The sequence below is a fragment of the Streptomyces sp. NPDC002835 genome, from assembly GCF_053591995.1.
Genome location: NZ_JBSFUW010000029.1, coordinates 54,772 through 100,762 on the forward strand (window position 1 = coordinate 54,772; position 45,991 = coordinate 100,762).

The following is a 45,991-nucleotide window of genomic DNA, read 5'->3' on the forward strand; positions in this document are numbered from 1 at the left end:
GGCGCTCGCGGCAGGCCCGGAGAGCTCCGCCTTCTGGTACCTCGTGGTGCTGCGGTGCGCGGACTGGGCCGAGCCGGTGCGTCTGCGGGCCCGCCGGCTGCTCGCGGGACACGTGCGCGAGCAGCCGGAGCGGGCCCTGCGGGCGCTCACCCCGCTGGTGCTGCGGGTGGGCCGGCGCGACGAGGGCACCTGGGCACGCGATCTCTTCGAGGAGGCGTTGCGTGCCACCCCGGTCCTCGCGCTCTGCGGCGTCCGCGGCACCGGGGACGCCACCTGGGACACGGCGACACGCCGTCTCGCCGCACGTGTCGTCCTCGACGCCGGGCTGCTGGACGCCCGCGGACTGGCCCGCCACGCCGCAGAGGCGCTGGACCCCGTCCTGTTCCGCTTGTGGTCGGACGCGGCCCTCGCCGCGATGGCGGCCGGCGGGCCCGACGACGAGGCCGTCGACACCCTGCTCGGTGCGCGGGCACCGCTCGTACGGTCGGCCGGGGTGACCGCGCTGCGGCGGGCCGGCCGCGCCCACGAGGCGACCCGGTATCTCACCGACCGCTCGGGCCTGGTGCGCGCCTGCGCCCGCTGGGCGGTGAGCCAGGACGACGGCGACCCGCACGGCCGCTACCTCCAACTCTGCGCGGACGCCGCCACGGTGACCCCGTACGCGGTCGCGGGGCTGGCGGAGTGCGGAGAGCCTGCGGACGCCGGACTGCTCGGCCCGCTGATGGGCCACCCCGTCGCCGGGGTACGGGCGCAGGCGGTCGCGGGGTTGCGGCGGCTCGAAGCGGTCCCCGTGGAGGAGGTACTGCGGCTGGTGGACGACCCGTCGGCGTCGGTGGCGCGCGAGGCGGCCCGGGCGCTGCTGCCGTACGCCGGCCGGCTGCCCGCCGACCGGCTCACGGAACGGCTGTCCCCGCGGTGGCCCGCGCCCACCCGTCGTGCGGCGTTCCGTCTGCTGCGGGCGCGCGGCGGGCTCCTCCAACTCCGGGCGGCCGTCGCCCTGCTGGGCGACGCCGAACCCGCGCTGCGGCGGGAGGCCGAGTCCGCCGTGCAGTTGCGGGCATGGGTGCTCGACGTGCCGCCGGGCGACGCGGAGGTGGACCGGCTGCTCGGGCGGTGCACGCACCTGTTCAGCGACTTCGTCATGAACGGGCTGCGTACGCGGGTCGGTCTCGCCGCCGCGCGCTGACGTGGCGTCAGGCGGCCCGGACGGCGCCGGCTCCGCGTGGCGGATAATCCTCGTATGGGGAAAACGTATGAGCACATCGACGGCCGCCTCCGTGAATTCATCGAGGCGCAGCCGGTCTTCTTCACGGCGACCGCGCCGCTGACCGGCGACGGCCACGTCAATCTGTCCCCCAAGGGACGCAGCGGCACCCTGGCCGTCCTCGACCAGGAGACCCTCGCCTACCTCGACTTCGGCGGCAGCGGCGCCGAGACCATCGCGCACGTCCGGGAGGAGGGCAACGGGCGGATCACCCTGATGTGGTGCGCCTTCTCCGGACCGCCGAAGGTGGTCCGGGTACACGGCCGGGGCGAGGCGGTCTTCCGGGACGACCCGCGCTGGGGCGAACTCATCGTCCACTTCAAGGACGCCGACGGCCCGGGCGCCCGAGCGATCATCGTCGTCCACGCCCGGCGCATCAGCGAAGTCTGCGGCTTCGCGGTGCCGTACATGGAGTACCGGGAGGAGCGGACGCAGCACGCGGAGTACTTCGGGCGGAAGTCGGAGGAGGAGTTCGCGGCGTACTGCGAGAGGAAGGAGCACGTGGGGGTGAGCCTGGACGGCTTGCCGAGCCTGCCGCTGCCACTGCCGGCGCGCTCGGACTGACGCGCCGCTGCGCCTGCGGCGGGCGTGTTCCCCACCCGGCCCATTCCGTAACCGGGGGCTCCGCCCCCGGACCCCCGCGCCTCAAACGCCGGCGAGGCTGACACAGTCAGCCCGGCCGGCGTTTGAGGCCACCGCGCGAAGCGCGGTACCGGGGCCCGGGCGGAGCCCGGTTCGGGAAGGGGCGAGGGGAAACGGCCCCGCGCAGCGGACCCTAGCGGTCGTTCTGGGCCAGCCGCAGCAGGTGGTCCGCCAGGGCCTGCCCGCCCCCCGCGTCCCGGCTGATCAGCATCAGCGTGTCGTCGCCCGCGATCGTCCCCAGGATGTCGTGCAGCTCCGCCTGGTCGATCGCCGACGCCAGGAACTGCGCCGCCCCCGGCGGCGTGCGCAGGACGACGAGGTTGGCGGACGCCTCCGCGGAGATGAGGAGTTCGCCGGCGAGGCGCCGCATCCGCTCCTCCTTCGCCGACTCGCCGAGCGGCGCCTGCGGCGTGCGGAAGCCGCCCTCGCTGGGCACCGCGTAGATCAGCTCGCCGCCGGTGTTGCGGATCTTGACCGCGCCCAGTTCGTCGAGGTCGCGGGAGAGCGTGGCCTGCGTGACGTGCAGTCCGTTGTCCGCGAGGAGCTTCGCCAACTGGCTCTGGGAGCGCACCGGCTGCCGGTTGAGGATGTCCACGATCCTGCGGTGGCGGGCCGTCCGGGTCTGCGGCACGGCCGGCCCGGCGTGCTCGTTGCCCTGCGCGTCGGTCATCGTCGTCTCATTCCCCGGTTCGTCCTTCCCCGTTGCTCGCGTCGAGGACCCCGGGCAGCGCCTGGAGGAGCGCGTCCACCTCGGCGTCGCCGATGGTCAGGGCCGGCATGAGCCGTACGACATCGGGCGCGGGGGCGTTCACCAGGAAACCGGCGTCCTGAGCCGCCTGCTGCACCTTCGGTGCGAGGGGCTCGGTGAGCACGATACCCAGCAGCAGTCCGCTGCCGCGGACGTGGGAGACGAGCGGATGGCCGAGGCCCTCGATTCCGTCGCGCAGCTTCTCGCCGAGCCGCTTGACCGTGTCGAGCGCGCCGTCGGCGGCCAGGGTGTCGAGGACGGCGAGTCCGGCGGCGCAGGCGACGGGGTTGCCGCCGAACGTCGTGCCGTGGTGGCCGGGCCTGAGCAGGCCGGCCGCCTCGCCGAAGACGACGGTGGCGCCGATGGGAAGCCCGCCGCCGAGCCCCTTGGCGAGGGTGACGACGTCGGGCTCGACGCCCTGGTGGGCCTGGTGCTCGAACCAGTGCCCGGTACGCCCGACCCCGGTCTGCACCTCGTCGAGCACCAGCAGCGTGCCCGTGGCACGGGTGATCGCGCGGGCGGCCTCCAGGTAGCCCTTGGGCGGCACGACGACGCCGTTCTCGCCCTGGATCGGCTCGATGATGACGAACGCGGTGTCCTCGGTGACCGCCGCCCGGAGCGCCTCGACGTCGCCGTAGGCGACATGCGTGACGTCCGAGGGCAGCGGCAGGAACGGCTCCTGCTTGGCCGGCTGGCCGGTGAGCGCGAGGGCGCCCATCGTGCGGCCGTGGAAGCCGCCGGTGGTGGCGACCATGTGCCGGCGTCCCGTCAGCCGGCCGATCTTGAAGGCGGCTTCGTTGGCCTCGGCGCCGGAGTTGGCGAAGTAGACCCTGCCGGGACGGCCGAACAGCTGGAGCAGCCGCTCGGCGAGCGCGACGGGCGGCTCGGCGACGAACAGGTTGGAGACGTGTCCGAGGGCGGAGATCTGGCGGGTGACGGCCTCGACGACGGCGGGATGGGCATGGCCGAGCGCGTTGACCGCGATGCCGCCGACGAAGTCGGTGTACTCGGCGCCGTCCGCGTCCCAGACCTTGGTCCCCTCGCCGCGCACGAGGGACAGCTTCGGCGTGCCGTAGTTGTCGGCCATGACGCTCTGCCAGCGCTGCGTCAGTTCCTCGTTGCTCATGATTCCCCCTGTCCGTCGGGCACGACCATGGTGCCGATGCCTTCGTCGGTGAAGATCTCCAGCAGGATCGAGTGCTGGACCCGGCCGTCGATCACACGGGCGGTGTTGACCCCGTTGCGTACGGCGTGCAGACAGCCCTCCATCTTGGGGACCATGCCGCTGGACAGGTCGGGCAGCAGCTTCTCGAGCTGGGTGGCGGTGAGCCGGCTGATCACCTCGTCGCTGTTCGGCCAGTCCTCGTAGAGGCCCTCGACGTCGGTGAGGACCATCAGCGTCTCTGCGCCCAGCGCCGCAGCGAGTGCCGCGGCAGCCGTATCAGCATTGACGTTGTAGACATGTCCGTCGTCCTGGGAGCGGGCGATCGAGGAGATGACCGGGATACGGCCGTCGGCGAGGAGCGCCGCGATGGCGCCGGTGTCGATCTCGGTGATCTCGCCGACCCGGCCGATGTCGACCAGCTCGCCGTCGATCTGCGGCTGGTGCTTGGTGGCGGTGATGGTGTGGGCGTCCTCGCCGGTCATACCGACGGCGAGCGGCCCGTGCTGGTTGAGCAGGCCGACCAGTTCGCGCTGCACCCGGCCGGCGAGGACCATCCGTACGACGTCCATCGCTTCGGGGCTGGTGACCCGCAGCCCGGCCTTGAACTCGCTGACCAGGCCGTGCAGGTCGAGCGCGGCGGAGATCTGCGGTCCGCCGCCGTGGACGACGACCGGCTTGAGGCCGGCCTGGCGCAGGAAGACGACGTCCTGGGCGAAGGCGGCCTTCAGGTCCTCGTCGACCATGGCGTTGCCGCCGAACTTGATGACGACCGTCTTGCCGTAGTGGCGGGTCAGCCAGGGCAGCGCCTCGATGAGGATCTGCGCCTTGGGCAGCGCGGTGTGCTTCCGCGTGGGGCTCTGTGGCGTGCTCATGAGCTGTACGCGCTGTTCTCGTGGACGTAGTCGGCGGTGAGGTCGTTGGCCCAGATCACGGCGGACTCGGACCCGGCGGCCAGGTCCGCGGTGATCTTGACCTCCCGGAAGCGCATGTCGACCAGGTCGCGGTCCTCGCCGACCGAGCCGTATCTGCAGACCCAGACGCCGTTGATCGCGACGTTGAGCTGGTCGGGCTCGAAGGCGGCCGCGGTCGTGCCGATGGCGGAGAGCACCCGGCCCCAGTTGGCGTCCTCGCCGTGGATGGCGCACTTGAGGAGGTTGTTACGGGCGATGGACCGGCCCACCTCGACGGCGTCGTCCTCGGTGGCCGCGTTGATCACCTCGATGCGGATGTCCTTCGACGCGCCCTCGGCGTCGCCGATCAGCTGCCGGGCCAGGTCGTCGCAGACGGCCCGTACGGCCTCGGCGAACTCGGCCGCTCCCGGGGTGATCCCGCTCGCGCCGGAGGCCAGCAGCAGCACGGTGTCGTTGGTGGACATGCAGCCGTCGGAGTCGATCCGGTCGAAGGTCTGCCGGGTGGCGTCGCGCAGCGCCGTGTCGAGGGCGGCGGAGTCGAGATCGGCGTCGGTGGTGAGGACGACGAGCATGGTCGCGAGGCCGGGGGCGAGCATCCCCGCGCCCTTGGCCATGCCGCCGACGGTCCAGCCTCCCCCGGAGCCTTCGGCCCGGGGGGATCCCCCGCCGTGCGCGACGGCCGTCTTGTGGACGGTGTCGGTGGTCTTGATGGCGATGGCGGCCTTCTCACCCCCGTACTCGGAGAGCTGGGCGGCGGCCTGCTCGATGCCCGGGAGCAACTTGTCCATGGGGAGCAGTACGCCGATCAGACCGGTGGAGGCGACGGCGACCTCGCCGGCGCTGTGACCGAGTACGTCGGCCACCTTCTCGGCGGTGGCGTGGGTGTCCTGGAAGCCCTTGGGGCCCGTGCAGGCGTTGGCGCCGCCGGAGTTGAGGACCACGGCGGCGACCTCGCCGCCCTTGAGGACCTGCTCGGACCACAGGACGGGGGCGGCCTTGACGCGGTTGGAGGTGAACACGCCCGCGGCGGCGCGGCGCGGCCCGGTGTTGACCACGAGGGCCAGGTCGGGGTTGCCGTTCTCCTTGATCCCGGCGGCGACACCGGCCGCCGTGAATCCCTTGGCTGCGGTCACGCTCACGGCGCAACTCCAATCGTGGAAAGACCAGTGCTCTCGGGGAGTCCGAGCGCGATGTTCATACTCTGCACCGCGCCGCCGGCGGTGCCCTTGGTGAGGTTGTCGATGGCGCTGATCGCGATGACGCGGCCGGCGTTCTCGTCGTACGCCACCTGGATCTGGACGGCGTTCGAGCCGTACACGGAGGCGGTGGCCGGCCACTGGCCCTCGGGCAGCAGGTGGACGAACTCCTCGTCGGCCAGCGCCTTCTCGTACGCGGCCCGCACGTCCTGCGCGGTGGTGCCGGGCTTCGCCTTCACCGAGCAGGTGGCGAGGATGCCGCGGGGCATGGGCGCCAGGGTGGGCGTGAAGGAGACGGTGACCCGCTCCCCCGCGACCGCGCTCAGGTTCTGGGTGATCTCGGGCGTGTGGCGGTGACCGCCGCCGACGCCGTACGGGCTCATGGAGCCCATGACCTCCGAGCCGAGCAGGTGCGGCTTGAGCGCCTTGCCGGCGCCGGACGTCCCGCTGGCGGCGGTGATCACGGCCTCGGGCTCGGCGATCCCCGCCTGGTACGCCGGGAACAGCGCGAGCGAGACGGCGGTCGGGTAGCAGCCGGGCACCGCGACGCGCCTGGACCCCTCCAGCGCGGCGCGGGCGCCCGGCAGTTCGGGCAGGCCGTAGGGCCAGGTGCCGGCGTGCTCGGAGCCGTAGAACGCCTGCCAGTCGCCGGCGTCCTTCAGCCGGAAGTCGGCGCCCATGTCGATGACCAGCACGTCGTCACCGAGCTGCTCGGCGACGGCGGCGGACTGCCCGTGCGGGAGCGCCAGGAAGACGACGTCGTGCCCGGCGAGCACCTCGGCGGTGGTGGGCTGGAGCACCCGGTCGGCCAGGGGCAGCAGGTGCGGCTGGAGACCACCGAGGGGGCGGCCCGCGTTGGAGCTGCCGGTCAGGGCGCCGATCTCGACCTCGGGGTGGGCCAGGAGCAGGCGGAGCAGTTCCCCGCCCGCGTATCCGCTCGCCCCTGCGACTGCCACGCGTACCGTCATCGAAAATCCTCCTCAGCGATGGCATGACTATACGCAGCAATGCAGGTTTATGCAATGAAGAACCAGCGCGGCCCCGCACCGGAGCGGTGGCGGCGGGGCACGCCGTCCACCCCCGGGCGGGGCCGGTGAGGGACGTCAGCGCGCCTCGGCGGACCGGTCGTCCCGGGCCGCGCTCTTCTCCGCGTTCTTCTCCGCGTTCTTCTCCTTGATGCGCTCGGCCTCCTTGCGCACCTCGGCCTGCGTGGCACGCTCCTGTCGCAGCCAGCCGGGCAGCTCCTGCTTCAGCTCGTCGATCTGCTCCGTGGTGAGCGGCTCCGTGACACCGCCGCGGGCGAGGCCCGCGATGGAGACGCCGAGCTTCGCCGCGACCACGGGCCGGGGGTGCGGGCCGTTGCGGCGCAGGTCCTGCAGCCACTGGGGAGGATCGGTCTGCAGCGCGTTCAGCTCGCTGCGGGTGACGACGCCCTCCTGGAACTCGGTGGGTGTGGCCGGGAGGTACACACCCAGCTTCTTCGCCGCGGTCGCGGGCTTCATCGTCTGGGTGGTCTGGTGCGAGGTCATGGAGCCAAGGGTAACGAGCGTGCGCGGTGCCTCCGGCCACGGCGGCCGCGGCCACGACCGGTAACCTGGCCGGGTGACAGGCTCGGAAGTACCCCCTTCGTTCCGGCTCGCCTATGTCCCGGGTGTGACGCCGGCCAAGTGGGTCCGCATCTGGCACGAGCGACTGCCCGACGTCCCCCTCGCCCTCGTCGCGGTGCCCGCCGCCGACGCGCCGGACGCGCTGCGGCGCGGCGACGCCGACGCCGGTCTCGTACGGTCGCCCCTCGACCGGACCGGGCTCAGCGCGATCCCCCTCTACACCGAGACGACGGTCGTGGTGGTCCCGAAGGACCATGTCGTGGCGGCGGTCGAGGAGGTGACCGCCGGCGATCTCGCCGACGACGTCGTGCTGCATCCGCTCGACGACACCCTGGAGTGGGAGAGCCTGCCGGGCCGGCCCGCGATCGAGCGCCCCGCCACGACGGCCGACGCGATCGAGCTCGTAGCGGCGGGGGTCGGCGTCCTCGTCGTCCCGCAGTCGCTGGCCCGTCTGCACCACCGCAGGGATCTCACCTACCGGCCGGTCTCCGACGCCCCCGAGTCGCGCGTCGCGCTGTCGTGGCCGGAGGACGAGACGACGGACCTGGTGGAGGAGTTCATCGGGATCGTCCGCGGCCGGACGGTCAACAGCACCCGGGGCCGCACCCCCGCCGCGGCGCAGCCGAAGGCCAAGCGCCCCGAGCCGGGCGCGGCCCGTCGCGGGTCGGCGGCGGGCAGCCCGGCAGCGAAGCGCGCCCGCGGCGGATCGCCCGCCCCCAAGGGCGGCGGCAAGGGCGCCGGAAAGGGCGGCAAGCGCGGCAAGCCCCGCCGCCGCTCCTAGGGCCTCTCGTTCGGATCTTGCCGGGCTCGCGTGCCCTGGCACCGCACCTCGCTGCGTTGTCGTCAGTCGCCGACTCCCCCGTAGCCCTTCGGGCACGGGAGGTGCCCCCACCGCGTGGACTCTCCCCCTGCCTTCGGCGGGGGGACCCCCCATCCTCCGCCTTGCAAGGCGTCCCCTCGGCCCTGGCGGGCCTGGGGAGACCCCATGCACCAGACCCCGCTCACTGATCCGGCCTGATCCAAACGAAAGACCCTAGCCTCCGGGCCCGCGCCGTGCCGATCCGGCGCCGCGGAAACGCCGCGGAAAAATAATCCGCCTGATTTCCGCCGCCGCTGTCGATCCGGCACAAACCCCTTCGTGTAGAGAGTGAGACCACGGCAGAACGCCGCGGCACCACGAAGGAGGAGCGCCATGACGCAGTATCTGCTCAGCATCTACCAGCCCGACGGTGACGTGCCGCCGCCGGAGGTCCTGGACCCGATCATGCGGGACGTGGAAGCCGTCAACGCCGAGCTCAGGGCGGCCGGCGCCTGGGTCTTCGCCGGCGGCCTGCACGCACCGAGCACCGCCACCGTCGTCCGATGCAAGGACGACGAGGTGCTCATGACGGACGGCCCGTACCTCGAGGGCAAGGAGCACATCGGCGGCTTCACGGTCATCGAGGCCCCCGATCTCGACGCCGCCCTCGGGTGGGGCCGCAAGCTGGCACGCGCGATCACGCTGCCGATCGAGGTGAGGCCCCTGCAGTACGGAAGCTGCGGATGAGCTCGCGTACCCCCGCCGTGGACGCGGCCGTCGTGGAGCGGGTGTTCCGCGAGGAGTACGGGCGCGCGGTCGCCGTCCTGGTGCGGCGGTTCGGCGACATCGACATCGCGGAGGAAGCCGTCCAGGACGCCTTCACCGCGGCGGTGCGGCGCTGGCCGGACGACGGGCTCCCGCCCCGTCCGGCCGGCTGGATCATCACCACCGCGCGCAACGCGGCGGTCGACCGGCTGCGCCGTGAGGCCGCCCGCGCGGACCGGCACGCCGAGGCGGCGCTGCTGCGGGCGCCCGCCGATCCGGTGCAACCCGCCGAAGCCGCAGAGGAGGGCCCCGTGGAGGACGACCGGCTCCGCCTGATCTTCACCTGCTGCCATCCGGCGCTGGCCCCCGCCGCCCGGGTCGCGCTGACGCTGCGGCTCCTCGGCGGCCTCACCACCGCGGAGATCGCCCGGGCCTTCCTGGTCGCGGAGCCGACGATGGCGCAGCGGCTGGTACGGGCGAAGGGCAAGATCCGCGACGCCCGCATCCCCTACCGGGTCCCGGACGGTCACGAACTGCCCGACCGGCTCCCGGCCGTGCTGTCGGTCGTCTACCTGATCTTCAACGAGGGCTACGACGCCGGGTCCGGCACCCGGCTGGTCCGCGAGGACCTGTGCGCGGAAGCGGTCCGGCTGGGCAGGCTGCTGGCCGGTTTCATGCCCGACGAGCCCGAGGTGCTCGGTCTGCTGGCGCTGATGCTGCTCACCGAGTCCCGGCGCCCGGCGCGGACCGGCCCCGGCGGCGACCTGGTGCCGCTGCCCGAGCAGGACCGGCGGCTGTGGGACGCGGACCTCGTCGCGGAGGGGCAGGCGCTGGTCCGCCGCTGCCTGCGGCGGGGCCGGCCGGGGCCGTACCAGATCCAGGCGGCGATCAGCGCCGTGCACAGCGACGCGCCGGACGCGGCGTCCACCGACTGGGGCCAGGTGCTGCGGCTGTACGACCAGCTCACGGCGATCGCCCCGGGCCCCGTCGTGGCGCTCAACCGGGCGGTCGCGGTGGCCGAGGTCGAGGGGCCGCGGGCGGCGCTGCGGCTGGTCGACGGGCTCCGTACGGAACTGGGCTCGTTCCATGTCCTGCACGCGGTCCGGGCCGATCTGCTGCGCCGCCTCGGGCGTCACGCGGAGGCGGTGGCCGCCTGCGAGGCGGCGCTCGCCGGCGCCGGTAACGCGGCCGAGGCGGCGTTCCTGCGGCGCCGGCTCGCCGAGCTCCGCGAGGATTGAGGCGGCGTGCTCAGGCGACGGCTTCGAGGCACAGGTGCCAGCGGCCCGGTTCGCCGGTCAGCGTCACCGTCGACAGCGGCCGGACGTCGACGTTCCAGTACATCGAGGGGTGCGCCCGCAGCGCGTACACGAACGCCGCCCGTACGACGGCGGGCTCCGCCACGGCGACGATGGAGCCGCAGTCCTGCGCGGGGCGGGTGTCCAGCCAGCCTCCTATGCGCGAGATGAACGCCAGCAGCGGCTCCCCGCCGTGCGGGGCGCTGCGCGGATCGGACAGCCACGCGTCGACGGCGGCGGGTTCCCTGGCGGTGACCTCGGCCAGCGTGTACCCGCGCCAGCGGCCCATGTCGCAGTCCCGCAGCGCGGGCTGCGCCAGCGGCGCGTAGCCCAGGGCCTCGCCGGTCGCACGGCTGCGCGGGGTGGGCGAGCAGTAGCGCAGCTCGGCGGAGCTGAGCGGTACGAGGGCGTGGGCGGCGAGCTGCACTTCGTGCCAGCCCGCCTGGTCGAGCGGCCGCTCGTCGTCGAAGCGCTCGGTGAGCAGCGTGGAGGTGCGCGCGGCTGCGACCAATGTGACCCGGACACTCATGGCGTGATGGTGCTGGCCGACGCCGCACAGGTCAAGGGGTCGCAAACAGCGGAGACCGGGGATTCCGGGCGGCCCGGCGGGGCCCGCGCCTGCCGGTGTCAGTGCGGGGCATCGCCGTAGGCGGTGCGCAGTCTGCGGACGCCTTCCGTGATCTCCGCCGGGCCCGCCACGCCCGCGAAGCTCAACCGGACGTGCCCGGCGGGGGGTTCGGCGCAGAAGTAGGGGCGGCCGGGCGCCACGGCGACGCCCGCCCGCAGGGCGGCGGCGGCAAGAGCGGTCTCGTCGGCGCCGTCCGGCAGCCGCAGCCACAGGTGGTAGCCGCCGGCGGGAATGTGGGACAGGGCGAGTGCGGGCAGCTCCAGCCGCAGAGCGGCCGTCATGGTGTCGCGGCGGCTCTTGAGCTCGGCGGACACGGTCCGCAGATGGCGGCTCCACGCAGGCGAGCCGACCAGCTCCAGGGCGGCCTCCTGCAAGGGCCGGGGGACGAAGAAGTTGTCGACGACGTGGATGGCGCGGAGCCGTTCGAGCACCGGGCCGCGCGCGGCGAGGAGACCCACCCGCAGGCTGGGCGAGGTCGCCTTGGTGAGCGAGCTGACGTGCACGACGACGCCGTCGTGCTCGTCCGCCACCAGAGGCGGGAGCAGGGGGCCCGCGTCGGCGTGGACGAGGCGGCGGGCGAAGTCGTCCTCCACGACGAAGGCCCCGGCCGCGCGGGCGATCCGCAGCACAGCGGCGCGGCGCTCGGGCCCGAGGACGGCGCCCGTCGGGTTCTGGAAGAGCGGCTGGCAGACGAAGACCCGCGCACCGGTGGCCCGGAACGCCGCCTCCAGCAGCTGTGGCCGTACGCCGTCCGGGTCCACGGGGACCGGTACGGGCCGCAGTCCGGCAGCGCGGGCGATGGCGAGCATCCCCGGGTACGTGGGCGACTCCACCAGGACCGGCGCGCCGGGCGGCGCCAGCGCGCGCAGCGCGGTGGTCAGCGCCGACTGGCCGCCCGCGGTGACCAGCACGTCGGCGGCGGTGACGGTGCCGCCGAGCCCGCGGGCGAACCATTCGCGCAGTTCGGGGAGTCCTTCGACGGGCGGGCGGCCCCAGGCCCCCGGCCGGCGTCCGGCGCGGGCGAGCGCGGCGGCCATGGCGCGTTCCGGCTGGAGGGACGGATGCAGATAACCCCCGTTGAACTCGACCACACCCGGCGGCGGCGCGGCGAGGGTGACGAGCACGCCGGCCGCGTCGACCGCCCTCGGCACGATGTCCGCCGCGGCGTCGGCGCTGAGAGCGACCTCCTGCCAGGAGGTGTCGCCGGCGGGCGGCGTGCCGGGGCGCGGCCGGGCCCGGTAGGCGCCCGCGCCGGGCCGGGTGACGACCAGCCCCTCGGCGGCGAGTTGCGCGAGTGCCCGGGAGACGGTCACCGGGGACACCCGGAAGCGCTCGACCAGCGCCCGACTGGACGGCAGCTTTCCACCTTCCGGATAGCGGTTCAGCTCGCCTTTCAGAGAAGACGCGAGGTCAGACACGCTGCTACGCTCATGCATGACAGCACAGGATAGCGCTACCACCGAGAAGACGATAGCGGTCAGCAGGGGCACGCTGCTCGCCGCGCTGGGCGTCGTCTCGTTCTCCCTGACGTTTCCGTCCACGGTCTGGGGCCTCGAGAGCTTCGGCCCGTGGTCCCTGACCGCGCTGCGCGGCGTGCTCGCCGCGGCGGTCGCGGGCGCGTTCCTGCTGGCGCTGCGCGTCCCGCTGCCGGAGCGCCGCCACTGGGCCGGCCTCGCGACGGTCGCCGCCGGCGTGGTCGTGGGCTTCCCGCTGCTGACGACGCTCGCGCTGCGGACGTCGACCTCCTCGCACGCCGCCGTGGTCGTGGGGCTGCTGCCGCTGACGACCGCGGCGTTCGCCGCGCTGCGCACCGGCGGCCGGCCGTCCCGTACGTTCTGGGCCGCGGCGCTCGCGGGCGCGGCCGTCGTGATCGCGTTCACGGTGCACGAGAGTGGCGGTTCGCTGCACACGAGCGACCTGTATCTGTTCTGCGCGCTGCTGGTGTGCGCCGCCGGCTACACCGAGGGCGGCCGGCTCGCCCGGGAGATGCCGGGCTGGCACGTGATCGGCTGGGCCCTGGTGGCGTGCCTGCCGCTCGCCCTCGCCGGCTCCGCCGCGGCCCTGTCGTACGAGCCGGTCGACCTCGGCGCGCGCGGCGTGACCGGGCTGGTCTGGGTCGCGGCCGGGTCCACGTTCTTCGGTCTGTACGTCTGGTACCGGGGCATGGCCGAGATCGGCGTCGCCAGGGCCAGCCAGCTCCAGCTCGCCCAGCCGCTGCTCACGCTGGTGTGGGCGGTGCTGCTGCTCGGCGAGGACCTCTCGCCCACGGCCCTGCCGGCGGCGGTCGCCGTCCTGGTGTGCATCGCCGTCACCCAGCGGTCCCGCGGCTGAGGTGCGGCGGGCCTCCCCCGCCGTAGACTCGAAAACGGACCATTCGACACATCCAGCCGCTTCGAGGAGGTCCCTCCCGATGCAAGCGAACGTGGGCGACACACTGCTGGTGCACGGCAGGACCGTGGGACAGCACGACAAGGTCGCCGAAGTCGTCGAGGTGCTGGGCCCTCAGGGCAATCCGCCGTTCCGCGTCCGCTTCGAGGACGGGCACGAAGCGCTCATGTCCCCTGGGCCCGACACCGTCGTCAGGCACCACGAGAAGACCTGAATCCGCCGCCGCTCCGTCGCCGGCGTCAGGCCGGCGGCCGGACCCTGGACGGGTAGTGGTCGGCCACGACCTCGGACATCGCGCCGATCGGGTCGGCCACGACCTCCGTCGCGGAGAAGTAGCAGTGACCGCCGACCTCCGGGTAACTCTTGGCGTACGTGAGGTGCCGGGAGAGTTCCGCGGGGTCCTGCCATTCCTCCGGCTGCCCCGGCGCACCGGCCTTGTAGAGGGCCTCCCCGATGAAGAGGTCCACGCCGGTGCCGCTCGCCACCTCGGCCCACCAGGGCACGAGCGTCTCGTAGTCGGCGGGCGCGAAGCCCATGTGCCAGTAGACCTGCGGCACCACGTAGTCGATCCAGCCCTCCTTGACCCAGCGGCGGGTGTCCGCGTGCAGGTCGTCGTAGGTCTGCACACCGGCCTGGGTGCGCGAGCCGAGCGGGTCCGTCGCGGCGTTGCGCCACACCCCGAAGGGGCTGATCCCGAAGCGGACGTGCTTCTTCGCGGCCTTGATCCGCGCGGCCGTCTCCCGGACCAGCCGGTCGATGTTGTCCCGGCGCCACGCGGCCTTGTCGGTGAACCCGCCGCCGTACCGAGCGAAGGTCGCGTCGTCGTCGAAGACCAGACCGGGGACCGGATACGGGTAGAAGTAGTCGTCGAAGTGGACCGCGTCGACGTCGTAGCGGACGACGGCGTCCATCATCGCGTCCTGGACGAAGCGCCGGACCTCCGGGACGCCCGGGTCGTAGTACAGCTTCCCGCCGTACGCGACGACCCACTCCGGATGGACCCTGGCCGGGTGGTTCTCGACCAGGCGCGTCGGGTCGGTGTGCGTGGCCACGCGATACGGGTTGAACCAGGCGTGCAGCTCCAGGCCGCGCCGGTGCGCCTCGCGCACCGCCGTGCCGAGCGGGTCCCAACCCGGATCCCGGCCCTGGACGCCGGTCAGGTACTGGCTCCACGGCTCGTGCGGCGACGGCCACAGGGCGTCCGCGGTGGGCCGCACCTGGAGGACCACGGCGTTCAGCCGGCGCTCCACCGCGGTGTCGAGGTACGACAGCAGTTCCGCGCGCTGCCGGTCGGCCGTGAGGCCAGGCCGCGAGGGCCAGTCCCGGTTTGCGACGGTGGCGAGCCACATCCCGCGGAACTCCCGCTTCGTCTCCCGGCGGCTCTTCTCCCGGGCCCGCGACGAGTCCTCGGACACGGCCCGTCCGGCGGCCGCGTCCCGGACCGTCGCGAACGACGCGAGTGCGCCGACCGCCGTTACCACGAACCCTCTCCTACCAATACGTCCCATTTATCCATCCCTGTCGGGCTCGGTGTGCACCGCCCTGTCGGCAGAGCATGCCCGCCCCGGGCGCTCGAGCACCCACACATCCGGAGTAACGTCGTGGGTCGGGCGGGCGCCGGAACCATACGGGGGACCTGCCGAAGGATCAGCGAAAGGCACGAGGTGACGGACTCAATGGCCGACATTGCACGCGTCGGAGTGGTGGGTTGCGGCCAGATGGGCGCGGGCATCGCGGAGGTGTGCGCCCGCAGCGGCCTCGAGGTGAAGGTGGCCGAGACCACGGGCGAGGCCCTGGAGATCGGCCGCACCCGGCTGTTCAACTCCCTCTCGAAGGCCGCCGAGCGCGGCAAGATCAGCGAGGAGGAGCTCGACGCCACCCTGGAGAGGCTGAGCTTCACGACCGACCTCGGAGAGTTCGCCGACCGCGACCTCGTCATCGAGGCCGTCGTGGAGAACGAGCAGGTCAAGACCGAGATCTTCCAGGTGCTGGACCAGGTGGTGACCCGCCAGGACGCGATTCTCGCCTCCAACACCTCCTCCATCCCGCTGGTGAAACTGGCCGTCGCGACCTCGCGCCCCGACCAGGTCATCGGCATCCACTTCTTCAACCCGGCCCCGGTGCAGAGGCTCGTCGAGCTGATCCCCGCGCTGACCACCTCCGAGGAGACCATCAAACGGTCGGAGGCCGTGGTGCAGCAGGTGCTGGACAAGCACCCGATCCGCGCCCAGGACCGCTCCGGCTTCGTGGTCAACGCCCTTCTCATCCCGTACCTCCTCTCGGCGATCCGGATGTTCGAGTCGGGCATCGCCTCGCGCGAGGACATCGACAACGGCATGGAGATGGGCTGCGCCCACCCCATGGGACCGCTGAAGCTCTCCGACCTGATCGGCCTCGACACCGTGGCCTCGGTCGCCGACAGCATGTACGCGGAGTTCAAGGAGCCGCTGTACGCCGCTCCCCCGCTGCTGCAGCGGATGGTGGACGCGGGCCGGCTGGGCCGCAAGACGGGCTCGGGCTTCTACACGTACTCCTGAACCCCGCCACCGGGCCGGCCCGGCCGTCAGCCGAGTCGCAGGTGGTGCAGCATCAGCAGCCCGGCCGCCATACCGGCGGCCGGGACCTCGCCCCGGGCGATCATGTCGGGCACCAGCTTGAGCGGGACCCACTCGCGGCGCGAGGACTCGAAGTCGTCCACGGGGTGACCGGTGTACGTGGCGTCCTCGGCCCAGTAGAGGTGGTGGCGGGCGTCGGTGAGACCGTTGGACGGCTCCACGGTCAGCAGATGCCGGAGGGGGCCGGGCCGCCAGCCGGTCTCCTCCTCCATCTCCCTGGCCGCCGCCGCCCGGATGTCCTCGCCGTCCTCGACGACGCCGGCGGCCAGCTCCCACCCCCAGCTGTCGGTGATGAACCGGTGCCGCCAGAGCATCAGCACCTCGTTGGCCCCGTTGACCGCCGTCGCCACGGCGACCGGGCGGAGACGGACCAGGAAGTGGTCCAGATGCCGGCCGTCGGGCAGCTCGACATCCGCGAGCCGGACCCTGAACCACTGGTTCTCATACACGGTTTGTTCGTTTAAGTTCATCCACTGCACGTTTCTGCCGCCTTCCGACAAGAGGATGGCAACATGGCAGCAGGAGCGCGGTCAGAGGGGAACGCGCAGTGCCCCTCCGATGAGGTCGGCCGTCTCCTTCGCCCCGGCGCAGCCGCTGGCCGCCAGGTGCTCGCGCACCGCCCGCAGCCGGTCCCGCAGCCGCTGCGACTCCATCCCCCTGGCCCGCTCCAGCATCTCCGCCGCGGTCCGCGCCGCGCGGTCCGGCTCACCCTGCCGCAGCTCGATCTGGCACAGCATCGCCAGCCGGTGCACCCGGCCCCGGTCGTGCGCCGGCGTGCCGACGGCGGCCGCCGCGTGCGCCCTGGCCGCCGTGAGATCGCCCAGACCGAGCAGCGCCTCCGCGACCTGCACGTCGACCAGGCCCGGCTGCACATAGCCGGTCTCGTCCGGCTCGTGCCCCGGACGGATCCGCCCGGCCTCCGACTCCGCGCGCCGGATGCACGTCAGCGCGCCGGACGCGTCGCCGAGATGCGCGTACGCCTTGGCCTGCATCGCGTACAGGTCGGCGGCGAGAGCGGGGGTGATCCGCCGGCCGGCCGCGCGCAGTGCCGCCTCGGCGAAGGCGACCGCCTGCCGGTGCTCGGACAGGAACAGCGACTGGTTGACCAGCAGCGCGATCACGTACGCGCCGAGCCCGCGGTCGCCGCTCGCCTTCGCCAGCCGCAGCGCCTGGTGGAAGTAGCGCTGGGCCGGGCCCTGCGCGTCGGAGTCGTACGAGCAGATGCCGGCCACCGCCACCAGGCCTCCCGCGGCGCGGTGCAGCCGGCGGCCCAGCGCGTCGCAGTACGAGCCGCGCAGAAGCGGCGCGGTCTCCGCGTTGAGGAAACCGACGACGCGGGCGCGGGTCGCGACACCGCCCGTCCGCCGGTACATCAGCTCGTAGTGCGCGCGGGCGGCGCGGAGCATCTCGACGTCTCCGGCGGCGACGCGGGTACGGCCGTCGCGCGAGACGTCCGCGTCCTCCGGCGGGTTCTCCCACTCCCAGACCGGCATCACGGCGGTGGTGCCGGTGACGGCGGGCGCGGCTGCTTCCCGTGCGCCGTACGGGCGTTGCCGCTGCTGGGCCTCGTAGCGCCACTGCGCGGTGGCCCGCTCCACGAACCCGGACAGCGACGAGCCGTGCGGCACGGCGCGGTCCGGCGCGGGTACGCCGAGACCGATGTCGTCGAGGGTGACCGCGCGCCGCAGTCGGCCCGCGAGCACCTCGCAGATCAGGTCGGGGACCCGGCCGCGGGGCCGCTGTCCCTTCAACCACCGCGCCACGGCGGTGTGTTCGTACCGCAGCGCCAGTCCCCTGGCCGCGCCCGCCCGGTTGACACGGGCGGCGAGCCCGGCGTGGGAAAAGCCGGCCTCTTCGAGCAGGGCGTCGAGCAGGGTGTTGGGCTGCATGGCACCCTCCCGGTGACTCGAGTCCGCTCAGGGTAGTGGAGGGCGTATTCGCACGGGGTGTGAACGCAGTGCGCCTTTCCGTGGGTCGCGTGCGGTGCCGGCGGGTGGGCGGGGGCTGTTGACTGAACTGCCTCTTCGGGAGGCGACCGGGCCGCCGGCTCCCCCTCGTACAGTGCGGTGGCCCTTCGGCGCCGTTCGTCCTGCTGATCTGCCCGACACTCCGCGGCAGGACGAACGGCGCGCACCCTCCGGTCCGCAGCGGCCCACGCCGCCCGCCAATGCGCCCGGCCCCCGGCGCGCACACGCGCCAGGGGCCGGGTCGGGAGGGACGCAGACGTCACGCGCCCCGCAACACCGCTCCCGTGCGGTCGGACGCCAGCGCCACCGCCGCGTCCCGCGCGGACGACGCCTCGTCGACCGTCAGCGTGCGGTCCGCCGCGCGGAAGCGCAGCGCGTACGCGAGCGACTTGCGGCCGTCGCCGATCTGCTCGCCGGTGAAGACGTCGAACAGGCGGATGGACTCCAGCAGTTCGCCCGCGCCCTCGCGCAGCGCGGACTCGACGTCCGCCGCGGGCACGTCGTCGGCGACGACGAGCGCGACGTCCTGCGTGGCGACGGGGAACGTGGAGATCCGCGGCGCCTGGACCGCGCCGGTCGTCGCCCGCTCCAGCACGTCGAGCTCCAGCTCCGTCGCGCAGGTGCGGTCCGGCAGGTGCAGGGCCTTGACGACGCGCGGGTGGAGTTCGCCCGCGTGGCCGACGAGGGTCTCCTCGCCGTCGACCGTCGCGTACAGCGCGGCGCAGCGGCCCGGGTGCCACGGCGCGTGCCGGTCGGCGCGGACGGTGAGTTCGACGCCCGCCTCGCGGGCGACGAGCCGGCCGGCCTCGATCGCGTCGGCCCAGTCGGCCGGGCGGCCCTTGCCCCACCAGCCGTTCTGCTCGCGGGCGCCCGCGAGGACGACGGCGACGCGCCGCGGCTGGCGCGGCAGTGCGGCGTCGAGTCCGGCGATCTCCTCGTCGGTGGGGCGGCGGCCGACGGGGAGCCGTACCGCGGGACGCTCCTCGCCGGTGGGGCGGAAGACGAGACCGGTCTCGAAGAGCGCCAGGTCGTGGCTGCCGCGGCCGTCGTTGCGGCGCAGTGCGCCGAGGAGGCCGGGCAGCAGCGTGGTGCGCAGCGCCGGCTCCTCGTCGGAGAGCGGGTTGACGAGCTTGACGACCCGGCGGCGGGCGTCGTCCGCCTCCAGGCCGAGCTGGTCGAGGACCGGTTCGCCGATGAAGGGGTAGTTCGGCGCCTCGACGTAGCCCGCACCGGCCAGCGCGCGGCCGACCCGGCGGTGCAGCCGCTGGCGGGCGGTGAGCCCGCGGCCGGACGGCGGCGTGGGCAGCGTCGAGGGGAGGTTCTCGTAGCCCTCGAGCCGGATGACCTCTTCCGCGAGGTCGTTGGGCTCGGTGAGGTCGGGCCGCCACGAGGGGACGGTGACGACGAGCGCGTCCTGCCCGTACACGTCGCAGCCGACCTCCTGGAGGCGGCGCACCACGGTCTCGCGGCCGTAGGTGACGCCCGCGACGCGGTCGGGGTGGTCCGCGGGCATGGCGATCGTCCGCGGCGCGCTGGGCGCGACGACCTGGGTGACGCCGCCCTCGGCGGTGCCGCCGGCGAGGAGCACCAGCAGGTCGACGGTGCGCTGCGCGGCGGCGGCCGCGGCCTGCGGGTCGACGCCGCGCTCGAAGCGCTTGGACGCCTCGGAGGACAGCTTGTGGCGCCGCGCGGTGCGGGCGATCGCGACCGGGTCGAAGTGCGCGGCCTCGATGACGACCTCGGTGGTGGCGCCGGCGGTGTCGTCGTGGTCGGCGATCTCGGTGTTGGCGCCGCCCATGACGCCCGCGAGGCCGATGGGCCCGCGGTCGTCGGTGATGACGAGGTCCTCGGCGTCGAGCACGCGCTTGACGCCGTCGAGGGTGGTGAGCTTCTCGCCGGGCTCGGCGCGGCGCACCCCGATCGGCCCGTCGAGACGGGAGCGGTCGTAGGCGTGCAGCGGCTGGCCGAGTTCGAGCATCACGTAGTTGGTGATGTCGACGGCGAGGGAGATCGGGCGCATCCCGGCCTTCTGCAGCCGGCGCTTCAGCCAGATCGGGGAGCGTGCCTCGGGCTCGAGGCCGACGACGGTGCGCGCGGTGAAGCTGTCGCAGCCGATCGGGTCGGCGACCTTGACGCCGTAGCCGTACGAGTTGGGCCCGGGCACGTCGAGCAGCGCCGGGTCGCGCAGCGGCAGCCCGTAGGCGGTGGCCGCCTCGCGGGCGACGCCGCGCAGCGAGAGGGCGTAGCCGCGGTCGGGGGTGACGGCGATGTCGAGGACCTCGTCGACGAGCTGGAGGAGCTCGATCGCGTCGGTGCCGACCTCGTACTCGGGCGGGAGCACGATGATGCCGCCTCCCCCAGACTCCGTCCGGGGGGACCCCCAGCCGTCGTCGCCCATGCCGAGCTCGTCGCCGGAGCAGATCATGCCGTGGGACGTCTTGCCGTACGTCTTGCGGGCGGCGATCGCGAAGTCGCCGGGCAGCACGGCGCCCGGCAGGACCACGACGACCTTGTCGCCGACGGAGAAGTTGCGGGCGCCGCAGACGATCTCCTGCGGCTCGCCGGTGCCGTTGGCGTGACCGACGTCGACGGTGCAGAAGCGGATCGGCTTCTTGAACTCCGTCAGTTCCTCGATGGTCAGCACCTGGCCGACGACCAGGGGGCCCTTGAGCCCGGCGCCGAGCTGCTCGACGGTCTCGACCTCGAGGCCGGCGGCGATGAGTTTGGCCTGGACGTCACGGCCGGTCTCCGTCGCCGGCAGGTCGACGTACTCCCGCAGCCAAGAAAGCGGGACCCGCATCAGATCTCCATCCCGAACGGCCGGGTGAACCGGACGTCACCCTCGACCATGTCTCGCATGTCTTCGACGTTGTGGCGGAACATCAGCATCCGCTCGATGCCGAACCCGAAGGCGAATCCGCTGTACCTGGCGGGGTCGACGCCGCAGGCGGTGAGCACCTTCGGGTTGACCATCCCGCAGCCGCCGAGCTCGATCCAGCCCTCGCTGGAGCAGGTGCGGCAGGGCCGGTCCGGGTTGCCGACGGACTCGCCGCGGCAGACGTAGCAGACCATGTCCATCTCGGCGGACGGCTCGGTGAAGGGGAAGAAGTTGGGCCGCAGCCGGGTCTTCATGCCCTCGCCGAACAGCGCCTGGACCATGTGGTCGAGGGTGCCCTTGAGGTCGGCCATGGTCAGGCCCTCGTCGACGGCGAGCAGCTCGACCTGGTGGAAGACGGGGGTGTGCGTGGCGTCCAGCTCGTCGGTGCGGTACACCCGGCCGGGGCAGATCACGTAGACCGGCGGCTCGCGGTCGATGAGCGAGCGGATCTGCACGGGCGAGGTGTGGGTGCGCAGCACCACGCCGGAGTCCGCGCCGCCCTTCTCGTCCTGGACGAAGAAGGTGTCGTGCTCACCGCGCGCCGGGTGGTCGGGGCCGATGTTGAGCGCGTCGAAGTTGAACCACTCGGCCTCGACCTGGGGGCCCTCCGCGACCTCGTAGCCCATGGCCACGAAGACGTCCTCGATGCGCTCGGAGAGCGTGGTCAGCGGGTGGCGGGCACCGGCGGGGACGCGGTCGTGGGGCAGCGTGACGTCCACGGCCTCCTCGACGAGCACCCGGGCGTCGCGCTCGGCCTCGAGCTCGCTCTGGCGGGCGGCGAACGCCCTGCCGACCTCGGCGCGGGCCTGGCCGACGCGCTTGCCTGCCTCCGCCTTGGCCTGCGGCGGCAGTGCGCCGATCTCGCGGTTGGCGAGGGAGAGCGGCGAGCTGCCGGAGGTGTGCGCGGACTTCGCGTGCGCGAGCGCGTCGAGGGAGTCTGCGGCGGCGAAGGCGGCGAGCGCCTCGTCCCGCATGCGCTCGATCTCTTCCGGTTTCAGTGCCTCGACCTCAACCGGGTCGTACGACTTATTGGGTGCGGACATCTCTTCCCGTACTTCCGATGGTCTGGCTGGGGACCCCGCACGTCAGGGACGACCGAGGACGCAAAGGTGCCAAAAGTCGAGTCTAACGGGGTGTGGAGCGGCGAATGAGCCCGCGGGCCGCCCGGGCCCTCCCGCGGCGGCCCTGGAGGGACCGCTAGAGGAGATGTGCCGGGGTGCCGACGGGCAGCGTAAATCGGAACTCGGCGCCGCCGCCGGGTCCGCGGCCGACGGTGATCGTCCCGCCGTGCGCCTCGACGATGCCCTTGACGATGTACAGACCCAGGCCGGTGCCGCCGCGTTTGCTCCCCCGCCAGAAGCGGGTGAAGACTCGGCTCATCGACTCCTCCGGAATGCCCGGGCCCTCGTCGGTCACGGTGACGGCGGTGCCGGCACCGTTCTGCTCGGCTCCGCAGTGCGAGGGCGCTATGTCGATGGTGACAGTTCCCTCGCCGTGCCGCACCGCGTTTTCCAGCAGGTTGCCGAGCACCTGGTCGACCTTGTCGGGGTCGGCCCACAGCTCGGGCAGCGGCTCGCTGACCCGGACGCGGAACCGGTCGGGGGCCTGCCCGGCGGCCACGTGCGCGTCGACGTGGCGGCGTACGGCGGCGCCGAGGTCGACGGGCTGGCGGCGCACTTCGAGGCGGCCGGAGTCGATGCGGGAGATGTCGAGGAGCTCCGCGATGAGGCGGGTGACGCGGCCCGCGTCGGCGTCGACGGTCTCCAGCATCAGCCGCTTCTGGTCGTCGGTGAACCGTTCCCACTTGGCGAGGAGCGTGGCGGTGAAGCCCTTGACGGAGGTCAGGGGGGAGCGCAGTTCGTGGGCGACGGTGGCGATCAGCTCGGCGTTGCTGCGCTCGCTGCGGCGGCGGGCCTCGGTGCCGCGCAGGCTGACCACGAGCCGGCGCAGCGGTCCGGTGGGGACGTCGCGCACATAGCGGGCCGAGACGAGGACCTCGCGGCCGCCGGGGAGCAGCAGATTGCGCTCGGGCTGTCCGACGCGGGTGGCGAGCCCGCCGTACGGGTCGGTCAGGGCCCACCAGCGGCGGCCCTTGAGGTCTTCGAGCGGCAGTACGCGTTCCAGCGGAAGCCCGATGGCGTCGGTCCTGGCGACGGCGGTGATCCGGACGGCGGCCGCGTTGAAGCAGACGACGAGACCCCGCTCGTCGGCGATCACCAGTCCGTCGGGGAGGTCGTCGGGGTCGACCCAGGCCGCCTCGTGGCCCCACAGGGCCGCGTCCTGTGGCCCTGCCGGCCTGCTGGTCCCGACCGTCATCTCCCCGTACCCCACCTCTCCGCCGGCGCAGTGGGCCCCCGAGTCCGTCACCCTACTAGCTGAAAGTGACGTCGCCGACCCCCTGAGCGAGTGGTCCTCAGGTCGCGGGGGCGCCCTTGGCCCCGGCGCGCTGGGCGCGCGCAGAGGCGTAGAGACATACGGCGGCGGCGGTCGCCAGGTTCAGACTCTCCGCCTTTCCGTGGATGGGGACGCGCACGACGGCGTCGGCGAGCGCGCGGGTCTCCTCCGGGAGCCCCCACGCCTCGTTGCCGAAGATCCAGGCGGTGGGTCCGCCCATGGTGCCGGCGTCGAGTTCGTCGTCGAGGTCGTCCTCGCCCGCCCCGTCGGCGGCGAGCACGCGTACGCCCGCGTCGCGCAGTCCCTGGACGGCCTGCTCCACGGGTACGCCGACGGCGACCGGCAGATGGAAGTGGGAGCCGACGGACGCCCGCACGGACTTGGGGTTGTAGAGGTCGACGGAGGCGTCGGTGAGGACGACGGCGTCCGCGCCGGCGGCGTCGGCGCAGCGCAGCACTGTGCCGGCGTTCCCGGGGTCGCGTACGTGCGCGAGCACGGCGACGAGCCGGGGCCGGGCGGCGAGGATGTCCTCGAAGGGCGAGTCGAGGAACCGGCAGACGCCGACGAGCCCCTGCGGGGTGACGGTCTGGGAGACCTCGGCGAGCACGGAGTCAGCGGCGTGGTGGACGCGGGCTCCGGCGGCGCGGGCGGCGTCGACGATGTCCGCGTAGCGCTCCGCCGCCTCGACGGTGGTGAACAGCTCGACGAGCGTCGCCTCTCCGTGGGGCCCGCGATGGGCGACGGCCTCCCGCACGGCCTGCGGCCCCTCGGCGATGAACAGACGGTCCTTCCCCCGGAAGTTGCGCTTGGCGAGCCGCCGTGCGGCCATCACTCGGGGTGAGCGGGGGGAGATCAGCTCGGGGGTCGTCATGCGGCTCGACGGCTCTCTCTCACGGGGTGCGGTTGGGAAGTGTTTCGTTGCGGGCGGGCAGCGCGGGGCCTCGGCACCCGACCGTGAGCCTCGGCGAGTGCGTCCCGTGCGGGCGGCGACCGGGGGGCCTTCACGCCGCCCGTGAGCTTACGCGAGTGCCCCGAAGGGGCACCCGGGCTCGGCCTGGGGCCTTCTACGCCCGGCCGTGGCCTCGGCCAGCGCGTCGGTGCGTGCGGGTGCGGCCAGAGCCTTCTACGCCGGGCCGTGCGCCCCGGCGAGCGCGCCGGTGCGGGCGGGCTCGAGCCGGGGGCCCTCTGCGCCAGGCCGTGAGCCTCGGCGAGTGAGCCGAAGGGGCGCGCGGGTGTCGAAAGGGAGAACGCGCGGAGATCCCGAGGAACGAGGGATCGAGCACGATCGACCGTCGACACTCGCACAGAGCGCCCCGGAGGTGAACCGAGCCCTCAAAAAAGCGAGGGGCCGAGCACGATCGACCGTCGACACCCGCACAGCGCGCCCCGGAGGTGAACCGAGCCCTCAAAACAAACCGGACCCGCAGGCCGAGGCCTGCGGGTCCGGTCGGGCTCTGTGCGGGCGTCAGGCGGCCTTGGGGGCGTTGACGTCGCTCGGCAGCGCCTTCTGCGCGACCTCGACGAGCGCGGCGAACGCACCGGCGTCGTTCACGGCGAGCTCGGCCAGGATCTTGCGGTCCACCTCGACGTTGGCGGCCTTCAGACCCTGGATGAGGCGGTTGTACGTCATGCCGTTCTGGCGGGCAGCGGCGTTGATGCGCTGGATCCACAGCTGACGGAAGTCGCCCTTGCGCTTCTTGCGGTCGTTGTAGTTGTAGACCAGGGAGTGGGTGACCTGCTCCTTGGCCTTGCGGTACAGGCGCGACCGCTGACCGCGGTAACCGCTGGCCTGCTCCAGGATCGCCCGGCGCTTCTTGTGGGCGTTGACTGCCCGCTTGACGCGTGCCACTTTTTGACTCCTTGTAGCGGGGCCGTGGGTGTCTTCACACGACCCGAAAACGAATTGGTCCCGGTCTCGGCGTCCCGCCCCCGTCACCGGGGACGTGGGACGTCACTTACCGAGAAGCTTCTTGATCTTCTTGGCGTCGCCCGGAGCCATCTCCGCATTGCCGCTCAGGCGACGCGTCAGCGTGGACGGCTTGTGCTCGAGCAGGTGGCGCTTGCCGGCACGCTCCCGGAGCACCTTGCCGGAGCCGGTGATCTTGAAGCGCTTCTTGGAACCGCTGTGCGTCTTGTTCTTCGGCATCGCGCCGTATCTCCTCATCAGTGGCGCTCCCCCGGTGCGGGCACCGGACTGCGGGAGCGTCAGATCGTGGTTATGGGTTCCGGGGCGGACCGGGGCTGCCGCGTGGGCAGCCCGTCGGTCATGCCTCGGACGTTGTGTCGGTCGGGGCGGCGGCGTCGACGCCTTCGCCCTCTTCCTCGTGCGAGCCCTGGCGCTCGGCCTTGCGTGCGGCCTGGGCCTCACGCGCCTCGGCCATGGCCTCGGTCTTCTTCTTGTGGGGGCCGAGAACCATGATCATGTTCCGGCCGTCCTGCTTCGGGTTCGACTCGATGAAGCCGAGGTCCTCGACGTCCGACGCGAGGCGCTGCAGCAGACGGAAGCCAAGCTCGGGGCGGGACTGCTCACGACCACGGAACATGATCGTGATCTTGACCTTGTCGCCCTGCTTGAGGAACCGGACGACGTGACCCTTTTTGGTGTCGTAGTCGTGCGGGTCGATCTTCGGCCGGAGCTTCATCTCCTTGATGACCGTGTGCGCCTGGTTCTTGCGCGCCTCACGGGCCTTCATGGCCGACTCGTACTTGAACTTCCCGTAGTCCATGAGCTTGCACACGGGCGGACGGGCGTTCGCCGCCACCTCGACGAGGTCGAGGTCGTACTCCTGAGCAAGCTCAAGGGCCTTGGCAAGCGGAACAATCCCGACCTGCTCGCCGCTGGGACCGACAAGTCGCACTTCGGGAACGCGAATCCGGTCGTTGATGCGGGGCTCGGCGCTGATGGATCCTCCTAAGTAGCATCACGCGGATGTCTGGCAGACAGCCGCGCATACGTCTGTTTCAACAGACCAACCGCGCCGAGACGTCAAAAACGCCCCGGACGGGACACAGGCGGCAGCTCCATCAATACCGGAGCACCGCCGCGGTCGACCGCGGGGCGCACATCGGGCGACTCCATCGTCCGTACGGAACGATGGTGGCCGCCTGACCGGTGACCCGCCGTCCCGAGGGACGGCCAGGTGGGAGATCGGAGCCTCCACTTGTGGGCCGGACACGGACGTGTCCAGCCGGTCATCACACAAGGTTAGCAGCTCCCGGGGGCCGCGGCTAACCGGTGGCCGGGGCGGGGGCGCACGCGGCGGGGCATATCGTGTGCCTCATGAGTGACGCGACCTCCCCCGACGAAACACCCGGATCACCCGAATCGCCCGACTTCGACGCCATGACGCGTGACATCGCCGAGGTCCCGGCCGTCGAGGTGATCGTCACGGTCGCGGTGAACCTGATGAGTGCGGCAGCGGTGAAGCTCGGCCTCACCGAGGACGCCGAGGATCACAAGGACCTGGACGAGGCCCGCAAGCTCGTCCACGCGCTGGCCGGCCTGCTGGACGCCAGCACGACGGAGATCAGCTCCTTCCACGCGGCGCCGCTGCGGGACGGTCTGAAGTCGCTGCAGCTCGCCTTCCGTGAGGCGTCGCTGGTGCCGGACGAGCCGGGTCAGGGCCCGGGCGAGAAGTACACCGGCCCGGTCTACGGCTGACCCGGCGCTATCCCGCTTCCTTTACGTAGAAGGGCTCGCCTGGTGCGGCGGCCCCGGCCGGCAGCAGTGCCAGGTCGAGGCCCCGTACCAGGCGGGCCCTCAGTACGTCGTCGGCCGCCAGCGCCTGCGCGACGCGCCGGCCGGCCTCCGCGGGCGCCGTGTCCGCGGCCAGGAGCAGCGCCAGCGTGCCGTCGGAGTCCCGCCCGGGGCCGAGGTGGGCGCGCAGCACCGCGGGCTCGGCGGCGAGCGCCGTACGCAGGGCCTCGGTGACCGCGGGGTCGGCGAGCGGGTCGGTGCTCGTGCGGCCCTCGGCGAGGGCGAGCAGGGCGGGGCCGCTCAGCTGGTACGGGACGGGCCCGGCCAGGTCGAGCACGAGAGTGTCGGCCTTTTCGTGGGCGGCCGCCTGGAGCGCCTGGTGCAGGGGCACGGCGACGGGGCGGGCCTCCGGGTCCCACCGGGCGAGCGACGCGATCGAGGTGAAGGCCGGCAGGGCGCGGCGGGAGCCGGCCGTGAGCGTCGGCACGGCCATGTCGCTGGTCTTCTCGCGGCGCAGGCCGGTCTCCGCGTCCTCCTCGACCTCGCCGAGCACGGCGACGACGGGGACCAGGAGCCGGGCGCCGCGCAGCGCGTCGAGCACCGGCTGTTCGGCGGTGCGGTCCGCGGACCAGGCGGCGAGAGCCGCCTCAAGGGCCGGGTCGGCGGTGCCGTCGTCGTCGGAGAAGCCGGGGTCTGGGATGTTCTTGAGCGCCACCCGACGAGCCTAGCGTCCTGCCGGTACGGCCCGGCGGCCGGTCGGGGGCGGCGGGTGCGGCCGGTCAGGAGCGGCGGGTGCGGCCGGTCAGGAGCGGCGGGTGCGGCCGCCGCGCCACAGGGCGACGGCCATGGCCAGCAGCAGGGCGCCGAAGCCGCCGGCGGCCGCGGCCAGCCAGCCGCCGACCCTGACGGCCTCGTCGGCCGGCGCGGGGCCGGGGCCGAAGTACTCCTTGCTGTAGCCCGCGGTGGCCGCCGTCAGGTCGCCGGGGCGCAGTTTCGCGCCCTCGGTGAGCGCAGCCGCCGGGTCGACCATGCCGTAGCCCTTGGAGTCGTCGCGGCCGCCCTCGGGGGCGTCGCGTGCGGTGTCCATCAGGAGCCGCTTGACCTGGGCGGGCGTCAGCTCGGGATGCGCGGAGCGGATGAGGGCGACCGCGCCGGACACGAAGGCCGCGGCGGCGCTGGTGCCCCAGCCCTCGTAGTAGCGGCGGTCGGGGTCGGCTATCACGATGTTGACGCCGGGCGCGCTGACGGTGGCGTACCACCGGCGGGTGGAGAACGCGGCGTGGGCGCCCCAGCGGTCGACGGCGGTCACCGCGATGACGCCCGGGTAGGCGGCGGGGTAGGAGACGTGGTCGCCCTTCTCGCCGCCGTTGCCGGCGGAGGCGACGACGACCGAGCCCTTGGAGAGGGCGTACTGGACGGCCGCGTCCTCGCCGGCCTCGGGGTGGGCGGACTCGCTGTCGTCGCCGAGCGAGAGGTTGATGACGTCGGCGCCCTGGTCGGCCGCCCAGCGGATGCCCTCGGCCAGGGCGGTGCCGCGGGTCTTGCGGGCCCGGTCGCGGGCCTTGTCGCTGCCTTCGAGGATGACGCGGACCGGCAGGATCTTCGCCTCGGGGGCGATGCCGAGCACGCCGGCGTCCCGGCCCGGGCCGTGGCCGTGACCGGCGACGATGCCGGCCATGGCGGTGCCGTGCCGGGCCCACGCGCGGTCGCCGCGCGTGGCGCCGAAGCCGATGAAGTCCTTGCCGGGCAGTACGGAACCGGCCAGGTCGGGATGCTCGTCGTCCACCCCCGTGTCGAGCACCGCGACGGTCACGCCCTCGCCCTTGGTCGTCTGCCACGCCTCGTCCGTGTGCATCGCCTCGAGGCTCCACTGCTGGGCCCGGATGGAGTCGGCGTGCGCGGGTGACGCGGGCAGCACGACGAAGGCGGTGGCGACCAGGCCGGCGACGAGGCGGCGGGCGTGAGGGCGTCTCATCGGGGGTTCTCCGTGGCGTGGTCGGAGGAGGCGGGGCGTGTGGCGCGGTCGCCCGCGTCCGTGGTGCCCCCGTCGTTCCCGCCGTCCTTGCCGCCGCGCTTCGGGCCGACGGCGCGGCGCAGGGCCTCCTGGATGCGCTCCGCGACACCGGCGGCCTCGTGGCCGAGCCCGGCCTGGGCGGGGTCGCTCGTCGCGCCCTTGGCCCGGGCCTCGTCGGCGGGCTGCGGGTCGCTCACGGCACGGCCGTCGGCGAAGCCGGAGACCGCGTAGACGACGACGGGTGCCTCGGTCACGATCTCGACCGTCCAGGAGGCGCGCTGGTCGCTGCCGAAGCCGGCGGCGACGGTGCCCTTCGCCGGGAAGGTGCGGGGCATCAGGTCGGTGCGCTCGCCGAGCGACTCGGTCGTGAACCGGTTGTGCAGCGCGAGCATCCCCCGCTGGTCCGCCTCGGTGAAGACGAGCCCGACGGTGGTGACGCTGCTGGCCGTCGCGTCGGTGTACGTGGCGCGCAGCACCCGGGTGCAGCCCACCGGCTCGAGCGCCTTGGTGAGCAGCGGGTCGAGCGCGGCCGCGCAGTCGCCGTCGGGCGCGACCGCGATCCGCGTCCACGCCCGGTCGGCGCCGCCCGGGCCGGCGTCGTCGCCGGTGAGCGTACGGGGGAACAGGGTGTCCACGGGGACGCTGTGCCAGGCGGCCCGCACCTGGGCGTAGGTGGCGCCCTCCGCGGTGTCGGCGCTCGAGTCGCCGGTCAGCCAGGTGCCGGTGACGGCGCCGCCGATCAGCCCGAGCCCGAGCACGACGGAGGCGATGGCCCCGACGGTCCGCGCGGGATGCCGCGCGGGGACGGGACGCAGCCGCGTCGTCATCTCGGCCGGCGTCTCCGGCGGGATCCACAGCTGCGCGGGCGGCCGCGGCGCGCCGGCCCGCGGCGTCATGTCGACGCTGCCGACGGGGCGCGGCGGCCGCGCCGGGGGCAGCGGCGGGGACGGGTGCCGGTCGCTGATGGGGCGCAGCCGGGTGGTGGTCTCGACATCGGGGATCTCGCCGTCACCACGGCCGGGCGGCGTGCCGCCCGCGGACCGACCGGAGTCCCCCGCCGCCCCTCCGTCCCGCGCCTGCGGCACGGCGGGGGGTCGCGCGGCCGCCTGGCCGGGCCGGGGGCCCGGAGCCGTCGGACGCTCTGTCGCGCCGGGCGCCTGGCCGGGTCGGAGGTCGCCCGCGCCCCCGGTACGCGGCGGGGCAGCCGGACGCTCGGCGGAGAACGCGGTGGCGCCGGGTCCGTGGGCCCCGGGTGCCTGGCCCGCACGTGACGGCCCCGCGCCGTCGGTGCGCGGCGGAGGCGGACCCGTCGGGCGTTGCGGCAGGGGCGGGGTCGAGGGGCGCCGGGGGGCGTTCTCCGGCGCGGGCGGGACGTCGGCGGCGGCGTCCGGGGGGAGGAGCGCGTCCGAGATGCGGGAGCGGGGCGGGGGCTGCGGGCCGGCAGGGCGCTGCGCCTCCGTGCTCATGCCACCCCCCGTTGCTCACACACACATACTGCCGACGGATCACCGTCCGGGGCAGGCCCGTTCATGACTTCGTGCCGTCACTCTAACGGGCACGGCCGACGACCTCGGCCACGCGCCTGCGGTCCGTGGGGATCTGCCCAGAACATCCCCTACCCCGGGGTAATCGGGTCTGGCAAGCTCTGCCCATGACTCCCCGTGCCGCTGATCGGGCCCGCTACGACAGGGCCACCGCCCACCTCGACGCGCCGCTCGCGATCGTCGATCTCGAGGCGTTCGACGCCAATGCCGCGGATCTGGTGCGCAGAGCGGGCGGCAAGCCGGTCCGGGTCGCCAGCAAGTCGGTGCGCTGCCGGGCTTTGCTGGAACGGGTGTTGGCGACGGACGGGTTCGCGGGGATCATGTCGTTCACCCTGGACGAGTCGATCTGGCTGGCGCGGGCCGGTTTCGTCGATGTGCTGCTGGCCTATCCGTCCGCCGACCGTGCGGGTTTCGCGGAGCTCGCGGGTGATCCCAAGCTCGCCGCCGCCGTGACGGTGATGGTCGACGACCCGGCGCAGCTGGAGCTCATCGACCGGGCCCGCGCGGGCGGCGCGGAGGAGATCAGGATCTGTCTCGAAATGGACACCGCGCTGCGTCTGCTCGGCGGCCGCGTCCGGGTCGGTGCGCGGCGCTCCCCGCTCCGGGAGCCCGCCCAACTCGCCGAGCTGGCCCGGTCCGTGGCGCGCCGGCCGGGTTTCCGGCTGGTGGGGCTGATGGCGTACGAGGGCCATGTCGCCGGGGTGGGCGACTCGGTCGCGGGGTCGCCGGTGCGTTCGCGGGCCGTGCGGCTGATGCAGCGTGCGGCCCGTAAGGAGCTGGCCGCGCGCCGGGCCGCGGTGGTACGGGCGGTGCGGGCCGTGGCGCCGGAGCTGGAGTTCGTGAACGGCGGCGGCACCGGAAGTGTGCAGCACACGGCCGCGGAGGACTCGGTCACCGAGATCGCGGCCGGGTCGGGCCTGTATGTGCCGCGGCTGTTCGACAACTACACGTCGTTCACGGGGCGCCCGGCCGCGCTGTTCGCCCAGCCCGTGGTGCGCCGCCCCGGCGTGGGCGCGGTGACGGTGCTCGGCGGCGGGTATCCCGCTTCCGGTGCGGCGGGCCGGGACCGGCTGCCGGTGCCGTATCTGCCGGAGGGGCTGCGCTACGACCCCCAGGAGGGGGCCGGTGAGGTGCAGACTCCGCTGCTGGGCGCTGCCGCCGACGATCTGCTGATCGGGGACAAGGTGTGGTTCCGCCATGCCAAGGCGGGCGAGCTGTGCGAACGCTTCGACACGCTGCACCTCGTCGAGGGCGACCGGGTGACGGGCACCGCGCCGACGTACCGGGGCGAGGGCCGCACCTTCCTGTGACGGCGGGTGTGCGGTACGGGCCGGTCAGCCGGGCCCGATGCTGCTGCCGACGCCCCCTCCGGTGGCGTCGCCGACCGGGCGTATTCCGGCCGCGATCCGGTCCATGACCTCGAGCCCGGGCGCCGAGGACGCCGCGTCGAAGGCGAAGCGGACGACCATCAGCGCTCCGGTGCCCGCGGGTGAGGGGAAGGCGATCGTCTGGACGTAGCCGCCGGGGCCCTCGCCGGTGACGACCCGCCAGCGCACCAGATAGCCGGCCTTGCCGGCGACGGCGAAGTTCTGCGACTTGAGGACCGTGTGGGAGCGGATGCCGCCGTGGGGGCGTCTGCCGAGCCGGTCCTCGCCGTACACGGCCTCCGCGGCCTTGGCGACGTCCTCCTCTGCGAGGGTCTTGGCCGTGGTGTCCGCCGACGGCACGTTCGCCGCCAGGGACGACACCCGGGCGTGCCGGCAGAGGGAGGAGCCGCCTCCCGGGCAGTCGTAGGTCTCGTCCGTGTAGATCGTCGCCCCCTCTTCGAGGGAACTGTCCGCCCGTACCCAGCCGTCCGGGATGGCGAGGGTGATGCCGTTGAGCTGGTCCTCGAGGACGGTGGCGTCCGCGGACGCGGTGGGCGACGGGTCGGCGCTGTTCTCCGGCTCCGCCGTGGCCTTGGTCGGCTCGGCGCTGGTGCTCGGGGCGGCCTCCGGGGCGGACCCGTCGTCGTCGCGGCCGAGGAGTACGGCGCCGCCGGCGACGGCGGCGACGAGCACCACGCCGGCGACGGCCAGCGCGATCAGCCGCCTGTTGCCGCGGTTTCCTCCGCCGGCGCCGGGCTGCCGCATCGGTACGGTGTGCGGCTGCGGAGGCCCGAACGACTGGCCGCCCTGCCCGTACGGCTGGACCGGCGCCTGCGCGCCGGCGGCGGCCTGGGCCGCGCGGGAGTGCGCGGTCCAGGCCGTGCCGTCCCACCAGCGTTCGGAGTGGGGCGCCTGGGGGTCCGGGTACCAGCCGGGAGGGGTCGTCATGCTCATCCCGTCACCTTATGGGCGGCGGAAGGCCGGCCTACAGAGGGGTCACGTACGCCCCGGAGATCCCGCCGTCGACCAGGAAGTCCGTCGCGTTGACGAACGACGAGTCGTCGCTGGCGAGAAAGGCCACGGCGGCGGCGATCTCGTCCGCCTCGGCGAAGCGCCCGGCCGGGATGTGCACCAGTCGGCGTGCGGCCCGCTCGGGGTCCTTGGCGAACAGCTCCTGGAGGAGCGGGGTGTTGACGGGCCCCGGGCAGAGCGCGTTGACGCGGATGCCCTCGCGGGCGAACTGGACGCCGAGTTCGCGGGACATGGCGAGCACGCCGCCCTTGGAGGCCGTGTAGGAGATCTGGGAGGTCGCGGCGCCCATGATCGCGACGAAGGACGCGGTGTTGATGATGGAGCCGCGGCCCTGGCGCTGCATGTAGGGGATGGCGGCCTTGCAGCAGAGGTAGACGGAGGTGAGGTTGACCTCCTGGACGCGCCGCCACGCGTCGATGCCGGTGGTGAGGATGGAGTCGTCGTCGGGGGGCGAGATGCCGGCGTTGTTGAAGGCGACGTCGACGCTGCCGTAGGTGTCGTACGCCGCCTTGAACAGGGCGTCGACCTGTTCGGAGTCGGTGACGTCGACGCGTACGAAGGTGCCGCCCACCTCGTCGGCCGCGGCCTTGCCCGCCGTCTCGTCGATGTCGCCGCAGACGACGTTCGCGCCCTCGGAGGCGAGCCGGCGCGCGGCTGCCAGGCCGATGCCGCTGCCGGCGCCGGTGATCACTGCGGTGCGGCCTTCGAGGCGGCGGCAGAGCGGGGTCTCGGTCATGGTGTCTCAGGCCTCCGTGCTGATGAATACGTTCTTTGTCTCGGTGAAAGCGGTGAGGGCGTCGGGGCCCAGTTCACGGCCCAGGCCGGACTGTTTGTAGCCGCCGAACGGGGTCCAGTAGCGGACGCTGGAGTGGGAGTTGACGGAGAGGTTGCCGGCCCGGACGGCGCTCGACACGCGCAGCGCGCGGCCGACGTCGCGGGTCCAGAGCGACCCGGACAGGCCGTACTCGGTGGCGTTCGCGAGCCGTACGGCGTCCTCCTCGTCCTCGAAGGGCAGGACCACGGCCACCGGTCCGAAGACCTCTTCGCAGGCGGCGGGGGCGTCGGGCGCGAGGTCGGTGAGCACGGTCGGCGGGAACCAGAAGCCCGGCCCGTCGGGCGCGCTGCCCCGGATCGCCTTCGCGTCGTCGGACACGTAGCCGCGCACCCGGTCCAGTTGGGCGCGGGAGATCAGCGGGCCCATCTGCGTCTTCTCGTCGGACGGGTCGCCGACGACGACCGATTCGACGGCGGGGGCGAGCAGATCGAGGAACCGGTCGTACACCGACGCCTGCACGAGGACGCGGGTGCGCGCGCAGCAGTCCTGGCCGCTGTTGTCGAGGAACGACATGGGGGTGGCGGCCGCGGCGGCGTCCAGGTCGCAGTCGGCGAAGACGATGTTGGGGCTCTTGCCGCCGAGTTCGAGGGTCACCCGCTTCACGCGGTCGGCGCACTTGGCCATGATGCTCTTGCCGACCCGGGTGGAGCCGGTGAAGACGATCTTCGCGACGCCCGGGTGCTCGACGAGCGCGTTCCCCGCCACGTCGCCGGCGCCGGGCAGCACCTGGAAGAGGTGCTCGGGCAGACCGGCCTCCAGGGCGAGTTCCGCGAGGCGCAGCGCTGTCAGGGGTGTGGTCTCGGCGGGCTTGAGGAGGACGGCGTTGCCGGCGGCGAGGGCGGGGGCGGTGCCCCAGGCGGCGATCGGCATGGGGAAGTTCCACGGCGCGATCACGCCGACGACGCCGAGCGGTTCGAGCAGGGTGATGTTCAGGCCGCCGGGCACCGGGATCTGACGGCCGTTCAGCCGTTCCACTCCCCCGGCCGCGTAGTCGAGCAGGTCGCGGACGTTGCCGGCCTCCCACCGGGCGTTGCCGATGGTGTGGCCGGCTTCGCGGACCTCCAGGCGGGCCAGTTCCTCGAGGTGGCCGTCGACGACGGCGGCGAAGCGGCGCAGCAGCCGTGCCCGGTCCGCGGGGGCGGCGGCGGCCCACTGCCGCTGGACCTTCGCGGCGCGGGTGACGGCGGCGTCCACCTCGGCCGGCGTGGTCGCGGGGACGGTGCGTACGACCTCTTCGGTCGCGGGGTCGAGTACGTCGTGGTGCGTGTACGCCAAGGGGTGCCTCACATGCGTTCGAAGGAGCGGCGAAGCTCCCAGTCGGTCACCGCGGAGTCGAAGGCGTCGAGTTCGACGCGCGCCATGTTGCGGTAGTGGGCGACGACCTCGTCGCCGAAGGCGGCCTTGGCGATCGGACTGGTCTCCCAGAGCTCGGCGGCCTCGCGCAGGGTGGTGGGGACGTGTTCGTAGTCGCCCGCGTAGGCGTTCCCGGTGCAGGCGTCCGGCAGTTCGAGGCGCTGCTCGATGCCGTGCAGCCCGGCGGCGACCAGGCCGGCGACGGCGAGGTGCGGGTTGACGTCGCCGCCGGGGAGCCGGTTCTCGAAGCGCATGGACCGCCCGTGGCCGACGACGCGGAGGGCGCAGGTGCGGTTGTCGACGCCCCAGGCGACGGCGGTGGGGGCGAAGGAACCGGGCCGGAAGCGCTTGTAGGAGTTGACGGTCGGCGCGTACAGCAGCGAGAAGTCGCGCAGTGCGGCGAGCTGGCCCGCGAGGAAGTGGCGCATCACGGGAGACATCCCGCCGGGGCCGTCGCCGGCCATGACGCCCCGGCCGTCGGCGTCCTGGAGGGAGAGGTGGATGTGGCAGGAGTTGCCCTCGCGCTCGTTGTACTTCGCCATGAAGGTCAGCGAGACGCCCTCCTGGGAGGCGATCTCCTTCGCACCGGTCTTGTAGACGGCGTGCTGGTCGCAGGTGACGAGGGCCTCGTCGTACTTGAAGACGATCTCGTGCTGGCCGGGGTTGCACTCCCCCTTCGCGGACTCGACGGTCAGGCCGGCGCCGGTCATCTCGTTGCGGATGCGGCGCAGCAGCGGCTCGATGCGGCCGGTGCCGAGGACGGAGTAGTCGATGTTGTACTGGTTGGCCGGGGTGAGACCCTGATAGCCGCTGTCCCAGGCCTGCTCGTAGGTGTCCTTGAAGACGATGAACTCGAGCTCGGTGCCGGCGTGCGCCGTGTATCCGTGCTCCGCGAGGCGCTCCAGCTGACGGCGGAGGATCTGGCGGGGGGCGGCGACGACGGGCGAGCCGTCGTTCCACGCCAGGTCGGCGACGACGAGCGCGGTGCCCTCGTTCCAGGGAATGCGGCGCAGCGTGGTGAGATCGGGGTGCATGGCGAAGTCGCCGTAGCCGCGTTCCCAGGAGGACATCTCGTATCCGTCGACCGTGTTCATCTCGGTGTCGACGGCGAGGAGATAGTTGCAGCCCTCGGTGCCGTGTTCGACGACCTCGTCGAGGAAGAAGGGGGCGGCGAACCGTTTGCCCTGGAGGCGTCCCTGCATGTCGGGGAAGGCCAGGACGACGGTGTCGATCTCGCCGCTCGCGACGAGGGCCCGCAGCTCGTCGAGGGCGAGCGGTGGTTGTCGGTCTGCCACGGGATTGTTCCTCCTTGGGTCAGCCGGGAGCCATAAGGTATTACTGGAGACCATTGCTTGGGAAGGGGAAACGGCGAGGTGACGAAGACAGAGCGGACGACGGACGGGCCGGCGGACCGGCTGACCCCCGTACTGCGCCCCGTGCGCGCGGGCAACGGCTTCGAGGAGGCGCTCGAACAGATCCTCCAGCTGCTGCGCCTCGGACTGGTCCCCGGCGGGGAGCGGCTGCCGGCGGAGCGGGAGCTGGCCGAGCGCATGGGCATCAGCCGGGTCACCCTCCGGGAGGTGCTCAAGGTTCTCACCGACCAGGGCCTGGTCGAGAGCAGGCGCGGCCGCTACGGCGGAACGTTCGTGCTGCACCGCCCCGACAGCCCCGGCGAAGCCGAGCTGCGGCGCCGGGTCGCGGGCGTGGACGTCGAGGACACGCTGCGCTTCCGCGAGGTGCTGGAGGTGGGCGCGGCCGGGCTGTGCGCCGCGCACGGCCTGACGAACGAAGGGGCCGGGCAGTTGCGGACCGCGCTGACCGCGACGCACGACGCCCCGCTGCCGGAGTACCGCAGACAGGACACACTGCTCCATCTGACGCTGGCCGAACTGTCCGGCTCCGCCTCGCTCACCGCCCAGTACGCGGCCGTGCGGGCCACCCTGAACGACCTGCTCGACTGCATCCCGCTGCTGGTGCGGAACCTGGAGCACTCGCAGCACCAGCACACGGCCCTGGTCGAGGCGGTGCTGGACGGCGACCCGGACGCGGCGCGCGAGGTGATGCGCGAGCACTGCGAGGGGACGGCGGCGCTGCTGCGGGGGTTCCTGCCCTGACGGGCAGGGCTACGCGGAGCCTGGCCGGCGGCGATCCGTAACACCGGCTTTACGCACAGGGCTTGCGCTGCCGCCGCCCGGCCGCAAAGGTGTCCGCACAAACCTTTGACCTGAGCCAGGAGCGACCATGGCCGACGGCACCACATCGCGCATCCCGTCCCCCGCTCCCCCGTCGTCCGGGCCCGACGGGCCCGAAGGGGACGCCTATCTGAAACGGCGCACCCTGCGCAGGGGCAGCGCCGGCTGGCTGCTGCTGACCGGCCTCGGCGTCGCGTACGTCGTCTCCGGCGACTTCTCCGGCTGGAACATCGGACTCTCCAAGGGCGGCTTCGGCGGACTCGCCGTCGCCACCCTGCTGATGGGCGCGATGTACGCCTGTCTGGTCTTCGCACTCGCCGAACTGTCCGCGATCCTGCCCACCGCGGGCGGCGGCTACGGATTCGCCCGCCGCGCTCTCGGCCCCTGGGGCGGCTTCCTCACCGGCACCGCCATCCTCATCGAGTACATCCTCGCCCCCGCCGCGATCTCCATCTTCATCGGCGACTACGTCGAATCCCTGGGCCTGTTCGGGCTGGAGTCGGGCTGGCCGGTCTATCTGGCCTGCTTCACGGTCTTCATCGGCATCCACCTCTGGGGCGTCGGCGAGGCGCTGCGCTTCAGCCTGGTGGTCACCGCGATCGCGGTCGCGGCGCTGCTGATCTTCGCGGTGGGCGCGTTCACCGAGTTCAACGGCGGCGGACTCGACGACATCCCCGTCGACGCGGAGGCGTTCGGCTCGAACTCCTGGCTGCCGTTCGGTCTGCTGGGCATCTGGGCCGCGTTCCCCTTCGGCATGTGGTTCTTCCTCGGCGTCGAAGGCGTGCCGCTCGCGGCCGAGGAGGCGAAGGACCCGGTGCGCTCCATGCCGAAGGCCCTGTCGATCTCCATGGGCATCCTGGTGCTGCTCGCGCTGCTGACCTTCTTCGCGGCGAGCGGCGCCCGCGGTTCCGCCGCGATCCAGGAGGCCGGCAACCCGCTGGTGGTCGCCCTCCAGGGCGACGGCGACCCGACCGCGCTGAGCCGCTTCGTCAACTACGCGGGCCTCGCCGGTCTCGTCGCCTCGTTCTTCTCCCTGATCTACGCGGGCTCCCGGCAGCTCTTCGCGCTCTCCCGCGCCGGGTACCTGCCGCGCTTCCTGTCCCTGACCAGCCGCCGCAAGTCCCCCTACCTCGGGCTGCTGATCCCCGGCGCGATCGGCTTCGCGCTGGCGGCGGGCACCGGGAACGGCGCGCGGATGCTGAACATCGCCGTCTTCGGCGCCACGATCAGCTACGCGCTGATGGCCCTGTCGCACATCGTCCTGCGTCGCCGCGAGCCGGAGCTGCCGCGCCCGTACCGCACGCCGGGCGGTGTCGCCACCTCGTCGGTCGCCTTCGTGCTGGCGCTGTCGGCGCTGGTGGCCACGTTCCTCGTGGACAAGGACGCGGCGTTCATGGCGCTCGGCGTGTACGCCGTGGCGCTCGCCTACTTCGCCTTCTACAGCCGCCACCATCTGGTGGCACGGGCACCCGAGGAGGAGTTCGCGGCGCTGGCGGCCGCGGAGGCCGAGCTGGACCGTAGGTAGACCGGACGGATACGGAGGTGTGGTGGCCGTGTCGCAGCCACTGATCGGGATCAGTACGTACTGGGAGGCCGCCGCGCGGTGGGGCGTGTGGGAGCTGCCCGCCGCGCTGCTGCCGGCCGGATATCCGCGCCTCGTCCAGCGCGCGGGCGGCCTCGCGGCGATGCTCCCGCCGGCCGAGCCGTCCCTCGCCGAGTCCGTGGTGGCCCGCCTCGACGGCGTCGTCGTCGCGGGCGGCCCGGACGTGGCGCCGGAGCGGTACGGCGCGGACCGCGATCCCCGCACGGGGCCGCCGGCGCCCGAACGGGACGCCTGGGAACTGGCCCTGATCCACGCGGCCCTCGCGTCCGGGACGCCGCTGCTCGGCATCTGCCGCGGCATGCAACTGCTGAACGTCGCGCTCGGCGGGACGCTGGTCCAGCACCTCGACGGCCACACCGAGAGCGTCGGCGTCTTCGGCACCCACACGGTGAAGCCGGTGCCGGGCACGCTGTACGCCTCCCTGGTCCCGGAGACGTCCGCCGTCCCGACCTACCACCACCAGTCCGTGGACCGCCTGGGAACCGGCCTCGTCCCGAGCGCGCACGCGGAGGAGGACGGCACGGTGGAGGCGGTCGAGCGGGTGGGGACTGCGGGGTGGGTCCTGGGCGTGCAGTGGCACCCGGAGATGGGAAGGGACGAGCGGGTGATGGGTGGTCTGATCCGGGCGGCGGGGGGCGCGTAGCGCTGCGGGGGCGGAGCTGGGCAACTTCAGCCCGGCCGGCGATTGAGGCCACCGCCCGGAGGGCGGCACGGGGTCCGGGGCCTGCCCCGGTTCGGGAAGGGGCGGGCAGGGGAAAAAGCCCGCCGCCCCCGCCACGCGCCACCCCCTACCCCCGCGTCAGCCCCAGCAGGTCCCGCGCCGGCCCCGTCGGCCGTTGCGCGTGCGGCCAGACCGCCCGGAGGTCGCGTTCGAGGGCCACGCCCTCGACCGGGACCCGCGTCAGGCGGCGGGAGGCGAGTTCCTCCGTCACCGCGAGCTCGCTCAGGACCGCCGGCCCCGCCCCGCTGACGGCCGCCGCCTTCACCGCCGTCGTGGAGGCGAGCTCCATCAGCGGCGCGGAGAGCCCCCCGTACCGGGACAGCCCGGAGTCGAGCACCTGCCGGGTGCCGGAGCCCCGTTCGCGCAGGACGAGGGGCGTGCGGGCGAGTTCCTCGGGGGTCAGGGGGGCCCGGCGCCGCCGGGCCCACGGGTGGCCGGGGGCCACGACGACGAACAGCCGGTCGTGGCCGATGATCGTGCCGTCGAGGCCCTCCGGGACGGCGAGGCCCTCGACGAAGCCGAGGTCGGCCTCGCCGGACAGCAGCCGCTGCGCGACCGCCGACGAGTTGCCCGCAATCAGCGAGACCGCCGTGTCGGGCCGGTCGGCGCGGAGCGCGATGAGCCAGCCGGGCAGCAGGTACTCGGCGATCGTCATGCTCGCCGCGACCCGCAGCCGCGAGTCGCGCCGCCCCCGCAGCGCCTGCGCGCCCGCGTCGAACGCCTCGGCCGCCTCCACGATCCGCCGGGCCCAGTCGGTGACCAGCGCGCCGGCCTCGGTCAGTTGCGAGCCGCGCGGGGAGCGGTCGACGAGGGCGACGCCGAGCTGGCGTTCCATCGAGCGGACGCGGCTGCTCGCGGCGGGCTGGGTGATGCCGATCTCGCGGGCGGCCCGGCCGAGGCTCCCGTGCCGGGCCACCGCGAGCAGCAGTTCCAGCGCCCCCAGGTCGGGCACCCGGTGGTTCAGCGGCACACGCGGCTCGTCGCTCATAAGACCAGCTTATGAGGCGATAGCAACAAGGTCCCTGGTGGGGCCGGGTCGCCTCGGCGAACGTGAGGTCATGGTCACCGCCGTACAGCCCCACCCCCTCGCTCCACCGCCGGTCGGGGCCGCCGCCGACACGCCCCGTGTGCGCTCGCTCCGGCAGCTCGGCCCGAACTGGTACGCCGCCGTCATGGGGACGGCGATCGTCGCGAGCGCCGGGGTCGCGCTGCCGGTGGACGTCCCCGGCCTGCGGGCGGCGTGCACCGGTGTCTGGGCGCTGTCCGCCGTACTGCTGGCCGTGGTGTCCACCGCCCGGGCCGCGCACTGGGTACGCCACCGGGACCGGGCCCGGGCCGATCTCCTCGATCCCGCCGTGGCCCCGTTCTACGGCTGCCTGTCGATGGCGCTGCCGGCCGTCGGCGCCGGCACGCTCACCCTCGGCGGTGACGTGGTGGGCGAGGGCGCGGCCACCGCGGCCGGGTTCGTCCTGTTCGGGGCCGGGACGCTGCTCGGGCTGGTGATCGCCGTCGCCGTGCCGTATCTGATGATCGCGCGCCACCGGATCACGCCGGGCAGCGCGTCACCGGTGTGGCTGCTGCCGGTCGTCGCGCCGATGGTCTCGGCCTCGACGGGGCCGCTGCTGGTGCCGCGCCTGCCGCCCGGGCAGTGGCGCGAGGCGATGCTGCTGGCGTGCTGCTCCATGTTCGGCCTGAGCCTGCTGGCGACGCTGCTCGTCCTGCCCATGGTGTTCGCGCGGCTGGTGCACCACGGCCCGCTGCCGCTCGCCCTGACCCCGGCGCTGTTCCTCGTCCTCGGCCCGCTCGGCCAGTCGACGACCGCCGCGGACAAACTGGCGGACGCCGCGCCGGCCGCGGTCGACCCGGCGTACGCGTCCGGGCTCGGCGTCCTGGCCGTCGCGTACGGCGTGCCGGTGACGGGGTTCGCCCTGCTGTGGCTGGCGCTGGCGGCGGCGATGGTGCTGCGCGCCGCCCGGCACGGTATGCCGTTCACGATGGGCTGGTGGGCGTTCACGTTCCCGGTCGGCACCTGTGTGACCGGCTCGGCGGCGCTCGCGGAGCGTACGGGACTGGTGGCGTACGCATGGCTGTCCGTCGCGCTCTACGCGTTCCTCGTCACGGCGTGGGCGGTCGCCGGGGCGCTCACCGTACGCGGTCTGCTGCGCCGGGAACTGCTCGCCGTGCCGCGGCCAGGGCCGCGCCGAGCACCGCGGGAGCCCGGACCAGGGACGGCCCGTACCAGGTGAGATACCGCCCGTCGACCAGCGCGGCGGGCAGGCCGGGGAAGGCCTCAGGGCCGTCGTCGGCGGTGAAGCGGTACGGCTCGTCGGGCAGGACGACGGCCCGGGCGCCGCTCGCCCGCAGCTCGTCCAGCGGGATACGCGGGTAGCGCTCGGCGTGCCCGGCGTACACGTTGTCGACGCCGAGCCGGGCGAGCACCTCGCCGGCGAAGGTGTCGCGGCCGAGCACCATCCACGGCCGGCGCCACACGGGCACCACGGCCCGCAGCGGCGGCAGCGGTTCGACGGCCGCCCACGCCTCCTCGGCCTCGTCCAGCCAGCGGGGGCGGGCGAGCGAGCAGCCGGTCACGAGCACCCGCTGCAGTTCGCGGAAGGCCTGGTCGAGGCCCCGTATCTCGGTGACGAGGACCTCGGTGCCCGCGTCGCGCAGCGCGGCGAGGTCGGGCGCGCGGTTCTCCTCCTCGTTGGCGATCACCAGATCGGGCCGCAGGCGCAGCACCGCTGCCACGTCCGGGTTCTTGGTGCCGCCGATCCGGGCGGCGTCGAGGTCCGGCGGATGGCTGCACCAGTCGGTGACGCCGACGAGGAGGCCGGGCGCGGTGACGGCGATCGCCTCGGTCAGCGAGGGCACCAGGGAGACGACGCGCACCGGGGCCGCCTCAGCCGCGCGGATCGCTGGTCGTTGCGATGTACTCGGATACGGCGACGACGAGGATGCGGGTGTCGGGGGTGGTGGCCCGCCAGCGGTGCCGTACACCGCCGGAGAGGAACAACGCGTCACCGGGGCCCAGCCGGTAGGCCCGCCCCTCGGCCTCCACCTCGACGGCGCCGTCCGCGACGTACAGCAGCTCGTCGTTGCGGTGCTCGAACTCGCGGGCGGTCTCCTGCTCCCCGGTGAACTCCAGGGCGTTCAGCTGGTGCCGTCCCCGGACCAGGGCGCGGATGCCGTCGGCGGGCCCGGAGGTGCGGGCGTCGTCGCCGGCGCGTACGAGGTCGACGGTGCGTCCCGCGTCGGAGGCGGCGAGGAGCCGCTGCGCGGTGGTGTCGAGGGCGTCGGCGACCCGCTGGAGGGAACGCGTGCTGGGCCGGGCCCGCTCGTTCTCGATCTGGCTGAGGAAGGGCACGGAGAGTCCGCTGCGGGCGGCGACGGCGGCCAGGGTGAGGCCGAGGTTCCTGCGGCGCTTGCGCACGGCCGCGCCCACCCGGAGAGGTTCTTCTCTCTCCTTGGTGTCCTTCACGTCCTTGGTGTCCATGGGCCGGGCTCCCCTCCCCTGGGTCCTGTCTCACCTTACGCATCATCGGCCCACCCGTACTCGACAAGCGCCTGAGCAAAGGCCTGTGAGGGCCCGGACCCGGCGCGGACGGGCGCCGGAAAGGGGTGGATCCCGCCATGTCGGCGGGATCCACCCCTTCGCGTGAGGGCCCGGCAGTGCCCGGGGCGGCTATCGCGGTGCGATCTCGTCCGCGATGCCCGGATTTCGCTCCATCCAGGCCTGCACGACCTCTTCCTCGTGTCCCGTGCCGTGCTTCTGGATCTCGTTCTCCGGGCCGGCGAGCTGCTCCTCGCTCAGCTCGAAGTCCTTGAACCACTTCGTGAGCTGCGGATACTGCTCCGGGAAGTCCTTGGACGCGACGGTGTAGCGGTGCCTTCCACGCCGATCGCGATGACGTGGCCGTGGGCGGTCAGGAAGGCCAGGGCCGCGGCGTGTCCGGCAACGGTGGTTGCGAACTCGGCGTCGGCGAGGTGGCCGCCGTTGTCACTGGCGACCGCGACGTGGAGGGTGTCGGCGTGGGAGTCGACCCCGCCGTACACGTCCTGGTCCGCCGTGTCTGGTGCCGCCGCTGATGTCATGCTGACGGTGCCCCTTCCCAGCTGGAGGTGGGCACCGGCCGGGTGGCGCAGACAGGACATTGAAGGGGCTTCCAGACCAAGCTCCTATCAGGTCATGTTCCGCCCGGCCGGAGCCATGAGAACAGGTCCCGGCGACCGGACAGAACAACGGGAAGACAACCCAGCAGGGCGTCAGTCAGTGGCTGGGCCACGATCACCGGAACCTGAGTATCAGCATCAATGTCAGTGGCGTGCGGCATCATCGTGCCCGTGACCCGACGCCTGATGCTCCTCGACACCGCTTCCCTGTACTTCCGGGCCTATTACGGGGTCCCCGACTCGGTCCGGGCCCCCGACGGCACCCCGGTCAACGCGGTGCGGGGCTTCCTCGACTTCGTCGCGCGGCTGGTCCAGGACCACCGGCCGGACGACCTGGTCGCCTGCTGGGACAACGACTGGCGCCCCCAGTGGCGCGTCGACCTCATCCCGTCGTACAAGGCCCACCGCGTCGCGGAGGAGCACGACCTCGGGCCGGACGAGGAGGTCGTCCCCGACACCCTCACGCCGCAGGTCCCGCTGATCGAGGCGGCGCTGGCGGCGGTCGGCATCGCCCGCGTCGGCGCCGACGGGTACGAGGCGGACGACATCATCGGCACGCTCACCGCCCGCGCGAGCGGCCCGGTGGACATCGTCACCGGCGACCGCGACCTGTTCCAGCTGGTCGACGACGCGCGTGAGCGGCGCGTGCTGTACCCGCTCAAGGGCGTCGGCACCCTCCAGACCACGGACGAGGCGTGGCTGCGCGACCGGTACGGGGTGGACGGGCCGGGCTACGTCGACCTGGCGCTGCTCCGCGGCGACCCGAGCGACGGGCTGCCCGGCGTGCCCGGCATCGGTGAGAAGACCGCGGCGAAGCTGCTCGACACGTACGGCGACCTGGACGGGATCATGGCCGCGGTCGGCGACCGCACCTCGAAGCTGACGCCCGCGCAGCGCCGGCGGCTGGACGAGGCCCGGGGCTATGTCGCCGTCGCGCCGAAGGTGGTCCGGGTCGCCACGGACGTCGTACTGCCCGACTTCGACCCGGCGCTGCCCGCCGCACCGCGCGACCCGGTCGCCCTCGGCGAACTGGCGGAACGGTGGGGGCTGGGCGGGGCGGTGGTGCGGCTGCTGAACGCACTGAAGCGCTGAGGCGCCGCACCCGGGCGCGAGGATGTTAACTTAGGTAAGCCTAAGCAACTGACTTCGTCCATTCGTCCTGGGGAGCGCCACCGTGGCAGACCGAGCGGAACGACCGGCCCGCACGTCACCGAAGGTCCACGAGGCCGAGGTGGTGCGCACGGAGCGGCTCACGCCGCACATGGTGCGGGTGGTGCTCGGGGGCGAGGGGCTGGCCGCGTTCGAACTCGGCGGCTACACCGACCACTACGTCAAGCTGGTCTTCCCGGCCGAGGGCGTCACCTATCCGGAGCCGTTCGACATGGACCGGATCCGCGAGGAGCTGCCGCGCGACAAGTGGCCCGCGAACCGGACGTACACGGTGCGGCACTGGGACGCCGCGCACCGCGAGCTGACGATCGACTTCGTCGTCCACGGCGACGAGGGCCTCGCCGGCCCGTGGGCGGCCCGGGCCCGCGTCGGCGACACGATCCGCCTCCTCGGCCCCGGCGGCGGCTACGCCCCGGCCCCGGACGCGGACTGGCACCTCCTCGCCGGCGACGAGAGCGCGCTGCCGGCGATCGCCGCGGCGATGGAGCACATGCCGCCGGGCGCGGTCGTCCACGCCTTCGTCGAGGTCGACGGCCCCGACGACGAGCAGAAGGCCGTCACCCCGGACGGCACGGAGATCACCTGGCTCCACCGCGGCGCCCGCCCGCCCGGCGAGGCCCTCGTCGAGGCGGTTTCGGCGCTGGACTTCCCGGCGGGCAGGGTCTGCGCGTTCGTCCACGGCGAGGCGGCCTGCGTGAAGGACCTCCGCCGCTTGCTGCGGGTGGAACGCCGGGTCCCCAAGGAGCACCTGTCGATCTCTGGCTACTGGCGCCAGGGCAAGACGGACGAGGCGTGGCGCGCGGTGAAGCGCGAGTGGAACGAGCAGATCGAGCGGGAGCAGGAGGAACGGGGGGCGTAGCGCCTGGGGCGGGCTGTTCCCCCACCCGCCCCTTCCCGAACCGGGCTCCGCCCGGACCCGTACCGCGCTTCGCGCGGTGCCTCAAACGCCGGCCGGGCTGACTGTGTCAGCCTCGCCGGCGTTTGAGGCGCGGGGGTCCGGGGGCGGAGCCCCCGGTTACGGGAAGGTGGGG

General features: G+C 73.3%; 45 protein-coding genes and 1 pseudogene (1 of these 46 cut by a window edge). 16 read left to right on the top strand and 30 right to left on the bottom strand.

Translation table 11 applies throughout. The features are described from left to right. Nucleotides 1-1,186, top strand: the 3' portion of a protein-coding gene (locus ACWD01_RS26740) for a hypothetical protein (protein ID WP_451165342.1). Its footprint begins 236 nt before the window's first position; 1,186 of the gene's 1,422 nt are visible here — the last part of the coding sequence; its start codon lies beyond the left edge, outside the window; its stop codon occupies nt 1,184-1,186. A 54-nt stretch (nt 1,187-1,240) separates the two neighbouring features. Continuing rightward, nucleotides 1,241-1,828: a pyridoxamine 5'-phosphate oxidase family protein gene (locus ACWD01_RS26745; RefSeq protein ID WP_451165343.1), complete on the top strand. Its 588-nt coding sequence runs from the start codon at nt 1,241-1,243 to the stop codon at nt 1,826-1,828. 211 nt (nt 1,829-2,039) lie between these two features. Here ACWD01_RS26745 and ACWD01_RS26750 read toward each other — a convergent pair whose 3' ends face one another. The 6 genes from ACWD01_RS26750 to ACWD01_RS26775 form a co-directional block, all read right to left on the bottom strand. Continuing rightward, nucleotides 2,040-2,576, bottom strand: a complete 537-nt coding sequence (locus ACWD01_RS26750) for an arginine repressor (protein WP_451165344.1) — start codon at nt 2,574-2,576, stop codon at nt 2,040-2,042. Between the two features lie 7 nt (nt 2,577-2,583). After that, nucleotides 2,584-3,780, bottom strand: coding sequence for an acetylornithine transaminase (locus ACWD01_RS26755; protein ID WP_451165345.1), 1,197 nt, complete (start codon nt 3,778-3,780; stop codon nt 2,584-2,586). Further along, nucleotides 3,777-4,691 carry an acetylglutamate kinase gene (gene argB, locus ACWD01_RS26760; protein ID WP_451165346.1) on the bottom strand — a complete coding sequence of 305 codons (915 nt, stop codon included), beginning with the start codon at nt 4,689-4,691 and terminating at the stop codon, nt 3,777-3,779. Before argB ends, ACWD01_RS26755 begins: the two co-directional genes overlap by 4 nt. Then, nucleotides 4,688-5,869, bottom strand: a complete 1,182-nt coding sequence (gene argJ, locus ACWD01_RS26765) for a bifunctional glutamate N-acetyltransferase/amino-acid acetyltransferase ArgJ (protein WP_451165347.1) — start codon at nt 5,867-5,869, stop codon at nt 4,688-4,690. The genes argB and argJ overlap by 4 nt, the downstream gene beginning before the upstream one ends. Beyond that, nucleotides 5,866-6,894, bottom strand: coding sequence for an N-acetyl-gamma-glutamyl-phosphate reductase (gene argC / locus ACWD01_RS26770; protein WP_451165348.1), 1,029 nt, complete (start codon nt 6,892-6,894; stop codon nt 5,866-5,868). Before argC ends, argJ begins: the two co-directional genes overlap by 4 nt. Before the next feature lie 135 nt (nt 6,895-7,029). Beyond that, nucleotides 7,030-7,455 (bottom strand): DUF5997 family protein, encoded by a 426-nt coding sequence (locus ACWD01_RS26775; RefSeq protein WP_451165349.1) that lies wholly within the window; start codon nt 7,453-7,455, stop codon nt 7,030-7,032. A gap of 73 nt (nt 7,456-7,528) precedes the next feature. Between ACWD01_RS26775 and ACWD01_RS26780 the strand changes: the two genes are divergently transcribed. The 3 genes from ACWD01_RS26780 to ACWD01_RS26790 all read left to right on the top strand — a co-directional run bounded on the left by ACWD01_RS26780 (nt 7,529) and on the right by ACWD01_RS26790 (nt 10,335). After that, complete coding sequence (locus ACWD01_RS26780; RefSeq protein ID WP_451165350.1) at nt 7,529-8,314, top strand: LysR substrate-binding domain-containing protein; 786 nt, start codon at nt 7,529-7,531, stop codon at nt 8,312-8,314. 411 nt (nt 8,315-8,725) lie between these two features. After that, on the top strand, nt 8,726-9,079 hold the full coding sequence (locus ACWD01_RS26785; protein ID WP_451165351.1) for a YciI family protein: 354 nt from the start codon (nt 8,726-8,728) through the stop codon (nt 9,077-9,079). Next, nucleotides 9,076-10,335, top strand: a complete 1,260-nt coding sequence (locus tag ACWD01_RS26790; protein ID WP_451165352.1) for an RNA polymerase sigma factor — start codon at nt 9,076-9,078, stop codon at nt 10,333-10,335. The genes ACWD01_RS26785 and ACWD01_RS26790 overlap by 4 nt, the downstream gene beginning before the upstream one ends. A 10-nt stretch (nt 10,336-10,345) precedes the next feature. Here the strand turns inward: ACWD01_RS26790 and ACWD01_RS26795 are convergent, their stop codons facing one another. Together ACWD01_RS26795 and ACWD01_RS26800 are read right to left on the bottom strand one after the other, a co-directional pair. Continuing rightward, entirely contained in the window at nt 10,346-10,921 is a 576-nt protein-coding gene (locus tag ACWD01_RS26795) for a histidine phosphatase family protein (protein WP_451165353.1), read from the bottom strand. Between the two features lie 98 nt (nt 10,922-11,019). Further along, nucleotides 11,020-12,456: an aminotransferase-like domain-containing protein gene (locus ACWD01_RS26800; protein ID WP_451165354.1), complete on the bottom strand. Its 1,437-nt coding sequence runs from the start codon at nt 12,454-12,456 to the stop codon at nt 11,020-11,022. Between ACWD01_RS26800 and ACWD01_RS26805 the strand changes: the two genes are divergently transcribed. After that, on the top strand, nt 12,455-13,351 hold the full coding sequence (locus tag ACWD01_RS26805) for a DMT family transporter (RefSeq protein WP_451165355.1): 897 nt from the start codon (nt 12,455-12,457) through the stop codon (nt 13,349-13,351). The two genes, ACWD01_RS26800 and ACWD01_RS26805, sit on opposite strands and share 2 nt — an antisense overlap. A gap of 79 nt (nt 13,352-13,430) precedes the next feature. Then, nucleotides 13,431-13,622, top strand: a complete 192-nt coding sequence (locus ACWD01_RS26810; RefSeq protein ID WP_451165356.1) for a DUF1918 domain-containing protein — start codon at nt 13,431-13,433, stop codon at nt 13,620-13,622. Nucleotides 13,623-13,647: 25 nt separating this feature from the next. On the opposite strand, the gene ACWD01_RS26815 is transcribed toward ACWD01_RS26810, so the two are convergent. Continuing rightward, nucleotides 13,648-14,916, bottom strand: coding sequence for a glycoside hydrolase family 10 protein (locus ACWD01_RS26815; RefSeq protein WP_451165357.1), 1,269 nt, complete (start codon nt 14,914-14,916; stop codon nt 13,648-13,650). Nucleotides 14,917-15,084: 168 nt separating this feature from the next. On the opposite strand from ACWD01_RS26815, the gene ACWD01_RS26820 reads away from it, so the two are divergent. Further along, on the top strand, nt 15,085-15,945 hold the full coding sequence (locus tag ACWD01_RS26820; RefSeq protein WP_451165358.1) for a 3-hydroxybutyryl-CoA dehydrogenase: 861 nt from the start codon (nt 15,085-15,087) through the stop codon (nt 15,943-15,945). A gap of 26 nt (nt 15,946-15,971) precedes the next feature. Here the strand turns inward: ACWD01_RS26820 and ACWD01_RS26825 are convergent, their stop codons facing one another. From ACWD01_RS26825 to infC, 9 genes are all read right to left on the bottom strand, one after another. Continuing rightward, the gene (locus tag ACWD01_RS26825) at nt 15,972-16,502 is read right to left on the bottom strand and encodes an NUDIX hydrolase (RefSeq protein WP_451165359.1); all 531 of its coding nucleotides are present in this window, start codon (nt 16,500-16,502) and stop codon (nt 15,972-15,974) included. Nucleotides 16,503-16,553: 51 nt separating this feature from the next. Next, on the bottom strand, nt 16,554-17,912 hold the full coding sequence (locus ACWD01_RS26830; RefSeq protein WP_451165360.1) for a transcriptional regulator: 1,359 nt from the start codon (nt 17,910-17,912) through the stop codon (nt 16,554-16,556). 337 nt (nt 17,913-18,249) lie between these two features. Beyond that, nucleotides 18,250-20,790, bottom strand: a complete 2,541-nt coding sequence (gene pheT / locus ACWD01_RS26835; RefSeq protein ID WP_451165361.1) for a phenylalanine--tRNA ligase subunit beta — start codon at nt 20,788-20,790, stop codon at nt 18,250-18,252. Beyond that, the gene (gene pheS, locus ACWD01_RS26840; RefSeq protein ID WP_451165362.1) at nt 20,790-21,911 is read right to left on the bottom strand and encodes a phenylalanine--tRNA ligase subunit alpha; all 1,122 of its coding nucleotides are present in this window, start codon (nt 21,909-21,911) and stop codon (nt 20,790-20,792) included. The genes pheT and pheS overlap by 1 nt, the downstream gene beginning before the upstream one ends. Nucleotides 21,912-22,065: 154 nt before the next feature. After that, on the bottom strand, nt 22,066-23,184 hold the full coding sequence (locus ACWD01_RS26845) for an ATP-binding protein (protein ID WP_451165383.1): 1,119 nt from the start codon (nt 23,182-23,184) through the stop codon (nt 22,066-22,068). A gap of 97 nt (nt 23,185-23,281) precedes the next feature. Beyond that, entirely contained in the window at nt 23,282-24,133 is an 852-nt protein-coding gene (locus ACWD01_RS26850; protein WP_451165363.1) for a TrmH family RNA methyltransferase, read from the bottom strand. A gap of 594 nt (nt 24,134-24,727) precedes the next feature. Further along, nucleotides 24,728-25,111, bottom strand: coding sequence for a 50S ribosomal protein L20 (gene rplT, locus ACWD01_RS26855; RefSeq protein WP_451165364.1), 384 nt, complete (start codon nt 25,109-25,111; stop codon nt 24,728-24,730). A gap of 102 nt (nt 25,112-25,213) precedes the next feature. Further along, nucleotides 25,214-25,408 carry a 50S ribosomal protein L35 gene (gene rpmI / locus ACWD01_RS26860; protein WP_153480691.1) on the bottom strand — a complete coding sequence of 65 codons (195 nt, stop codon included), beginning with the start codon at nt 25,406-25,408 and terminating at the stop codon, nt 25,214-25,216. 118 nt (nt 25,409-25,526) lie between these two features. Next, the gene (gene infC / locus ACWD01_RS26865; RefSeq protein WP_451165384.1) at nt 25,527-26,165 is read right to left on the bottom strand and encodes a translation initiation factor IF-3; all 639 of its coding nucleotides are present in this window, start codon (nt 26,163-26,165) and stop codon (nt 25,527-25,529) included. Nucleotides 26,166-26,542: 377 nt separating this feature from the next. Here infC and ACWD01_RS26870 point away from each other — a divergent pair, with 377 nt between their 5' ends. After that, nucleotides 26,543-26,923, top strand: coding sequence for a DUF1844 domain-containing protein (locus ACWD01_RS26870; RefSeq protein ID WP_356895068.1), 381 nt, complete (start codon nt 26,543-26,545; stop codon nt 26,921-26,923). Between the two features lie 7 nt (nt 26,924-26,930). Here ACWD01_RS26870 and ACWD01_RS26875 read toward each other — a convergent pair whose 3' ends face one another. The 3 genes from ACWD01_RS26875 to ACWD01_RS26885 form a co-directional block, all read right to left on the bottom strand. Then, nucleotides 26,931-27,674 (bottom strand): SseB family protein, encoded by a 744-nt coding sequence (locus ACWD01_RS26875; RefSeq protein WP_451165365.1) that lies wholly within the window; start codon nt 27,672-27,674, stop codon nt 26,931-26,933. A gap of 87 nt (nt 27,675-27,761) precedes the next feature. Then, entirely contained in the window at nt 27,762-28,934 is a 1,173-nt protein-coding gene (gene mycP / locus ACWD01_RS26880) for a type VII secretion-associated serine protease mycosin (RefSeq protein ID WP_451165366.1), read from the bottom strand. Then, nucleotides 28,931-29,869, bottom strand: a complete 939-nt coding sequence (locus tag ACWD01_RS26885) for a hypothetical protein (protein ID WP_451165385.1) — start codon at nt 29,867-29,869, stop codon at nt 28,931-28,933. The genes mycP and ACWD01_RS26885 overlap by 4 nt, the downstream gene beginning before the upstream one ends. A gap of 755 nt (nt 29,870-30,624) precedes the next feature. Here ACWD01_RS26885 and ACWD01_RS26890 point away from each other — a divergent pair. Further along, on the top strand, nt 30,625-31,827 hold the full coding sequence (locus ACWD01_RS26890; RefSeq protein WP_451165367.1) for an amino acid deaminase/aldolase: 1,203 nt from the start codon (nt 30,625-30,627) through the stop codon (nt 31,825-31,827). A gap of 24 nt (nt 31,828-31,851) precedes the next feature. On the opposite strand, the gene ACWD01_RS26895 is transcribed toward ACWD01_RS26890, so the two are convergent. Genes ACWD01_RS26895 through ACWD01_RS26910 form a run of 4 tightly spaced genes read right to left on the bottom strand, consistent with a single transcriptional unit; the run spans nt 31,852 to nt 36,399 of the window. Then, nucleotides 31,852-32,838, bottom strand: a complete 987-nt coding sequence (locus ACWD01_RS26895) for a DUF2510 domain-containing protein (protein ID WP_451165368.1) — start codon at nt 32,836-32,838, stop codon at nt 31,852-31,854. Between the two features lie 31 nt (nt 32,839-32,869). After that, nucleotides 32,870-33,652, bottom strand: a complete 783-nt coding sequence (locus tag ACWD01_RS26900) for a 3-oxoacyl-ACP reductase (protein WP_451165369.1) — start codon at nt 33,650-33,652, stop codon at nt 32,870-32,872. A gap of 6 nt (nt 33,653-33,658) precedes the next feature. Next, nucleotides 33,659-35,026: an aldehyde dehydrogenase family protein gene (locus tag ACWD01_RS26905; RefSeq protein WP_451165370.1), complete on the bottom strand. Its 1,368-nt coding sequence runs from the start codon at nt 35,024-35,026 to the stop codon at nt 33,659-33,661. A gap of 8 nt (nt 35,027-35,034) precedes the next feature. Further along, the gene (locus ACWD01_RS26910) at nt 35,035-36,399 is read right to left on the bottom strand and encodes a glutamine synthetase family protein (protein ID WP_451165371.1); all 1,365 of its coding nucleotides are present in this window, start codon (nt 36,397-36,399) and stop codon (nt 35,035-35,037) included. A gap of 78 nt (nt 36,400-36,477) precedes the next feature. On the opposite strand from ACWD01_RS26910, the gene ACWD01_RS26915 reads away from it, so the two are divergent. The 3 genes from ACWD01_RS26915 to ACWD01_RS26925 all read left to right on the top strand — a co-directional run bounded on the left by ACWD01_RS26915 (nt 36,478) and on the right by ACWD01_RS26925 (nt 39,542). Beyond that, nucleotides 36,478-37,218: a FadR/GntR family transcriptional regulator gene (locus ACWD01_RS26915; protein WP_356895086.1), complete on the top strand. Its 741-nt coding sequence runs from the start codon at nt 36,478-36,480 to the stop codon at nt 37,216-37,218. A gap of 127 nt (nt 37,219-37,345) precedes the next feature. Then, entirely contained in the window at nt 37,346-38,821 is a 1,476-nt protein-coding gene (gene eat / locus ACWD01_RS26920; protein ID WP_451165372.1) for an ethanolamine permease, read from the top strand. Between the two features lie 28 nt (nt 38,822-38,849). Next, on the top strand, nt 38,850-39,542 hold the full coding sequence (locus tag ACWD01_RS26925; RefSeq protein WP_451165373.1) for a gamma-glutamyl-gamma-aminobutyrate hydrolase family protein: 693 nt from the start codon (nt 38,850-38,852) through the stop codon (nt 39,540-39,542). A 145-nt stretch (nt 39,543-39,687) separates the two neighbouring features. Here ACWD01_RS26925 and ACWD01_RS26930 read toward each other — a convergent pair whose 3' ends face one another. Continuing rightward, on the bottom strand, nt 39,688-40,608 hold the full coding sequence (locus ACWD01_RS26930; RefSeq protein ID WP_451165374.1) for a LysR family transcriptional regulator: 921 nt from the start codon (nt 40,606-40,608) through the stop codon (nt 39,688-39,690). Between the two features lie 70 nt (nt 40,609-40,678). Between ACWD01_RS26930 and ACWD01_RS26935 the strand changes: the two genes are divergently transcribed. Further along, nucleotides 40,679-41,866, top strand: coding sequence for a TDT family transporter (locus ACWD01_RS26935; protein ID WP_451165375.1), 1,188 nt, complete (start codon nt 40,679-40,681; stop codon nt 41,864-41,866). Here the strand turns inward: ACWD01_RS26935 and ACWD01_RS26940 are convergent. From ACWD01_RS26940 to ACWD01_RS26955, 4 genes and pseudogenes are all read right to left on the bottom strand, one after another. Beyond that, on the bottom strand, nt 41,763-42,509 hold the full coding sequence (locus ACWD01_RS26940) for a helical backbone metal receptor (protein WP_451165376.1): 747 nt from the start codon (nt 42,507-42,509) through the stop codon (nt 41,763-41,765). The genes ACWD01_RS26935 and ACWD01_RS26940 overlap by 104 nt on opposite strands. Nucleotides 42,510-42,519: 10 nt before the next feature. Next, nucleotides 42,520-43,113, bottom strand: coding sequence for a helix-turn-helix domain-containing protein (locus ACWD01_RS26945; protein WP_451165377.1), 594 nt, complete (start codon nt 43,111-43,113; stop codon nt 42,520-42,522). Between the two features lie 189 nt (nt 43,114-43,302). Next, nucleotides 43,303-43,497 (bottom strand): annotated as a pseudogene (locus ACWD01_RS26950) (glycine betaine ABC transporter substrate-binding protein); the annotation flags it as partial. Then, nucleotides 43,428-43,712: a hypothetical protein gene (locus ACWD01_RS26955; RefSeq protein WP_451165378.1), complete on the bottom strand. Its 285-nt coding sequence runs from the start codon at nt 43,710-43,712 to the stop codon at nt 43,428-43,430. The pseudogene ACWD01_RS26950 and the gene ACWD01_RS26955, both read right to left, overlap by 70 nt. 264 nt (nt 43,713-43,976) lie before the next feature. On the opposite strand from ACWD01_RS26955, the gene ACWD01_RS26960 reads away from it, so the two are divergent. Both ACWD01_RS26960 and ACWD01_RS26965 read left to right on the top strand, forming a co-directional pair. Further along, complete coding sequence (locus ACWD01_RS26960) at nt 43,977-44,882, top strand: 5'-3' exonuclease (RefSeq protein WP_451165386.1); 906 nt, start codon at nt 43,977-43,979, stop codon at nt 44,880-44,882. 82 nt (nt 44,883-44,964) lie between these two features. Then, nucleotides 44,965-45,819 (top strand): siderophore-interacting protein, encoded by an 855-nt coding sequence (locus tag ACWD01_RS26965; RefSeq protein ID WP_451165379.1) that lies wholly within the window; start codon nt 44,965-44,967, stop codon nt 45,817-45,819. Nucleotides 45,820-45,991 lie beyond the last annotated feature (172 nt).

What these genes read in the sequence shown, in the direction of transcription:
- ACWD01_RS26745 (WP_451165343.1), top strand. Translation starts at nt 1,241, where the DNA reads ATGGGGAAAACGTATGAGCACATCGACGGCCGCCTCCGTGAATTCATC.
- ACWD01_RS26750 (WP_451165344.1), bottom strand. Translation starts at nt 2,576, where the DNA reads ATGACCGACGCGCAGGGCAACGAGCACGCCGGGCCGGCCGTGCCGCAG.
- ACWD01_RS26755 (WP_451165345.1), bottom strand. Translation starts at nt 3,780, where the DNA reads ATGAGCAACGAGGAACTGACGCAGCGCTGGCAGAGCGTCATGGCCGAC.
- argB (WP_451165346.1), bottom strand. Translation starts at nt 4,691, where the DNA reads ATGAGCACGCCACAGAGCCCCACGCGGAAGCACACCGCGCTGCCCAAG.
- argC (WP_451165348.1), bottom strand. Translation starts at nt 6,894, where the DNA reads ATGACGGTACGCGTGGCAGTCGCAGGGGCGAGCGGATACGCGGGCGGG.
- ACWD01_RS26775 (WP_451165349.1), bottom strand. Translation starts at nt 7,455, where the DNA reads ATGACCTCGCACCAGACCACCCAGACGATGAAGCCCGCGACCGCGGCG.
- ACWD01_RS26785 (WP_451165351.1), top strand. Translation starts at nt 8,726, where the DNA reads ATGACGCAGTATCTGCTCAGCATCTACCAGCCCGACGGTGACGTGCCG.
- ACWD01_RS26790 (WP_451165352.1), top strand. Translation starts at nt 9,076, where the DNA reads ATGAGCTCGCGTACCCCCGCCGTGGACGCGGCCGTCGTGGAGCGGGTG.
- ACWD01_RS26795 (WP_451165353.1), bottom strand. Translation starts at nt 10,921, where the DNA reads ATGAGTGTCCGGGTCACATTGGTCGCAGCCGCGCGCACCTCCACGCTG.
- ACWD01_RS26805 (WP_451165355.1), top strand. Translation starts at nt 12,455, where the DNA reads ATGACAGCACAGGATAGCGCTACCACCGAGAAGACGATAGCGGTCAGC.
- ACWD01_RS26800 (WP_451165354.1), bottom strand. Translation starts at nt 12,456, where the DNA reads ATGCATGAGCGTAGCAGCGTGTCTGACCTCGCGTCTTCTCTGAAAGGC.
- ACWD01_RS26810 (WP_451165356.1), top strand. Translation starts at nt 13,431, where the DNA reads ATGCAAGCGAACGTGGGCGACACACTGCTGGTGCACGGCAGGACCGTG.
- ACWD01_RS26815 (WP_451165357.1), bottom strand. Translation starts at nt 14,916, where the DNA reads ATGGGACGTATTGGTAGGAGAGGGTTCGTGGTAACGGCGGTCGGCGCA.
- ACWD01_RS26820 (WP_451165358.1), top strand. Translation starts at nt 15,085, where the DNA reads ATGGCCGACATTGCACGCGTCGGAGTGGTGGGTTGCGGCCAGATGGGC.
- ACWD01_RS26830 (WP_451165360.1), bottom strand. Translation starts at nt 17,912, where the DNA reads ATGCAGCCCAACACCCTGCTCGACGCCCTGCTCGAAGAGGCCGGCTTT.
- pheT (WP_451165361.1), bottom strand. Translation starts at nt 20,790, where the DNA reads ATGCGGGTCCCGCTTTCTTGGCTGCGGGAGTACGTCGACCTGCCGGCG.
- pheS (WP_451165362.1), bottom strand. Translation starts at nt 21,911, where the DNA reads ATGTCCGCACCCAATAAGTCGTACGACCCGGTTGAGGTCGAGGCACTG.
- ACWD01_RS26845 (WP_451165383.1), bottom strand. Translation starts at nt 23,184, where the DNA reads ATGACGGTCGGGACCAGCAGGCCGGCAGGGCCACAGGACGCGGCCCTG.
- ACWD01_RS26850 (WP_451165363.1), bottom strand. Translation starts at nt 24,133, where the DNA reads ATGACGACCCCCGAGCTGATCTCCCCCCGCTCACCCCGAGTGATGGCC.
- rpmI (WP_153480691.1), bottom strand. Translation starts at nt 25,408, where the DNA reads ATGCCGAAGAACAAGACGCACAGCGGTTCCAAGAAGCGCTTCAAGATC.
- ACWD01_RS26870 (WP_356895068.1), top strand. Translation starts at nt 26,543, where the DNA reads ATGAGTGACGCGACCTCCCCCGACGAAACACCCGGATCACCCGAATCG.
- mycP (WP_451165366.1), bottom strand. Translation starts at nt 28,934, where the DNA reads ATGAGACGCCCTCACGCCCGCCGCCTCGTCGCCGGCCTGGTCGCCACC.
- ACWD01_RS26885 (WP_451165385.1), bottom strand. Translation starts at nt 29,869, where the DNA reads ATGACGCCGCGGGCCGGCGCGCCGCGGCCGCCCGCGCAGCTGTGGATC.
- ACWD01_RS26890 (WP_451165367.1), top strand. Translation starts at nt 30,625, where the DNA reads ATGACTCCCCGTGCCGCTGATCGGGCCCGCTACGACAGGGCCACCGCC.
- ACWD01_RS26895 (WP_451165368.1), bottom strand. Translation starts at nt 32,838, where the DNA reads ATGAGCATGACGACCCCTCCCGGCTGGTACCCGGACCCCCAGGCGCCC.
- ACWD01_RS26900 (WP_451165369.1), bottom strand. Translation starts at nt 33,652, where the DNA reads ATGACCGAGACCCCGCTCTGCCGCCGCCTCGAAGGCCGCACCGCAGTG.
- eat (WP_451165372.1), top strand. Translation starts at nt 37,346, where the DNA reads ATGGCCGACGGCACCACATCGCGCATCCCGTCCCCCGCTCCCCCGTCG.
- ACWD01_RS26930 (WP_451165374.1), bottom strand. Translation starts at nt 40,608, where the DNA reads ATGAGCGACGAGCCGCGTGTGCCGCTGAACCACCGGGTGCCCGACCTG.
- ACWD01_RS26935 (WP_451165375.1), top strand. Translation starts at nt 40,679, where the DNA reads ATGGTCACCGCCGTACAGCCCCACCCCCTCGCTCCACCGCCGGTCGGG.
- ACWD01_RS26945 (WP_451165377.1), bottom strand. Translation starts at nt 43,113, where the DNA reads ATGGACACCAAGGACGTGAAGGACACCAAGGAGAGAGAAGAACCTCTC.
- ACWD01_RS26955 (WP_451165378.1), bottom strand. Translation starts at nt 43,712, where the DNA reads ATGACATCAGCGGCGGCACCAGACACGGCGGACCAGGACGTGTACGGC.
- ACWD01_RS26960 (WP_451165386.1), top strand. Translation starts at nt 43,977, where the DNA reads ATGCTCCTCGACACCGCTTCCCTGTACTTCCGGGCCTATTACGGGGTC.